Source organism: Streptococcus sp. CF8_St5-17 (assembly GCF_024295665.1).
Classification (GTDB): domain Bacteria; phylum Bacillota; class Bacilli; order Lactobacillales; family Streptococcaceae; genus Streptococcus.
In genome coordinates this window covers 1-57,671 of sequence record NZ_JANCOU010000003.1, presented here as the reverse complement: position 1 = coordinate 57,671, position 57,671 = coordinate 1, and the positions used below count along the sequence as shown (strand labels likewise).

Genomic DNA, 57,671 nt, shown 5'->3' with positions numbered 1-57,671 from the left:
AGTAACTTTTTGAAGGTTTGGTTTTACGGCACGTTTAGTTTGGTTCATCGCGTGTGAACGGTTGTTTCCTGATACAGTCTTACGACCTGTAAAGTAACATACTTTAGCCATTGTGTTTTCCTCCTATTAGATCTAATATAGCGGATGTGCTAGCACCACATACCGTACTATGTTATCACACTTTCTCCATTTTGGCAAGGGAATTGGAAGACTTTTTTAATGAACATAGACAACTTCTAATTTTCCAAAAGCTACCTCTCCACGGATAATCAAGGTTTTACTTGTAGGAGCTACCGGAGCATCTGCCTTGGCTACTCCACAAGAAGTCTCCACCTTCAGATCCACTCTCCAGTGTTGGGGCACATAGATAACTGCATTCCCTAAATTGACTTCTACCTTCAAGGTTGCACTATCGCCTAACATCTCTGCATTGTCATAATAAATCTTGGCATTCCCACAGCTAACTTCAAACTGGTCTTCTACCAAATCTTGGTCCTGCTTGTAAAAGGTTCCACTACCAAAGGCTACTTCCTTTTCTGTAAGGATAGTCTTTTCACCGTCATACCACCATTTCTTTCCGCTCCATGTTTTGTTAGAATTAGTCAACAAACCAACTCCGAGAACGATTAGCACTCCAGCCCAGAACAGTGACTGATTGGGAATCGGTAAAATGTCATAAAAATGATTGGCAATCAATAGGGCCACTAGGGCTGTAAAAGAGGCTGAAGTGAGGTGGCGACGAAGGATTGCCTCAACTGATTGATAGGCAAAAAATCCAATACCAATCAAGGGCCAAATCTGCCCTCCAAATGAAGGGATTCCAAAATTCCCCTGTAACAATACTAAAGCTGCCAATACTAGCAACACAATACCAAATGCTTTCTTTTTCATCTTCTTACCTCATGTTTCTTAGATTTTCTTTTAGGAGGGATTGGTAATGCCGTGACACGTGCACCTCCTTGTGGGTCTGATAAAAGGAAATAGTGCCTGTCCCTGAGAAGGACTTGTCCACCGAGTAGACCTGCCGAAGATTGGCAATGGTCGACTTGGATACCCGACTGAAATAGCGAGGCAGGATGGACTCTAACTCATAAAGCTTGAGCCGAACCTCGTAGGCTTCTTTCTGGGTGTGGGCGTAAATCTTGCTACCTTCTGTCTCAAAAAAGAGAATTTCTGACAAGTCTAAGTAGTACTCACCCGTCCCCTTATAAAAGATCAACCTAGGAGCCTTGGTTTCTTGCAAGAGTCTTTGCAAATCAGCTATTTCATCTGTCAGGGCTGCAGCCTTGATGACAATCTCTGTCTCAGTTAATTCACTATCAATCTCGATTCGTAACTTCATCCTATCTCCTTTCTGCATCTACTATACCAAAGGCCAGAAGACTTTACAAGGGCAAAAAAGCAAGTGGTCACTTTTGACCCGTAAGTGGTTACGAGCCCAAGCCCACTTGCTTTGCTTTTTACAAAATAAAGAAGAGAATTCCCCAGAGGAGTCCACAGGCGTAGCCAACTAAAACATCCTTGGGATAATGAACACCCCCTAAAACTCGCACCAGACCGAGAAGAGCTGATAATACCAATAAAATCAAGCCCACAGGCAGATTTGTGTGCAGACAAGCCATGGAAATGATGGTGGCTGAAAAGACGTGGCGACTAGGCATTGAATTGCCAGAACTGTCCTTGTCCAGTAGCGGGATAATTTCCCAAGCTTCATAAGGACGGGGTTGATTGATCCACTTACGAACAAGCGTCAATAGGACAAAGCCAGAAGCCGGCACTAAGATATAAGTATAAAGGTCGTTCCCCAATCCCTTACTTATAAAACTTGTTCCCAGTAAGGTCAAGTATGCCAAGGGCATCAGAACTGTCATCATGCGATTAAAGACTCGCATCAATTGTAATCCTTGTGGATGTCGAAGAAGACTTGATTTCCTCTTGTCATACCACTCTTGATAGTTTTTCATATATTTTCTCGTTATTTTTAGATTTTACACAAGAAGCCTGTTAGCTTCTCCTACTCTAGTATAGTGTAGAAAAAGAAGGCCGTCAAGCCTTCTTTTAGTTTATTCTTCTACTTCATCTTCTGTAAATTGACTATTGTAGAGGTCAGCATAGAAACCACCCTGAGCCATAAGCTCCTCATGATTGCCTTGCTCGATGATATTTCCATCTTTCATGACAAGAATCAAATCAGCATTACGGATAGTTGACAAGCGATGGGCAATGACAAAGGACGTACGTCCCTCCATCAAACGGTCCATGGCTTTCTGAATCAACTCCTCTGTACGTGTGTCGACTGAAGATGTCGCTTCATCAAGAATCAAGAGCGGAGCATCTTTGAGAAGGGCACGAGCAATGGTTAAGAGCTGTTTCTGTCCGACTGACAAGGTCACTGTATCATCTAAAACAGTATCGTAGCCATCTGGTAGAGTCATGATAAAGTGGTGGATTCCGACTGCTTTTGCTGCTTCAATCATTCGTTCATCACTAATCCCTGTTTGGTTGTAGATGAGATTATCACGAATGGTTCCTTCAAAGAGCCAAGTATCCTGTAAAACCATTGAAAAGGCATCGTGCACTTCTGAACGTTTCATCTTCTTGGTATTCACACCATCAATGCGAATGCTTCCCTTATCAATCTCATAGAACTTCATCAAGAGATTAACAATGGTCGTCTTCCCAGCTCCGGTTGGTCCAACAATGGCAATCTTTTGCCCTGCATGAGCTGTCGCAGAAAAGTCATGAACGATGGTTCGCTCAGGTGTGTATCCAAAGGAAACTTGATCAAAGACTACTTCACCTTTCGTATCAGTCAATTGTGTTTCCTTATGAGATTCGTCTTCCATCTCAGCTTCACTTAGAAATTCAAAGACACGGGTCATAGCTGCACTGGCTTGTTGTAAGCTGGTAATCCCTTGGGCAATCTGTGATAAGGGTTGAGAGAAGGTACGAACATAAACCATAAAGGCTACGATAATCCCAATACTGATATGGCCTTCAAGAGCCAAGGCAGCACCGACGATAACAACCAATACATAACTAAAGTTTCCGACAAAGAACATAGCAGGCATCATGATGCCAGAAATAAACTGAGATTTCCAGATACTATCATGTAGATTTTGATTCAATCCTGCGAATGTTTCTTTAGTTGGTTCCACAGCATTATAGCTGGTCACAACATTGTGGCCAGAGTACATTTCTTCTACATAACCGTTTACGGCTGCTAGGTTGTTTTGCTGGGCTTTAAAGTAACCCTGTGACTTAGCCATAATCACTGAAACCGCAGCAAAACCTACAAGGGTTGAAACAACTGTTACCAATGCCAAAATCCAGTTCATGCCAAACATGGTAATCAAAACAGCGATTAGCAAGAAGCTAGCTGAGATAACGGTCCCTAGACTTTGGTTGAGTGACTGTGCTGCTGTATCAACGTCATTGGTTACACGTGAAAGAGTGTCCCCTTGAGAATGACGGTCAAAATAAGCAAGAGGCAAACGATTAATCTTTTCAGCGATAGCCGTCCGCAAGCGTTTTGAAAAATGTTGGATACTCGTTGAAAAAATATAGGCTTGTGTATAGTTGAGAATGGCACCAAGCACATACAAAATAGCTAAAAAGCTGGCGATACTTGACACAGCTACCAAATCGATTTCTGTAGCCAAGCCATCTGAAATCAAGTTGGTGATTTCCTTAATCTTAGTTGGTCCATAAACCGTGATGATGCTTGAACATACAGCCGCCACAACCGCAACTAGTAGAGGAAGTTGGAGACCTGCTAGAAAAGGTTTATATTGTTTCCAAAAGGACATCTTCTTATTTTCCATGTTCCAATTCCTCCTTCGATAGTTGTGAATAGGCAATTTCTTGGTAAACTTCGTTGGTCGCAAGAAGTTCCTTGTGGGTGCCTTGTCCCACGACTTTACCTTGATCCAATACTAAGATCAAGTCAGCATCCATAATTGTTGAAATACGTTGGGCAACGATTAACTTAGTCATAGATTGCGTTTTTTCAGCTAATTCTTGGCGCAAGATACGATCTGTCTTGTAGTCCAAGGCCGAGAATGAATCGTCAAAAATGAGAATTTCTGGCTTACGAGCCAAGGCACGCGCAATGGCCAAACGTTGTCTTTGACCTCCTGAGAAGTTAGTCCCACCTTGAGCCACTTCTGAATTTAGACCTGCTTCCTTATCCTCGATGAAGCTTTTAGACTGGGCCAACTCCAGAGCTTGCCACATAGCAGTCTCGCTTAGCGGAGTTTCTGGACTCTTACCAAAGTCGAGATTGCCCTTGACATCTCCAGAGAAAAGGACTGCTTTTTGTGGGATATAGCCGACTTTATTCCGCAAATCTTCCAAATCATAATCCTGCACATTGACACCGTCTACTAGGATTTCCCCATCAGATACATCATAAAAACGAGGCAAGAGGTTCACAAGCGTAGATTTACCAGAACCAGTTGAACCGATAAAGGCGACCGTTTGACCAGCTTCTGCCTTGAAGCTAACATGTTCCACAACTGCTTCTGAATTTTTAGAATAGCGGAAGGTTACATCACGGAATTCTACTTGACCTTGAATAGAGGAATCTGCCGTCTGTGGTTGACTAGGATTTTCAATAGAAGAATGCAAGTCTAGCACTTGATTGATACGTCCTGCAGAAACCAAGGTACGAGGAAGGACGATAAAGAGAGCACCCATAAGCAAGAAGCCCATCACGACCTGCATAGCATAAGACATGAAGACCACCATATCACTAAAGAGTGGTAGACGGTCTGTCAGGCTAGCATCATTGATGATATAGGCACCAATCCAGTAAATGGCTAGACTCAAACCGCTCGAAATCGCCATCATAATAGGATTCATAATAGCCATCAATCGATTGACAAAGAGATTGAGACGAGTGACTTCCTCATTGGCTGCTTCGAATTTTTCATCTTGATAATCTTCAGCATTGTAAGCACGAACCACTCGAATCCCTGTCAAACTTTCACGAGTGATACTATTGAGTTTATCTGTCAATTTCTGGATAACAGATTGTTTTGGAAAGGCTAGCGTCATGAGAACTGTTGTCATCAGAACATTGACGATAACAGCAACCACTACTGCCCAGAGCCAGTATTCAGATTTGCCAAGGATTTTTCCAATGGCCCAGATAGCCATGATTGGTCCACGAGTGACCACCTGGAGTCCCATGGTAAAAAGCATCTGAACCTGTGTGATATCATTAGTCGTCCGAGTCAAGAGACTTGGGATTGAAAAACGTTTGATCTCTGTCTGCGAGAAATCTAGAACACGATTAAAAATATCACTTCGTAAATGAGTTGTGTAAGACGCTGCAACGCGAGCGGCAAAAAATCCAACAGTAACGGATGAGAGAAAAGCAAGTAGAGACAAGCCTATCATCTTAATGGCTGGTGACCAAAGTGCGTCCAACTGCGTACCTGGAGTTCCAAGTAGTTCTGTAATTTCTGAAATGTAAGTCGGTACTTCTAACTCTAGATAGACCGAGAAACAGGTAAAGAGGACAGTCAAGAGAATCATTCCCCACTCTTTTCCTGTGATACGTTTAGCGAGTTTCTTCATTCTTACCTCCCATTTTATCTACATTAGCCTGTAGTAGACCCATGACTTCTTCAAAAACAGCTAGTTTTTCCTCAGAAATTCCATCAAGTAGACTACGGTCAATTCGATCAAAGAAAGACTTGATTGGCTTCATCTGAGAGCGTGATTTATCCGTCAATCGAACGTACTTGGCTCTCTTGTCATTTGGACTCACTTCCAATTCCACCAAACCATTTTGTACCATACGCTTCACTAGATTGCTGGCGACTGACTTGGTGATATTGAGTTCCTGCTCAATATCCTTGATTAACACCGCCTGTTCAGACTCCTCACGATAGTCTAAAAATCGTATAACTTGGCCCTGCGGTCCGCCCATAAATTCAATACCACAACGCTTGGCTTCCTGTTGCACCATAAGGTGAACCTGATGACCAAAACGTTTAAAAGCTAACATTGGCTTATCCATGATTGCTCCTTTTTACATATAAATAGTTCTCTAGAGAACCAATTGGTTTTCATGAGAACTATTTTATCACTTTCAAATAGGATGTCAAGAAAAAAGTTCCTATGAGAACTATTTTATTTAAAATTGACATTAGGGCTCATTTTATCTATAATAAACACTATCTTACACGGATAAGATTCCACCCTGACTAGAAATGAGAAAGCCACAAATGAAACAAAAAGAAGAGAAAATCTTAGGAATCATTGCTATCATCTTGGGAACCCTTGCACTTCTCGGATCCTGGTTGCCAATTATCAGCGTACTATCTTTTTTCTTTGCTATTATTGCAATAGGTCTAGGTGTTTTTGGTATCATCCTCAATCTCCAGAACCGTAAAATATTGGCGATTATTGGAACCGCCCTAGGCATTGGATACATTTTCCTTGTTTTGACAACGCAAGTACTCCCTTCTGGTGTTTTTACCGACCTGGCTAGAAATTTTCGTCACCCATACAGAAGTTTAACCTCTTTAACAGAGGATGACGATTTCGGAACGCTACCAGATAATAGCACAGATGAGGATAATGATGAGGAAAATACGGAAGATACCGATTCCTTCACTTGGACCAAGGAACAATTCGATGCTTTGATAGAAGGTGATACTGCAAACAGAGGAAAAGGTGGTTCCAACTACAAAGATATTATCAGCAAGCATGGCCAGCCGGATTCTGAAATTGAATCCGCTTCAGGCGACTATGAGATTAAAAAAATCTCCTATGTCTCACTCGGTTCTAATACTAAAACCGTTGTACTGACTTTCGTAAAACAGGAAAATGGTCAGTTTCTTCTCATCCGTAAATTTGCCCTAGGATTAGACAGAACAGAGCAAACTGATGATGGAGTAAGAGTCTAAGATAACTAAAAAGCGAACAGACTTAATAGTCTGCTCGCTTTTTTATTAGAATCCATCTACGTTTGTGTAGATTTTTTGTACGTCTTCGTCGTCTTCAAGAACGCTGTATAGTTTTTCAAATGTTTCCAAATCTTCACCTGACAACTCAACTTCTGATTGAGGAATCATTTCCAATTCAGTTACTTGGAATTCTTCAATACCAGATTCACGCAAAGCAACGATAGCCTTGTGTAGGTCAGTTGGAGCTGTGTATACAGTGATTGTTCCTTCTTCTGCTTCTACATCGTCTACATCAACATCTGCTTCAAGCAAAAGCTCAAAGATAGCATCAGCATCATCACCAGCAAAGACGATAACACCTTTGTTGTCAAAGAGGTAAGATACAGAACCTGAAGCTCCCATGTTTCCACCGTTTTTACCAAAAGCAGCACGGACATTAGCAGCTGTACGGTTAACGTTTGAAGTCAAGGTATCAACGATCAACATTGAACCATTTGGCCCAAATCCTTCGTAACGCCCTTCTGTAAAGGTTTCGTCTGTATTTCCTTTCGCTTTATCGATAGCCTTATCAATGACGTGTTTTGGCACTTGCGCTTGTTTAGCACGATCGATAACGAATTTCAAAGCAGTGTTTAATTCTGGATCTGGTTCACCTTTTTTAGCTGCTACATAGATTTCTACACCAAATTTTGCATATACTTTAGAGTTAGCTCCATCTTTAGCCGTTTTCTTGGCTACGATATTGGCCCATTTACGTCCCATTAGGAATCTCCTTTTTTCACATTTTAATCTTTCTTATTATAACACAAGTCTAGCTGATTTTCACTAGAGGAAATGGATTTTCTTTTGTAAACCAGGCTAAGATTTTCCACCGACTGCCACGATTTTCTTACCTTCTTTTATCCAAGGGTGTTGAGAGAGGGAGAAGTAAAGTTGAACGGTCATAACAACCCAGAGTAGCGGTTCACATAGGATAACTCCAGTATAACCTGTCCAAGGGATGATCCAAGCCACGAAAATAATTTTCCCAAACAACTCGATAAAGCTAGATACGAGGGGCAAGAGTTTTTGCCCTAACCCCTGCAAGCTATTTCTATAGATCAATAACAGGCTTAAAAATGGATAGAACACCGAACTAATACGCAGGTATAAAGTCCCGTTTTCAATCAGGTAGCCGTCTGTCGAACTTGCCAGGAAAGAAACTAGGCTAGGACTTGCAAAAAATAGGAAAACACAGGCAAAGGTTGCCCAAGACATACTCAAATAACTCCCTATACGAAGTCCTTGGACGATACGTTCGGGACGTTTTGCCCCAAAGTTTTGAGAGATAAAAGTTGTCATGGAAGCTGAAATAGCCGTCATCGGCAATAAGGCAAAGGCCATGATTCTACGTGCTGCCGTTTGGGCGCTGATAATAACTGCTCCAAAACTATTGACAGAGGATTGCAAAATGACGCTTCCGATAGAGACGATTGAACCCATCAAGCCCATAGCTAACCCTTGCTCCAAAAGGTCAACATAGAGAGCCTTATTCCATTTGAAATGTTTGAGACCTGGAAGAAGCTCTGGAACACTCTTGCGAATATAGAAATAACAGAGAATAGCGGACAAACCTTGCGAGATGATGGTTGCGAGACCTGCAGACTGAACCCCCAACTGCAATTGTGTAATAAAATATAAATCCAGAATGACATTTATAATGGCTGAAAAGATAAGAAAAGCTAGTGCTGCAAGGCTGTCACCAATCGATCGTAGTAATCCTGCAAAGAGATTGTAAGCAAAGCTAACTCCCACACAGCTAACAATCATGGAAATATATTCATAAGATTGGGGGAGAATTTCTGCAGGTGTTTCGAGATATTGTAAGAGCGGATAAAGGCCGAAGAAACCCATCAGCATGACAAGACCACTCAGGATGGCACCCAAAATCCAAGTTGCTGCAACAGCTTCTTTAATCTTAGCAAAATTACGAGCACCGTAAAGACGGGCAATAACAACTCCCATCCCATTTCCAACTCCAAGGGCAAATCCAATAATCAAATCAAAAATGGCTGTCGTAGCTCCGACTGCCGCCAAGGAATTCTGTCCTAAAAAACGCCCAACAATCAAAATATCAGCTGTATTGTAGAGTTGCTGAAAGATGTTGGACAATAGAATCGGTAAAGCAAAACTAATCAGTGAAGGAAGGATAGGACCATGAATTAGGTCCACCGTTGATTTTTTATTCATATGGCTATTATATCAGCTTTCAAGTTGAGGAACAAGGGAGTTTCCTTAAGAAAGCGTTGCCTATATGTAAACAATCTGGTATAATCGTGACAGAAAAGGAGGGTATGTATGAGCTTAACAAGTCAGTTAATTACAGATGTATTCCCAGACCTTGAGAAAGTGGAACAATTAAACAAGGAAGCCTTCCCTGAAGAAGAACGCGTCTCTTTGGAGGAATTTTTAAGTTACCAGGATAGAGATGACGCCCACTTTTTCGCCTTTTATAACGAAGAAGAATTTGTCGGCTTTGCTTTTGCTATCGCTAACCAAAAAGCATTCTACATCAGCTTTTTTGCCATTATGCCCCATCTCCGCAGTCATGGCTACGGGAGAGAAATCATTGAAAAACTCATTGATTTTTACCAGCGTACCATGATTCTTGAAGTGGAGCGATTAGACGAAGACTGTGACAATCTCGAACAAAGAAAATCCCGCATGGACTTTTACTTACAAAATGGCTTTAAAACTGCCAACGCCTTCTTGGAATACGAGGGAATGAGTTTTGAAATTCTCTATCGTGGCGACCACTTTGATGAAGAGGCCTATCGGAACATCTTTCAAAAATTGCAAGAAGAGAATTACTTCGACTTTCGTATCAAACATCGACGTTTTAGCGAACATTAGTCAACACGAAACAAAAAAGTAGCAGTTCTCTGCTACTTTTTCTTTTTATTCTTCAATTTCGATTTCAAGAGCATCGCCTAAATCAAGAGTCACTTCTTGGTTAGAACTTGTTTCTGCTGCTGAACTTGCTTTAGAGCCTTCTTCCTCTTCAATCAAACCATATTGTACACGAACTTGGTGGTCAATCTCATCAAAGATTTCTGGATGATCTGCCAAGTATTTCTTCGCATTCTCAGATCCTTGTCCAATTTTTTCACCCTTGTATGAGTACCAAGCACCTGCTTTTTGAATGATATCCAAATCACTAGCAATCTTCAAGAGTTCACCAGTTCTAGAAATACCTTCTCCGTACATGATTTCAACAAGAGCTTCTTTGAACGGTGGAGCAACCTTGTTTTTCACAACTTTAATCTTAGTTTCTTTACCGACGTTAGTGTCTTTTTGGTCACCAGTTCCCTTGATTTGTGTGCTTCCACGAACATCCAAACGGACAGAAGCATAGAATTTAAGGGCACGTCCACCAGGAGTTGTTTCTGGATTACCAAACATAACCCCTACTTTTTCACGCAATTGGTTGATGAAAATAGCAATTGTCTTTGTTTTATTGATAGAAGCTCCGAGCTTACGCATAGCCTGACTCATCATACGAGCTTGAAGACCAACGTGGCTATCTCCGATATCTCCATCGATTTCTGCACGAGGTACAAGAGCTGCAACAGAGTCGATAACCACAAGGTCAACCGCACCTGAATCAATCAATTTTCCTGCAATTTCAAGACCTTGCTCACCTGAGTCTGGTTGTGACAAGAGCAATTCATCAATGTTAACACCAAGAGCTGCTGCATAGGCTGGATCAAGCGCGTGTTCCGCATCGATAAAGGCTGCAATTCCGCCTTCTTTTTGTGCTTGTGCTACAGCGTGAAGGGCTACTGTTGTCTTACCTGATGATTCTGGACCGTAGATTTCAATGATACGTCCCTTTGGATAACCACCTGAACCAAGTGCAATATCAAGTGCCAATGAACCTGAACTCATCACTTGCACTTTTTGCTCTGCGCGTTCACCCAAGCGCATGATTGAACCCTTACCGAAGTCTTTTTCAATCAATTTAAGCGCATCATTCAAAGCTTTTTCACGATCAGCTCCAAATTTTTTCCCAATTTCATCTAATTTTTTTGTTGGTTTTTTCGCCATTTTGTTCTCCTATATTTTAATGATTCTAAGAACCTTCTTCTATTATATCAAAAGTCAGTCACTTAATAAAGCTTTGCGAACTAAGTTAAAAGCATGCATGACTGCAATTTTACGAACATCTGCTCGACTTCTTCCAGCTATATTGACCTGAACAACTTCAGTGCCTGATGCTTGAGACAAACCGATAAAAACTGTACCTGCAGGATGCCCTTCTAGACTATCCGGACCAGCCACACCTGTCAAGCTAACTCCAAAGTCCGACTGGGTTTTAAGCCGTGATTGCTCTGCCATTTTTTCCGCTGTATACGCTGACACGACTCCATGTTCTTCCAACTCTTCTCGAGGGATGTCTAATATCTTAGCTTTTTCTTCTAGACTATATGTGACAAAACCACCTTTGAAGATAGCTGACACTCCCGAAAAGTCTGCAAGAGTTGCTTGAAAAAGCCCTGCTGTCAAACTTTCCACAGCCGTTATGGTTTTATGCTGCTTTTTCAACTCCTCAACAACTACACTAGCTAGACTCGTTTCCTCACCATAACCATAGCAAATATCCTTTAAAGCAACACCTTCAAAAGTCTGGCGGGCAAGAATTTGAACCTCAAGACGATCCAAAGATTTTCTTGCTTCTTCTTGACTAGTAGCCTTGGTAGACAAACGCAGAGTCACTTCTCCCGTTTTTGCATAAGGGGCCAAGGTTGGATCTGTCTGCTCTTCAATCAAATCCGATAGAATCGTTACTAGCTGGCTCTCCCCAATGCCAAAGAAACGAAGCACACGTGAGTACAACTTAGCTCCAGTTGTCAATCTTGGCAACAGTTCATTTAAAACCATGGGTTTCAGTTCACTTGGCGGCCCTGGTAGGACGACATAGGTCACGCCAGCTACCTCAATCATGCCTCCGACTGCTAGTCCTGTTTCATTAGGTAGCGGGATCGAACCCTCAACGATTTGAGCTTGGCGTTCATTATTTGGAGTTCGGGCATAGTCCGGTCGATGAGCAAAAAACTCATCTAGCTTAGCCTGTGCTTGAGCATCAAAAGTTAAATCACGCCCTAGAAAATGGGCCAAGGTTTGTTTGGTCAAATCATCCTCTGTCGGTCCCAATCCTCCTGTTAGGATAACCAGATTGCTACGATTCTTAGCAATCTCCAACAAGGATAAGAGACGAGCCTCATTATCACCTACAGCCGTTTGGAAGTAGACATCAACACCGATTTCAGCCAACTTTTCAGATAAAAACTGAGCATTGGTATTGACAATTTGACCTGTTAGAATCTCTGTTCCAACAGCTATGATTTCCGCTTTCATTTTTTCCTCCTACCTATCTATTCGGATTTCTTTGAAAAAATCGCAGGAAAATTCCTACGATTTTAGTATTCATTTCTTATTGTTCTGGTTGTATTTGTTGCTCTTGATTTACAACGGAACCAGCCGTTTGTGGCAAATGACCATAAATATTTTCATACAAGACTACATTTGTCTCCAATTCGGTAACTTCTGGTTTGCCCAATGAACGACGTAAGAGATTTTGCATTTCTAACATATGCTCAGATGTCACGATTTGGTAAGATGTCCCATCAATCATTGCATCCTCTCCACGCAATTGCTGAGACTCAATATTCTTAAAGGAATCTTGGTAGCCCATCAACTGAGGAATCGTTGTTGTCGTAATCTCGATATTTGTCTGCATGTTATCGCTAAGAGCCTTCAAAATTTCTTGGTAGTGGCTGACACTATTCAAACTAAGAATTTTTTCAACAATCTTTTGGATGACTTCGCGCTGACGTTTTTGACGACCATAGTCTCCTTCCGGATCCTGATAACGCATACGTGAATAAACAAGGGCTTCTTCACCATTTAGCTTCTGTTCACCAACACCGATAGAAATCGTATTAAAAGCCTCCTGGTCTTGAATAGAGATTGGGAAACCTAGAGTGTTGTTCACTGTAATTCCACCTACTGCATCAACCATTCTTTGAAGTCCATGCATATTGACCATCACATAACGGTCAATATGGATATTCATCATTTTTTGAATCGTTGAAATAGACAACTCTGCTCCACCATTGGCATAGGCAGCATTGAGTTTAGCCTCCGTTACACTACCATCCGGCTGCTTGATTTGTGTGAGAATATCACGCTCCAAACTCATCATGACTGTCTTCTTGGTTTTAGGATTCACTGTCACCAAGATCATTGAATCACTATTACCTTCCCATGGGTCTGTACGCTCAACATTCCCCGTATCCACTCCCATAAGCAAAATCGTCAGAGGTTCGGTCGCTTCAATGACCTTGGTTTCTTCTCCGATTTTTTTATAGGTTTTGGCCAAAGTCTGTGTACTCTGTTGGTAGATCGTATAGGCATAAGCTCCCACACCAAGTACTGTCACAAGAACAAAGCCTAAAAACATTCCGATTATCTTTTTTGCCATACTTTTATTCATCTATCAGTTGACCCATTAGGTAAACATCTAGAAACTCTCCTCCTTCTATACAAGCACCACGTTCCTGTAATCCTTCTATGTTAAAACCCATTTTTTCATACAGATGCACCGCAGCAAGATTTCTTTTTTGAACTGTCAATTGTAAACGTCGAATACTACCGCTTGATTTGGCCCATTCAATAGTTTCTTCCATCAAGATACTACCGAGACCATTTCCCCAGTAAGATTTTTTTATTCCTAAAAAGACATCTCCAATATGACGGACTCGCGGACGTTGATCAGCTGTTGTATTGATGATTCCTACTAACTCATCATTCAAAAAAGCGAGTAGGGTAATTTGATTATCCGACTGGGCCTGCTTATCCAAAAAATGTTGCATTTCAGACTCACTCATTGTAATCCCATTTTCATCCAGACTGGTAAAACTGGACTCTTGACCAATTTGATCTAAGAGAGCAATGACCGCTGAAGCATCCTGGGCTTCCGCTTCACGGATTAAAAGATCATACTCCATCCGTCAATCCTTTCAAAAGTTCTGTCGCTCTTTGGCCATGAGCATGAAAGATGATTTCTCGTCCCTCATCTCTTTTAAGGATTTCTAACTCCAGATAATCTGATGGAAGATTTTCCCCCAATAGATGTCCCCACTCAATAACCGTTACACCTGAACCAAAAAGAAATTCATCCAAGTCGATAGAATCTGCATCTCCTTCGATACGATAAACATCCAAGTGATACAAGGGTAGACGTCCTTCATATTCTCGAACAATAGTATAAGTAGGACTTTTAATCATTTGATGAATGCCTAGGCCTCTAGCCAGGCCTTTGGTTAGCGTTGTTTTACCAGCACCTAATTCACCGGTCAAAATCAATACATCATTTTCCTCTAGTAAAGAGCCTAGCTCTTGTCCAAGAGCAATGAGTTCATCTTCATTTTTTGTGTACATGTAAATATTATACCAAAAAGTTTTCTTTTGCGACATTTCTAGTAATAAAAAAGGAGGAGATTCCTCCTTCTTTTTTTAGTGTTTATCATTAGTTAAGAGCCATGCTGATATAGTTCAAGATAAACAAGGCATCCAAAATCCAAATCATGACATGCACATCTTTAACTTGGCCTTTGACAACCTTTGTCAAAGTATAAGTCAAGAAACCAACTGCAATCCCTTGAGTGATTGAGTAACTGAATCCCATAAAGATAGAGGTGAAGAAGGCAGGAACTGCTTCTGACATATCATCCCAAGGAATATTTTTCAAGTTAGAGAGCATCATAATTCCGACGATAATCAAAATTGGTGCTGTCGCAGCTGAAGGAACAATGGCAAGAAGTGGGCTAAAGAAGCTTGATAGGGCAAAACAGATAGCAACAACTAAGGCTGTCAATCCAGTACGTCCTCCAGCACCGATACCTGCTGCTGACTCAACATAAGTTGTAACGTTTGAAGTACCTGCAATGGCACCTACTGATGTTGCCACCAAGTCAGAGTAAAGAGCTTTATCCAATTTAACTGACTCATGGTTTTCACCACTTGTCGCAACGATACCAACTTTTTCACCAGTACCAATAAGAGTACCGATAGTATCAAAAATATCTGTCAATGAGAAGGCAAGAATAGCCATCAAAGTTTCTGGCAAACGAGAAGTATTTGAAATCAAAGATCCTAAACCTTCTGAACCAAGAGCAGCACCAAACAAAGTACCTAAGTCGTTAACTGCTGATGAAAGATTGTTGCTAGCGAAGTCAATCCCTGACACATTAACAAGACCAACCGCAATGGCAAGAACAGTCGTTGTTAAAATAGAAAGGATAATCCCACCTTTGATACCTTTAACAACAAAGAAGATAGTAATAGCAAGGCCTGCAAGAGCTACCAAAACTGCTGTAGTATTGAAATCTACCAATCCTGGAACAGCTGCTGAATTCGCAGTAATCGCCGCTTGAGCCTTATCTGCTCCTTCACCTGCTACAGTATATGTACCTGGGTCAATTGAGAATTTCAAAAGACCAGCATTCTTAATACCAACGTAAGCGAGGAAAACACCAATACCAGCTGAAATTGCTGAGCGAAGTGTTGTAGGAATAGACTCAATGATCATTTTACGAACATTGGTCAATGTAATAATTAGTGAAATAACTCCACAGATGAAGACCATCCCAAGGGCTTCCTGCCATTTATAACCCATCCCAAATACGACGGTAAATGTAAAGAAGGCGTTTAGTCCCATACCTGGGGCTTGTGCATATGGCAAGTTAGCATAGAAAGCCATCATCAAAGTTCCCACAACAGAACCGATGATTGTTGCCAAGAATACACCTTGAACAGGCATTCCTGTTTGTGAAAGCATTTGAGGGTTTACAAAGAGAATATAACTCATTGCAAAGAAAGTTGTTAAACCAGCAAGAACCTCTGTACGGACGTCTGTCCCGTGCTCTTTTAGTTTAAATAGTTTGTCCATTTTTAATCTCCTTTGTCATTTTACGAACAATATGTCTATTATATCATCAATCATTCACATTTTCAAGCTGTTTTTCCTATTTTTAAAAATTCTTAGAGGATATTATTCTTATTATTTTTGCTTATAGTCAGCTTTTCTTTCAGCTTTTTGATATAATAGGAAACATCTTATCTGAAACTAGATTCGGGAGGATTTTATGACTAAAAAAATGATTGCCGTGGACTTAGACGGCACCTTACTTAATGGAGAAAGCAAACTCTCTGACTTTACAAAAGAAACCATTAAAAAAATTTCTAAGAAAGGCCATCATGTGGTTATCGCAACCGGTCGCCCATATCGTATGGCCAAAGATTTTTATGACCAACTTGAACTTGAGACTCCTATGATTAACTTCAACGGTTCTCTCACTCACCTACCTGGTAAGGCTTGGAAACATGAAAAATGCCTTACAGTGGACAAAAAATACCTCTTGGATATCGTAAAACGAAAAGAGGATATCGAGGCAGACTTTATCGCAGGTGAATACCGTAAAAAGTTTTACATTACAACCCCGGACAAAGAAATTGCCGACCCTAAATTGTTTGGTGTTGAAAACTTTCGCCCTGAAAATCAATTCAAGTCTGACTTAGTGACTAAGGGGCCAAACTGTATTTTATTACAAACCAGGGCAGACGATAAATATGCACTGGCTGAGGAGATGACCAGCTTTTACAAGCATCAGCTTAATATCAATACTTGGGGTGGCCCTTTGAACATCCTCGAGTGTACACCAAAAGGTGTTCACAAGGCATTTGCTCTTGAATACCTTCTAAATGTCATGAATATAGACAGACAGAACCTGATTGCCTTTGGTGACGAACACAATGACCAAGAAATGCTCTCCTTTGCAGGTAGAGGATATGCCATGAAAAATGCTAATCCCGCTCTACTTTCTTTCGCAGACGAGCAATTACCATTGACTAATGAAGAAGATGGAGTTGCTCACTTTTTACAAGAGCGATTCCTCTAACGTATAACTTATAATTCATCAGTTCTATACTTTGGGTAAAATAATGATCCTTAAAGTATGGAACTTTTTTCATACAAAAAATAATTAAAAAAGATTTGTATCTGTTTTATCCAGATCCAAATCCTTAAAAATATCTATTTTTTTAAAACAATACGATCAGAAACCACACGGTCCATGTCATCGATGATTATTTGATTCTCCTCAGCTACATAAATCTTGACGTCATCTCCGATGATGACTTTCTGACTGTCTGGTTCAAAAGTTACCTTCTTAATTTCCTGATCACCATCAGGTTCTACTTCCGTCCATGTTCCAGTATTACCAGTAACAACGAGAGTAATGCTATCTCCATCATCTTGTCCTTTATAGGTGCCATCAATGTTGGTTACTGATCTAACAGTCGAACTAGAAACAGTCGTTTCTGCTGACTGAGCAGTCGTTACTTCCGTACTAGTACTTGCTTGAGTTGAAAGAGTTGCTTGATCTTTTGGTGAACATGCAACTAAGAGACTAAGACTTGCCAAAGAAGCAAGAGAAAGTGTGAATTTTTTTAGTGACATAATGTCTCCTTTCTTTTAGTGGCTTAAAATCAGAATAACCCTGCCGAGCTACCACACCGTTACTATAACAAATAAAGACAGGAGGGTCAATCAAATGAATCTAGGGCCATGAGATAAGCTCGAACCTCAGATATAAAATAGAGAGAACCTGTCACAAATAGCAAGTCTTGCTCCCCTGCAGAACTCTCAAAATTATCTATAAAATCTCGATATGAAGCAATGCTTGTATAATCTCCAAAGTCTTGCTCTTCCAAGGAACCCTGATAGTCAAAACTCGTAACATAGAGAGCTACATCAGGTAAATGCTCTGTTAAATAAGTAAGCATCCCACTATAATCTTTCCGCTTTAGGGCACCAAATAGGATGTGAGGCTGATACCCTTGCTGGATTTTTTCTTGGATAAACTCAACCAAACGCTCTAGAGCTGGTAAATTGTGAGCCCCATCTAGATAAATGTGCTCAGTGATAGCTTCTAGCCTTCCTGCCCATTTAGTAGCTTGCAAGGCAGCATGTACTGCTTCTTGATCTACTTTCTCGTTTCTTTGTACCATAAATAGTAGAAAAGCCTGCAAGGCAAGAGCTGCATTTTCCTCCTGATATGCTCCCTCTAATCCCAATATTAGGTGGTTAAAATCAGCTAGAGAAGAAGAGAAGTTCCCATTTTGGAAAGAAAAATTTTTATTAGCTTGGTAGAGACTTACATCCAAATTAGTAGCAGTTTTTTGACAAACGAGTTGGGCTTCCGGTGCTAAATTTGCAATCACAGCTGATTTCCCAGGCTTAAAAATTCCTGCTTTCTGCTCTGCAATTGCTGTTAAACTATCGCCCAAGGTCTCCTGGTGATCGAGGCCGATTGATGTGATGATTGCAATTTCTCCTGTCACCACATTAGTGGTATCAAGAAGTCCACCTATCCCAACTTCCAGTAGGACCAAATCTACTTCTTGCTCTTTAAAATAAAGCAAAGCAATCAAGGTCAGCAACTCAAAAAAAGATAGCTGATCGTGGGTTTCTAAAAGTCTTTGCTCCATTGCTTTAACTTTATCGGCTAAACGAATGAAATCTGTATCCGATATAGGCTCACCATTAATACAGATACGGTCATGAATGCTGACAATGTGGGGCGAAGTAAAGGTGCCAACCGCTTTCCCATGGGCAACAAAAAGCTCTCTCATAAAAGCAATAGTCGACCCCTTGCCATTTGTCCCTGTCACATGGATAATTGGATAGGTTTGCTCAGGATTCCCCAGCAAATCTACTGCTCTTTGCATCCGTCCCAATCCTGATCTAAAATTCAAGCCAATCCGACTATGAAGCCATTTTTCTACTTCAATCATGCTTATCTCCTTAACAAAAAAGCGAAGATTCTCTTCGCTTTTTACTCATTTTGCTAGATACTAGCTAAATTTTATTTTTAGCGTAAGGCTAAAAACGTCCACTGGACTTACCAGTTCTCTCTTATTTCAAGGAACTGGGCTGATACAGTCTCCCAAACTACCTGCGTTTCTATTTTCTAGCGCAGGGCTAAAAACATCCCCGAACTTACTGACGGTTTTTATTTTTAGCGTCAGGCTAAAAACGTCCACTGGACGTTTTTACTCCTCCATAAAGCTGTTGAAGACTTCTTCAATCATGTTCCATTCATCTTCTGAATCTTCAGGGATTGGTTGCAATTCACCTTCAGTTCCATCTTCATTTTCGATGAATGAGTATGCTTGGATTTCAACTTCACCGTTTTCATCTTCTTCTGCGTTAACTGGTACAAGAAGGACATAGTTTTTACCAAATTCTTCTTTTCCGTCAATAGTCAAAAGGATTTCAAATAAAGTTTCGTTTCCTTGCTCATCTACAAGTGTAATAAGTTCACGTTCTTCGTGATCGTGGTTGTGATCGTGTGACATAGTTTCTCCTCTGTCTTAAAATTTTCTATCTAAATAATTTTGCAAAATCAACTGAGCTGCCAATTTATCAATAACTTTTTTACGCTTATTGCGACTAACATCTGCTTGCTCAATCAACATGCGCTCAGCAGCAACCGTGGTTAGGCGCTCATCCTGGTACTCCACTGGCAAGCCAAAGAGTTCTTCCAATTTTGCTCCATAGGCTTGACTCGCTTCCACCCGAGGTCCACTGGTATTGTTCATATTTTTAGGTAAACCAACAACAAAGCGCTCTACCTTATAGGTGTCAACCAATTCCTTGAGTCGTTCAAAGCCGAACTCTCCTTGATCTTCATTGATTTGGATGATTTCGAGCCCTTGTGCTGTAAACCCTAACGGATCGCTAATCGCTACTCCTACTGTTTTGGAACCAACGTCCAACCCCATAATTCTCATTGGTTATAGATCGACTCCTTGTCCCTTAAGGTAGTAGCGGACCAATTCTTCAACAATCTCATCGCGTTCGTATTTACGGATTTGATTTCTTGCGTTATTGTAACGAGGAACGTAAGCTGGGTCTCCACTGAGAACATAGCCCACAATTTGGTTAATAGGGTTATACCCCTTCTCATTCAATGAAGCATAGACTTCTGTCAATGTTTCACTAATTTCTTTTTTATTGGAATCATCCAATTTAAAACGTACGGTTTCTTCAGTAAATCCCATTCTAACACCCTCTTTCCTTAGAATAGTACTATTATAGCACATTCACAGCCATTCTACAAATGACACAGCCTGATTTTGCTGATTTTCTATGACTTCCTTACTGGACAGTCGCGCCACTTGCAACTCGATTTTCAATATATTCTTCTGGTTCGTTTTTTAGTAGATTTTCTAATCCCACATTTTTTAAATATTCGCTTTCGCTTGCCTTTTTAACGTCTAGAACTTGAAAATCATAACTTGTTTTTGTTTCAATCTCGGTTTCACTTAAAAGATTGGTTTCAAGGTTAAATCCAGGAATTTTACGTACTTCTTGGACCGATTCATCCTTGTCTTCTCCTTCTTTCAAGGCCTTTTTTGCTTCCTCTAATCCATGCTCAGCAATAAAGTTCTTGAGGTCTTCTGAAACTTGTCGTTTTTGCTGAATCGTTAAGGTCAAGAACTGTTTGCCCTTATAGGTAATGGTCTGGGTTTGTTGAACCCCATTTTCGTCAGCAGGTAGGACAAGTGTCTTGGTTACAACTGTATTGTTATTGGCATTTTCTAGAACTGGCAAAGTTGATTGAAGAGCTTCTGTCGTTGTATCTTTAGAAGGTTCCGCAGACTCTTTTTTCTGTCCACAGCCAGCTAGCAAAAATAGGAGCGCAACTGTACCGATAACTATCTTCTTCATATTTATTTTTCCTTATTTATCTATCAAATAAGGCTAGGAGTCACTCCCAGCCTTTATGTTTTATAGTGCTGCACGTAAACGTGCTTCTGCATTTTCTACATTGCGGACAGAGCGTGGCAAGAAGGCACGAATGTCATCTTCTTTATAGCCAACTTGTAAACGTTTCTCGTCAACAAGAATTGGACTTTTTAGGATGCGTGGTGTTTCCATGATTAAATTAAGCACTTCATTGACACTCAAATCTTCAATATCAACTCCAAGAGCTTTAGCGTAGCGATTCTTTGATGATACAATGCTCGCAATTCCATTATCTGTTTTTGTTAGAATATCTAATAATTCTTCTCGCGAAATTCCTTCTTTTCCAAGGTTTTGTTCTTTATAACTTAACTGGTGGGCATTGAGCCAGGTTTTAGCTTTTTTACAGCTAGTACAACTTGAGACTGTATATATTTTGATCATGTACCTACCCCTTTCGCTACATGTTACTATCAGTTTATTCTATTATACCATAAAAAACATCCGACTTGCGACCTATTTTAAAAAAAATTTAACTTTTTCGCCAGTTTTCTAACTTTTTTCTTGACAAAAACCGAACTATAACCATTCTTTGTACTTCCTAATGTAAAATTTCTTAATAACTGTGACACTAAACATGTACAAGAAAATAATACAGGTTAGGAACAAGAAATAAGGAAGTCCTAATGGAGCTAAACGAAGAATATTTACTAGCGGTCCATAAGGCAGACTAGTTACGAAAATTGCGGCAACCAAGGTTGTCAAGATTACAAGCCAAGCTGGTCTGCTTTGTACAAAAGGAACTTTTGCCGTACGAAGCATATGGATAACCATGGTTTGAGACCACATAGATTCGATGAACCATCCTGTTTGGAACAAGATAATAAACTGAAGGGCAGATTCTGACCCATGAACATAATGATAGCCTGTCACCAAAGGAACAATAATAAAGTAGAGGAAAATAAAGGTCAAAATGTCAAAGATAGATGAGATTGGACCCATCCAAACCATAAATCGCGTAATGGATTTTGCTTCCCATGTATGGGGTTGTTTTAGGAAGTCTTGATCCACGTTATCAAACGGCAATGCCACACAAGATAAATCGTAGACTAGGTTTAGGACAATGAGATGAACAGGAGCCATTGGTAAAAATGGCAAGAAAATACTTGCAACCAATAGTGAGAAGATATTCCCAAAGTTTGAACTAACTGTCATCTTAATATATTTGGTCATGTTGGCGTAGACCTTCCGGCCTTCAACGATACCTGTTTCAAGAACCATGAGATCCTTGTCTAGCAAAATAACATCAGCTGTTTCCTTTGCGATATCTACTGCTGTATCAACGGAAATTCCAACATCTGCCACCTTCATAGACGGGGCATCATTAATACCGTCACCCATATAACCAACGGCATGACCATTTTTCTTCAATTGTAGAATAATTCGAGCTTTTTGGTCAGGAGACAATTTGGCAAAGACTGTTACACTTTCAACCGCTTCTGCCAATTTTTGGTCTGTCATTTGGTCGATATCAGCTCCTAAAAGCATCTGCTCAACATCCAAACCAACCTTTTCACAGATGGCTTGGGTTACTTTTTCATTATCTCCAGTTAAAATTTTTGTTCTGACACCATGTTCAAGCAAAGCTTGAATAGCTGGTGCTGCAGATGGTTTTGGTGGATCCAAGAAGGCAAGATAACCCGTAAGGATCATATCACTTTCATCAGTCACAGCATAGGCATAATCTTCACGTAGACCTGATTTGTAGCCAACACCTAAGACACGCAAGCCTTGACGGTTTAATTGACCAACTTCTGCCAGTACTTCTTGGCGAATATCTTCGGTAATAGGGATTATTTCTCCACGATATTCCACATGTGTCGAAATGTTCAACATTTCTTCTAAAGCGCCTTTGGTCACCATACTAACAACATTGCTATCATCTTTGACGATAACACTCATGCGTCTACGTTCAAAATCAAATGGTAGTTCGTCGATTTTTTGGAAGCTAGTGTCTAGATTTTGTAGGATAACATGTTCCTTGGCTTCTTTTTCAGTTCTACTGATGATGGCACGGTCCATCAAGTTTTTCAAACCTGTTTGAAAATGTGAATTTAGATAAGCTCTTCTTAAGACTGCCATATCCAAATCGCCATGGATATCCAATGGGTATTCTAAGACAATCTCATCTTGCGTAAGAGTTCCAGTTTTATCCGTACATAGGATATCGATTGCTCCTAAGTCCTGGATAGCATTGAGTTTTTTGATGACTACCTTTTCCTTGGCCATGATAATGGAACCTTTGGCCAAGCTGGCTGTAATAATCATCGGAAGCATTTCTGGTGTAAGTCCGACACCAACACTCAAGGCAAATACTCCAGCCTCTAGCCAGTCTCCATCGGTCAAACCATTTGCGAGAAACACGATTGGAACCATGACAAGCATCAAACGGATCAAGAGCCATGAAATGCTGTTCATTTCACGTTCAAAAGAAGTTGGTTCATCGTAGGTGTTGAGAGTCTGTTCAATAGCTCCCATCATGGTGTCATCCCCAACTGCTAGAACCATAGCTGTAGCACTTCCTGAGATAACGTTTGTCCCCATGAATGCCAAAGATTCTTCTTCTAAAAGGCTATCTACATTTTGGCTAGTCGCTTTATTTAAAGCAAGTTTTTCGACTGCATCACTTTCTCCAGTCAAACCTGACTGTTGAACGAAAAAGTCGCGGGATTCGAACAAGATAACATCTGCTGGAATCATATCTCCCGCACTCAATTTCACGAGATCTCCTACAACCAACTCATCGATGGGTAACTCTTGTTCAAGACCATCACGAATAACAGTTGCTGTGTTGACAATCATTTTTGAAAGATTGGTTGTTGCCTTGTCGCTCCGCAATTCTTGGACAAAACGGATACCTCCTGAAATCAAAACCAAGACAACGATAATGATAGAAGTCGTTGGATCTTCTTGACCAGGTTTTGCAAGCCAGACGTTTGTAACGAGAGAGATAAAGGCAATTACCAGCAAAATAATTGTGAAAGGATTGATAATGGACTCATAAATCTTTTTAAAGATGGAATCCTCTTGACCCTTAGTGATGGTGTTTTCACCATATAGGTCACGGTTTTCTTCAACTTGTTCTTGGTCTAAGCCTTTTAGACTTGTATGGTAAAAAGCTAGGCTTTCTGTAAATGGAGTTTGAATAGCTGCTGCTAATCTTTCTTTTGTAGTTTTCATTGGTTTCTCCTATCTGTATGAATAGTGATTTCATACTCAATGGAAATCAAAGAGCAAACTAGGAAACTAGCCACAGGCTGTACTTGAGTACGGCAAGGCGACGTTGACGTGGTTTGAATTTGATTTTCGAAGAGTATCATACACAGAGACCAATCACTTTATAGGGACAGAACGACACAAATCAGCGATTGGCTGTGTATGTGCGGTTCTGGATGATCGTCAATTTGCATCGTTTTTCTCCTTTCATTGTTTTAAAACAGCAGATAGTCCTGCCATAAAATGGCAGGACTAAAAAACTGATTATCTGTTTTCGTTCAAGCTTTAACTCCATAGGGCGATGTAATGAGCTTAGTCTTGACCTTCGCGACCAGGACTGTTGACCAACGAGTAGTGTCTCCACTGCTTTGCGGTAGTCATCCGTATCCCTATGGTAGCCTCACCTACCGTTTTCGCCTTTCAGTATAAACCTTTAACTAGTAAAAGTCAACGATTTATCTCATTTTTCTTAGATTACGATTAATTCTTTTGGAGCAAGGGTTAATAACTCACAACCTGTATCTGTAATCAAGATATCATCTTCGATACGAACCCCGTATTTACCTTCAATATAAATACCAGGTTCATCAGTCAAGACCATACCAGTTTTGATAACTTCTTTGGAAGTTTGGCTAAAGTAAGGTTCTTCGTGGATATCAAGTCCAATACCGTGCCCGATACCGTGAGTAAAGTATTCTCCATAGCCTGCTTCAACAATAATATCACGAGGGATTTTATCAAAATCACGGAAACCTAAGCCAGCCTTAGCTTGGTCAATCAGAGCTTGGTTAGCCTTCAAAACAGTATTGTAAATTTCTGCTTGTTCGTCGCTGACATGACCTAGGTAGATGGTACGTGTCATATCACTGACATAGTGGTCATAAAGACACCCAAAGTCCATAGTGATTGCTTCGCCTAGTTCTACTGGCTTGTGCATTGGGTGGGCATGGGGTTTAGAAGAGTTGATCCCACTAGCTAGAATCGTATCAAAAGACAAACCAGCAGCGCCTAATTCACGCATACGGAAGTCGAGGAAGTTGGCAATTTCAATTTCTGTCTTACCTGGCTTGATAAAGTCAAGGGCATCGTGGAAAGCTTGGTCTGAGATGGAACAAGCCTTACGAATAGTCGCAATTTCTGTCTCATCCTTAATCATACGAAGGGCTTCAACAAACTGTGTCTGTGGAACTAGTTCTAAACCTTCAAAAGCGGTTTGCATGCGATGGTAATAAGAAACTGAAATCTCATCTTCAAATCCGATACGAGAAAGGCCCATATCTTTTGTAATCTTTACGATAGTAGCTAACTCATCACGCTCTGCAAAAATCTCAAAACCAGTAACTTCTTGCTTGGCAGCGATAATATAGCGGGCATCTGTCACCAAGACCTGACGATCACGACTGATGAAGACCGTTCCATTTGAACCCCAAAATCCTGTCAAATAGTAGACATTTTTAAGGTTATTGATAATGATCCCATCTAGTTCTTTTTCTTGCATTTTATCTAAAAATGCTTGCACACGTTTATTCATGATGTAACTTTCCTTTCAAATACTGTCCTGTATAGCTAGCTTCATTGGCAGCTACTTCCTCTGGTGTTCCTGTTGCGATAATAGTACCACCGCCAACACCACCTTCTGGTCCTAGGTCGATAATATGGTCTGCTGTTTTGATCACATCTAGATTGTGCTCAATGACAAGAACTGTATTTCCATCATCGACAAAGCGGGACAAAACGGTGAGTAGACGAGCGATATCCTCAGTATGCAAACCAGTTGTCGGTTCATCTAGAATGTAGAAGGATTTACCGGTCGAGCGTTTATGGAGCTCACTAGCCAGCTTCATACGCTGCGCTTCTCCACCAGAAAGAGTTGTGGCAGGTTGTCCCAAGGTCACATAACCTAGACCTACATCCTTGATGGTCTGGAGTTTACGTTGAATTTTTGGAATGTGTTTGAAAAATTCCACCGCATCGTTGACAGTCATATCCAAGACTTGCGAGATATTCTTTTCCTTGTAGTGAACTTCTAGGGTCTCACTATTATAACGGGTTCCGTGGCAGACTTCACAAGCTACGTATACGTCTGGCAAGAAGTGCATCTCAATCTTGATAATCCCGTCACCTGAGCAGGCCTCACAGCGACCGCCCTTGACATTAAAACTAAAACGACCCTTCTTATAGCCACGAATCTTGGCTTCATTTGTCTGAGCGAAGAGGTCTCGAATGTCATCAAAGACACCTGTATAGGTTGCAGGATTGGACCTTGGTGTTCTTCCAATAGGACTCTGGTCAATATCAATCAGACGATCGATATGCTCAATTCCTGTAATCGCCTTAAACTTTCCAGGCTTGTCTGAATTGCGATTGAGATTTTGAGCAATGGCTTTTTTGAGAATGCTGTTAATAAGTGTCGACTTCCCTGAGCCAGAGACACCTGTCACCGCAATGAATTTCCCTAGCGGGAAGCGAGCGGTGATATTTTGTAGGTTGTTTTCACGCGCACCTGTCACTTCGATAAAGCGACCGTTCCCAACGCGGCGTTCTGACGGCACTGGAATCGCACGTTTTCCTGATAGATACTGTCCTGTAATGGATTTACTGTTGCGAGCCACCTGCTTAGGCGTTCCTGCTGCTACAATCTCTCCACCAAAGACCCCTGCACCAGGACCAACGTCAATCAGATAATCAGCCTCTCGCATGGTGTCTTCATCGTGTTCTACCACGATCAAGGTGTTCCCCAAATCACGCATCTTTTTCAGACTGGCAATCAGACGGTCATTGTCCCTTTGGTGAAGACCGATAGACGGCTCATCTAAGATATAGAGGACTCCTGAGAGATTGGAACCAATCTGGGTTGCCAAGCGAATACGTTGACTCTCCCCACCTGATAAGGTTCCTGCCGAACGAGAAAGGGTCAGATAGTTGAGACCGACATTATTGAGGAAGGTCAAGCGGTCCTTTATTTCCTTAAGAATCGGACGAGCAATGATGGCTTCATTTTTTGATAGGCTCAACTGATCAATAGCCTCCAAATGGTCTGCGATGGAGAGGTCTGAAATTTCTCCGATATTAGGTCCTTCCTCTCCTCCTACACGAACGGATAAGGCCTGATCATTGAGGCGATAACCGTGACAAGTGCCACAAGTTAGCTCATTCATATAAAGACGCATCTGTGTGCGGGTGTAGTCGCTATTGGTTTCATGGTAACGTCGCTTAATATTCCCTATAACACCTTCAAAAGGAATGTCGATATCACGAACTCCGCCGAATTCATTTTCATAGTGGAAATGGAACTCTTTACCATCTGAACCATAGAAAATGAGATTCTTATCCTCCTCTGACAAGGCTTCAAAAGGAGTATCCATGTCCACTCCGAAGGCTGTCATAGCTTGTTCTAGCATATTTGGATAATAGTTAGAAGAGATAGGGTTCCAAGGTGCTAAGGCTCCCTCACGAAGGGTCTTGCTAGCATCTGGTACGACTAAGTCCGTATCAACCTCTAGCTTGATCCCCAAACCATCACACTCACTACAAGAACCAAACGGAGCATTGAAGGAGAAGAGACGAGGTTCTAGTTCCGGAACTGTAAAGCCACAAACTGGACAAGCGTAGTGTTCTGAAAAGAGTAACTCCGAATCATCCATAGTATCAATAACTACATAACCTTCAGCGATACGGAGGGCTGCTTCGATCGAATCAAAGAGACGACTACGGATACCTTCTTTAATGATAATACGGTCTACCACCACATCGATGGTATGTTGTTTATTCTTTTCAAGTTCAGGAACTTCGGTCACATCATAGACAAGGCCATCGACACGGACACGGACGTAACCATCCTTTTGAATCTTTTCAATCAGAGTCTTATGTTGCCCTTTTTTCTTACGAATAACAGGAGCCAAAATCTGCAGACGCTGGCGCTCTGGCAATTCCAAGACCTTGTCGACAATCTGCTCTACAGACGAAGCCTTGATACCCCCATGTCCATTGATACAGTAGGGTGTTCCTACACGAGCATAGAGGAGACGTAGATAGTCGTTGATTTCCGTTGTTGTCCCAACCGTTGAGCGAGGGTTTTTACTAGTCGTTTTCTGGTCAATAGAAATGGCAGGGCTGAGACCATCGATAGAATCCACATCTGGTTTTTCCATATTGCCCAAAAACTGACGAGCATAGGCTGACAAACTCTCTACATAGCGGCGTTGCCCCTCTGCATAAAGGGTATCAAAGGCAAGACTGGACTTGCCCGAACCCGACAGCCCCGTCACCACAACTAGCTTGTCACGTGGAATTTCCACGTCAATATTTTTTAAATTATGGGCGCGTGCCCCATGGATGACAATCTTATCTTGCATGTTACTTCTTTCTAGTCCATTGTTGCTTTCCATTATACCAAAAAAAGTGAAATTCTATTACCAAAAAAGCCGATTTTGTAGTATAATAGTACGGTGCTAAAAATCACTTAAACACAGAATAGATTAGGAAAGGATAGGAGATATGAAACAAGTCTTTCTCTCAACAACAACTGAATTTAAAGAGATCGATACGCTCCAGCCGGGCACTTGGATCAATCTCGTCAATCCTACCCAGAGCGAATCGATGGAAATTGCTTCTGCTTTTGATATTGATATCGCTGACCTCCGTGCACCACTCGATGCCGAAGAAATGTCTCGTATCACGATTGAAGATGAATACACTCTGATTATCGTAGATGTTCCCATTACCGAGGAAAGAAATAACCGAACCTACTATGTGACCATTCCCTTGGGGATTATCATCACAGAGGAGGCTATCATTACCACTTGTTTGGAGCCTCTCCCACTTCTAGATGTCTTTATCAATCGGAGACTTCGGAATTTCTATACCTTTATGCGTTCTCGCTTTATCTTCCAGATACTATATCGCAATGCGGAGATTTACCTAACTGCCCTCCGTTCAATCGAACGTAAGAGTGAGCAAATCGAAACTCAACTTCACAAGTCTACTCGAAATGAAGAGTTGATTGAACTCATGGAGTTGGAAAAGACTATCGTCTACTTCAAGGCCTCTCTCAAGACAAACGAGCGCGTGATTAAAAAATTGACCAGCGCAACTAGCAATATCAAGAAATACCTTGAAGATGAAGACTTACTCGAAGATACCTTGATTGAAACGCAACAGGCCATCGAGATGGCGGATATCTATGGAAACGTCCTTCACTCTATGACAGAGACCTTTGCCTCTATCATTTCAAACAACCAGAACAATATCATGAAAACCTTGGCCCTCGTGACCATCGTTATGTCTATCCCGACTATGATTTTCTCAGCTTACGGAATGAACTTTAAGGATAATGAAATTCCTTTAAACGGAGAACCGCACGCTTTCTGGCTCATCGTTTTTATCGCCTTCGCTATGAGTGTTTCTCTCACTCTTTACCTCATCCATAAAAAATGGTTCTAAACAGGAGTTATTATGTCACAGATTGATTTAAAAGAATTAACCAAGAAAAACCAAGAATTTATCCACATTGCAACCCAACAATTTCTCAAGGACGGAAAGACAGATGCTGAAATCAAGGCTATCCTTGAAGAAGTGATTCCTCATATCCTTGAGGAGCAACCAAAGGGAGTGACTGCTCGTTCTATCTACGGAGCACCAACTCACTGGGCTCACAGCTTTAGTGAAAAAGAGCAATACGAAAAAGAACATCCAAAGGAAAATGACGATCCAAAATTGATGATGTTGGATTCAGCCCTTTTCATCACAGGATTATTTGCAGTGGTTAGCGCCTTGATGAGCTTCTTCTCAAACCAACCCGTAGCCTACGGATTGGTAACACTTATCAGTGTAGGGGCCTTTGGTGGAGTTGCCTTTTACCTGCTCTATCACTTCATCTACCGCTACTACGGACCAGATACTGACCGTAGCCAACGCCCACCATTCTGGAAATCACTTTTGGTCATGCTAGCAACCATGTTTGCCTGGGTCTTCATCCTCTTCTTGAGTAACTTCCTTCCACAAGCCATCAATATCAGCTTACCTCCTCTTGTTTTATTGGTTATCGGAGGAGCTCTCCTTGCCCTACGTTTCTACCTCAAAAAACGTTTCAACATCAAGAGCGCAAGTGCTGGACCTGCTAGATATTAAGATAAACAATAAAAGTAGTGTGTTTTACAGACAGACTACTTTTATTATGGCTCCAAAGCTTTTTTTATTCTCCAAAGAAAAGTAGCTACATTTTCTAAAAACGTTCTAATGTAAAGTCTTTCCTTAGAATCCCGAGGTTTTGTCCTTGAATCCAAGTTGTTTTTCTGTTATACTAATAAAGTAATAAGGAGAAATATATATGACTAAACAGAGAATTAATCAAATTGTCGGTTCAATTGGTGCCTTTATCGGGATTATTGTATTTATAGCCTACATCCCCCAAATTTTTGCCAATTTACAAGGAAATAAAGCTCAACCATTCCAACCTTTATCAGCAGCAGTCTCTTGCTTAATCTGGGTCATTTATGGATGGACAAAAGAGCCTAAGAAAGACTGGATTCTAATCATTCCAAACTCGGCTGGGGTTATCCTTGGCGGACTGACCTTCCTTACTGCTCTATAAGAATGCAACTACTATAAAAAGCAACCACATCGAGCGGTTGCTTTTTTACTACTTTCTTGATCTAAAAGCCTTCTTCTGACTCTAATTCTTGTTGTTTTCCCTCATCTTTTGTGATACAATAGCATCAATTTTTTCTAGGAGGATAATATATGACTTCTACTATTGGTATTATAAGTTTATCTAGTGGGATTATCGGAGAAGACTTTGTCAAACACGAAATGGACTTGGGTGTCCAACGTCTCAAGGGCCTCGGACTCAATCCTATCTTTTTACCCCATTCGCTAAAAGGCTTAGACTTTATCAAAGAACATCCTGAAGCTCGTGCGGAGGATTTGATGCAGGCATTTTCTGATGAAAGCATCGACATGATCTTATGCGCCATCGGTGGAGACGATACCTATCGTTTATTGCCTTATCTTTTTGAAAATGACCAACTACAAAAGGTTATCAAACAAAAAATTTTTCTTGGCTTCTCGGATACAACTATGAACCACCTCATGTTGCATAAACTAGGAATCAAGACTTTTTATGGTCAATCCTTTTTAGCAGACATTTGTGAGTTAGACAAAGAAATGTTGCCATACAGCCTCCACTACTTCAAAGAATTGATTGAGACGGGAAGAATCTCGGAAATTCGACCTAGTGACGTTTGGTATGAGGAAAGAACTGACTTCAGTCCCAAAGCTTTGGGAATACCTCGTGTCAGCCATGCAAATACAGGTTTTGACTTGCTACAAGGAACTGCCCAGTTCGAGGGAAAAATCCTCGGTGGTTGCCTCGAATCCCTCTACGATATCTTTGACAACTCTCGATATGTAGACAGTACAGAACTCTGCCAAAAGTACAGACTCTTCCCTGACTTATCCGACTGGAAAGGAAAAATCCTCTTGCTAGAAACAAGTGAAGAAAAGCCTGAACCTGATGATTTCAAAAAAATGTTGCAGGCTTTAAAAGAAACTGGGATATTTGAAGTCATCAGTGGACTCTTGGTCGGAAAACCTATGGATGAAACTTTCTATGACGACTATAAAGAGGCACTATTGGATATCATTGACAGCAATACCCCGATTGTCTATAATCTAAACGTTGGTCATGCCACACCAAGAGCAATTGTTCCCTTTGGAGTCCACGCGTATGTAGACGCAACGGATCAAGTCATTCGCTTTGACTATAACAAAGAAAGCTGAGATGAATTTCTCAGCTTTTTTCAGTATCGTTACTAGCATTTTCATCACATACTACCGATAGCTAAAATGATCAAGGCTAGGCTATTGCCTAACATGTGAACAAGTAGGGGATAGTAGATATTCTCCTTTTCTTTCACATAAATAATAGAAAAAGCAAGACCCCCACCTAGGTATCCGACTGCACCGACCCACTCTGATAAAGACAAACTGTGCATATGAGTAAGCGCAAAGGCAAGGCCGACCAAAAAGACACTCAGCCAAGTTGGCAGACTTTTCCTTAAATATCTCAATAAAATTTGACGGAAAAAGAGCTCTTCCACTAAAGGGCCTATGACACAGGCAAAAACCGCTATCAGTAGTGGTTGTTCTTTAAAGGCAGTTTGTATATTAGCCTCGTTTAGTCCCTGTCCGCTTAATCCCAACATCTGTCTCAACATTTCCGATAGGAGCCCAAAGAGAATGGTTAAAATGAAAAGCAAGGCCCAGCCTTTTAAAACCCCAAAGATAAATTTCCTTTTAGAAGTTCTAACCTCTTCCCACTTTGGGAGCAATAGTGACTTAAATAAGAAGCAACCATACACAAACATGATGGTATAGACTAAATAAGTCCCTGCAGAAGAAGGCAATGGAGAATCAAATACTCGTATACCATCAAACACAAAAAGAATTGTATAGAGGAGCCCAAAAATCAGAACTCCCTTATTTTTATTAGACTTCATTTCACTTTCCCTTCCATTCACAATCATTCTCATGGTCATCAACCAAACCGGCAGCCTGTAGAAATGACAAAGCTGCAACAGGACCCGTAAACTTAAAGCCTCGTTTTTTGAGATCTTTGGATAATTTCTCAGATAGAGCTGTTTTGGCAGGCGCCTGTCTGTAGTCCGGGACATCATTGACGATGGTTTGTCCATTTACAAAAGACCAAAGATAAGTATCAAAGGTACCAAATTCTACCTGAACTTGTAGAAAGGCCTGAGCGTTGGCCCGCGTCGCAAATATCTTGGCACGATTGCGGATGATGGCTGGATTATCCATCAAAGCTTCCAATTCTTCATCCGACATCTCTGCGACCGCTTGAATTTGGTAACCATGAAAAGCTTTTCGGAAGGCTTGGCGTTTATTGAGCACCGTTTCCCAAGAAAGACCAGCCTGATAGGTCTCCATACAGAGCAACTCAAAAAGGGCCTGGTCGTCATGGAGAGGTCGCCCCCATTCCTCATCGTGGTAGGCTACATACAGAGGGTTGTTCATTTTAACCCAGCCACAGCGTTTTGGCATAGAAATCTCCTATTTCACCAACATCTTAAGGGCAGATTTGATGTAGTTTTCAGCTGTATCAGAAGTTCCTTCAAAGAATTTCTTGATTTTCTTGAGCTCAGTCGCCTTGTAGCCCAGTGCCAACATGGCTTCCATAGCTTCTTCCAATTCTTGGTTGTCACTGCTAGATGGAGCTGCAGTCTTAGCAGGGAGATCATCACCTGCCACAACCACCTTACCTTCTAGATCCAATACCATCTGTTGGGCTGTTTTCTTTCCGATTTTAGGGAATTTAGTCAAGTAAGTGATATTCTTAGTCTCAATCGCTTGAACAAGTCCTGCATTGTCATCCGCTGCGATAATAGCCAGAGCTGATACAGGACCAATGCCTGATACAGAAATCAAACTGAGAAAGAGTTTTTTCTCGTCTTCCGAACGGAAACCGTAAAGGAGATGAGCATCTTCGCGAACGACTTGATGCACATAGATTTGCGCTTCTTGATTGACTTGTCCTGAGTAGGCATAGGGGTTGGCCACGTGCAGGATGTAGCCAATGCCGTTTGCTTCTAGGACGATGTATTTAGCAGTAATTTTGGTAATGATACCTTTTAGATATTCGTACATAATTTTCCCTTCAATTTATACTCAATGAAAATCAAATCTAAACTAGGAAGCTAACCCTAGGCATAACTTGAGTTAGGCAAGGTAAGGCTGACGCAGTTTAAAGAGATTTTCGAAGAGTATTAGTATTTGCCTAGTTCTCGTAGGCTGGTATGATTTTCCTGAATGCGACGGAACATCTTTTCCATGTCTGACTTGGTAAAATGGACCAAAACAGGACGTCCGTGCGGACAGTTGTATGGGTTGTCACATTGAGAGAGCTGATAGAGAAGCTGTCTGGCTGAGTGGTCATCGATACGATGATTGGCTTTGATTGAGCGTTTGCAGGACATCATAATGGCCAACTCTGCTCGGTATTTCTTGATCGAAACTTCCTTGGTCAAAAGGAGCATATCACACATCTCATAGATTCCAGACTCGATTTCCTCCTCTGCCATCCAAATAGGATGTTCGCGTAGGATGAATTGATTTTCCCCGTACTCTGCTAGAAAGACGCCGACTTCCTCTAAGAGAGGCATTCTTTCCTTGAGACGAAGGACATCATCCGCCGGAAATTCAAAGATATAGGGCACAAGGAGTTGCTGTTGGCTCTGGTCAACATTGCCGATACTCTCGCGGTACTCCTCGTACTTAACCCGCTCCTGAGCTGCATGCTGGTCTATGATGTAGAGTCCATCTCGACCTTGGGCAAAGAGGTAGGTCCCGTGCATTTGCCCGAAAAATTCCAACTCTGGGAAGCTCGAAGACTCTTCGCGCTCCAACTTATCATAAGCCTTATCCAAACTAGCTAGATCTAACTCTGGATGGTCCAGTTGGTCATAGCTAGCAGGTTTTCTCTCTGCAAAATGCAGTTTGGCTGGTTTAGTCAGCTGATCCAAGGCTTCCTTAGCAAAGAGGTTCAAATCCTGCTTCTCTTCAGTCAGGCTTACCTGATGGTCTGCCACCTCAGCTTGTGTCGGTCTAGTGAGTTCCGTTTTTTCATAGTAGAGCGTATTTTCTCTCAGTGGCAAAGTCGTTTGCTCAACTTTTTCACGATTGCGAACGGTAGATTTTGCAAGATTTTCCAAAGCATCTGGAATCAAGGTCTGTTCCTTGAGACTCTTTGCGATAGCTTCGGAAACCAGCGCCATCAGCTCTCTTTCCTTGGAAATCCGCACCTCTTGCTTTGTTGGATGCACATTGACATCTGCCAGATAAGGATCGATTTGAATGTGAATAACGGCTAGCGGAAAACGCCCCACCATGAGCTTGCTACCATAACCATCTAAAATAGCACGATTGAGCAAGAAGTTTTTGATATAACGGCCATTGATAAAAAGACTAATATAGTTACGATTAGCACGTGTCAATTCAGGCAATGAGACAAAACCTGAAATTTCAAAGTCTAGGTCAGAATTCTCAATTTCAACCATCTTTTTGGCACTAGCCAGACCATAGATTCCAGCAATGGCTTGGCGCAGTTGACCCGTCCCAGCTGTCCGTGTCATCTCCTTGCCATCGCTAATCAGGTTAAAGGAAATCTCAGGGTGGGCCAAGCCTAGACGGTTAACGATATCGATGATATGAGATAACTCTGCCTGCTGGCTCTTCATATACTTGAGACGAGCTGGTGTGTTGAAAAAGAGATCCTCCACACAAACCTTGGTCCCAACAGGACTGGTCGCAGGGATGATTTCTTCAACTTCTCCCCCACGAGCAACTAACTTGGTCCCATGACTTGCGCCATCCACCGCTGTCAAAAGAGTCAGCACACTAACAGATGCGATAGAAGGCAAAGCTTCACCACGAAAACCAAGAGTCCGAATCCGAAAGAGATCCGCTTGATTCTTAATCTTACTGGTCGCATGACGACGCAGAGCCAACTCGACTTCATCGTGGGCAATCCCGTGACCATTATCGGTAATTTGGATTTTCTTAAGACCAGCTTCCTCAATCTCAACGATAATCTGGCTTGAGCCAGCGTCGATAGCATTTTCAACCAATTCTTTAACCACGCTGGCAGGACGTTCGATCACTTCTCCTGCTGCAATCTGGTTGGCCAAGACTTCTGGCAATTCAATAATATGAGACATCTTTCAGCCCCTTTCTTAACTATTTTTATCTATTTCTCTGAAAATATGCTAGTGCTATTATACCATATTTCACTCGTTTCCAAAAAAGTCCAAGCAGCAACTTTCTTCCCGATTTTACTAGGTTATTTGCCAAGTTTGTGGTAAAATAGGTAGAAACAATATTTTAAAAAGGAGAAAAGACACATGCACATTTTTGATGAGCTAAAAGAGCGTGGTTTGATTTTTCAAACGACTGATGAAGAAGCTTTGCGCAAAGCCCTAGAAGAAGGTCAAGTTTCTTATTATACTGGCTACGATCCAACTGCTGACAGCCTTCACCTAGGTCACCTTGTCGCAATCTTGACAAGTCGTCGTTTGCAGTTAGCAGGTCACAAACCTTATGCGCTCGTTGGCGGTGCTACAGGTCTCATTGGAGATCCGTCCTTCAAAGATGCTGAGCGTAGTCTCCAAACAAAAGACACAGTGGATGGCTGGGTCAAGTCTATCCAAGGACAACTTTCTCGCTTTCTTGACTTTGAAAATGGTGAAAATAAAGCTGTCATGGTCAACAACTACGACTGGTTTGGCAGCATCAGCTTCATTGACTTCCTCCGAGATATCGGAAAATACTTCACTGTCAACTACATGATGAGCAAGGAGTCTGTGAAGAAACGTATTGAAACAGGGATTTCTTACACTGAGTTTGCCTACCAAATCATGCAAGGTTATGACTTCTTCGTTCTTAATCAAGAGCACAATGTAACCCTTCAAATCGGTGGTTCTGACCAGTGGGGAAATATGACAGCTGGTACCGAATTGCTTCGTCGGAAGGCTGACAAGACTGGTCATGTCATCACTGTCCCACTCATCACAGACGCAACTGGTAAGAAATTTGGTAAATCTGAAGGGAATGCTGTTTGGCTCAACCCTGAAAAGACTTCTCCATACGAAATGTACCAATTCTGGATGAATGTCATGGACGCTGACGCTGTTCGCTTCTTGAAAATCTTTACTTTCTTGTCACTTGACGAGATCGAAGACATCCGCAAACAATTTGAAGCGGCGCCACACGAACGTTTGGCTCAAAAAGTCCTAGCTCGTGAAGTCGTAACACTTGTCCACGGAGAAGAAGCTTATAAAGAAGCTCTTAACATCACTGAACAACTCTTTGCTGGAAATATCAAAAACCTTTCTGTCAAAGAACTCAAACAAGGACTACGTGGTGTTCCAAACTACCAAGTACAAGCAGACGAAAACCACAATATCGTAGAACTTCTCGTATCTTCCGGTGTGGTTAACTCAAAACGTCAAGCCCGTGAAGATGTTCAAAATGGAGCTATCTATATCAACGGCGACCGCATCCAAGACCTTGACTATGTCTTGAGTGACGCAGATAAGTTAGAGGACGAACTCACCGTTATCCGCCGTGGTAAGAAGAAATACTTTGTTCTAACATACTAAAAAACAAACTGGATGCATTTGCCATCCAGTTCTTTTTTTGCTAGACTAAAACTATGAATACAAACCTCAAACCCAAACTCCAGCGCTTTGCTTCTGCTAGTGACTTTGCCTGCCCTATCTGCCAAGAAAATCTAACCTTGGTAGAAAACAGTCTCAAGTGTGATAATCGTCATTCTTTTGACTTGGCAAAATTTGGCTATGTCAATCTGGCTCCTCAAATCAAGCAATCCGCCAACTACGACAAGGAAAACTTTCAAAATCGCCAGCAAATCCTAGAAGCTGGCTTTTATCAGGCTATCTTAGAAGGTATCTCGGGCATACTAACCACTAACCCATCCGCAAAAACCATCTTGGACATTGGCTGTGGCGAAGGCTTCTACTCTCGTAAACTCCAAGAAGCCCATCCTGACAAGACCTTCTATTCTTTTGATATCTCGAAAGACTCAGTCCAAATCGCTGCCAAGAGTGAACCCAACTGGGTAGTCAACTGGTTTGTCGGTGACCTAGCTCGCCTTCCTATAAAAGATTCCAGCATGGATATCTCGCTTGATATCTTTTCACCTGCCAACTATGGAGAATTTCATCGTGTCTTATCCAAGGACGGCATCTTAATCAAGGTTATTCCTACTGAAAACCATCTCAAGGAAATCCGCCAAATGGTACAGGAACAACTGACAAAGAAAGATTATTCTAACCAAGATATCAAAGAACATTTCCAGGAACATTTTAGCATCCAGTCTAGTCAAATCGCTTCCCTGACCAAGCCCATTACAGCAGAACAACGCCAAGCCTTACTCAGCATGACTCCCCTGCTCTTCCACGTTGACCAAAGCAAGATTGACTGGAATCAACTGACAGAGATTACTATCGAAGCAGAGATTCTGGTTGGGAAAGCACTATAAACTAGTCTAAATACAAAAAAACGCATCTATTTAAGATGCGTTTTTGTTTTATAATCTGTTACAAAGAATCTTAGTTCAAGTGCCAGATATCTTCATTATACTGAGCGATTGTACGGTCAGATGAGAAGAATCCTGCTTTAGCAATGTTGACGATGACTTTATCCAACCATGCGTCACGGTCTTCGTAGTCAGCAAGCATTTGCTCTTTAACCTTGATGTAGTCTTCCAAGTCAAGAAGAGTCATGAACCAGTCTTTGTTAATCAATTCGTTGTAAAGACGTTCCAAGCGTTCTTTCTTACCAACTGCAAGAACAGCGTCACTCACGATGAAGTCAACCAATGGTTTGATAGCTTCACGTGCGTAGAATTCACTTGATTTGTAACCTGATTTCGCGTAAAGGTCGATAACAGTTTCTGAATCTTCACCGAAGATGTAGATGTTTTCGTCGCCAACCAACTCAGCGATTTCCACGTTAGCCCCGTCCATAGTACCAAGAGTCAAAGCCCCGTTCAACATGAATTTCATGTTACCAGTACCTGAAGCTTCTTTAGAAGCCAATGATATTTGTTCTGAGATGTCACATGCTGGGATCAAGAAGCTTGCTGCAGTAACGTTGTAGTTTTCAACCATAACCACTTGCAAGTGTGGAGCTACTGCTGGGTCGTTTGCAATCACTTCTGACAAGCAAAGGATCAAGTGGATGATGTCTTGAGCGATAGTGTAGGCAGGAGCTGCTTTACCACCAAAGAATACTGTGATTGGACGAGCAGGGATGTTACCAGCCTTGATGTCCAAGTATTTGTGGATCACATACAAAGCGTTCATTTGTTGACGTTTGTATTCGTGAAGACGTTTGATTTGGATATCAAAGATAGAGTTTGTATTGATTTCCACACCTTGGTGCTCTCTCAAGTGACGAGCCAATTTACGTTTGTTGTGAGCTTTGATGCTTTCCAATTTTTCTTTGACAGCAGCCTTGTCTTCGTATGAAAGAAGGTCTTCCAATTTAGAAGCTTCATGGTGCCATTCGCGTCCAAGAATCTCATCCAAGTAGTGAGACAAGCTTGGGTTAGCATGCATGAGCCAACGACGGAATGTGATACCGTTTGTTTTGTTGTTGAATTTTTCTGGGTAGATGTCGTAGAAAGCTTTCAACTCTGAGTTCTTCAAGATTTCAGTGTGAAGAGCTGCAACCCCGTTTACGCTGTATCCGTAGTGAATATCCATGTGCGCCATGTGTACACGATCATTCTCATCGATGATTTGAACAGCTGGGTCTTTGTATTCTGCTTTAACACGGCGGTCCAATTCTTTGATGATTGGTACCAAGTGAGGAACCACTTCTTCCAAGAATTCAAGAGGCCATTTTTCAAGGGCTTCAGCAAGGATTGTGTGGTTTGTGTAAGCAGTCATGCTACGAACGATAGAGATTGCTTCATCAAGTTCGATACCACGTTCAGTCAAAAGACGAATCAATTCAGGGATTACCATTGATGGGTGAGTATCGTTGATTTGTACAACTGCGTAGTCAGCAAGGTCGTGCAAGTTGCTTCCTTTTTCGATTGCTTCATCAATGATCAATTGTGCACCGTTTGAAACCATGAAGTATTGTTGGAAGATACGGAGCAATTCACCTTGTTTATCGCTATCGTCTGGGTAAAGGAAAAGAGTCAAGTTGCGAGCGATGTCTGTCTTGTCAAAGTTGATACCATCTTTGATGATTGAAGAATCAACTGAATCCAAGTCAAACAAACGCAAACGGTTTTTAGTAGCTGTTTTGTAACCAGGTACATCGATATCGTAAAGAGTAGATGTCAATGTAAAGTGTGCAAATGGCACTTGGTAGCTACGGCTTGAGCGAACCAACCAGTTTTGGTCAGTCAACCAAGCGTTAGGAATTGTTTCTTGTTGGTTGTTTTTAAGAACTTGTTGGAAAAGACCGAAGTGGTAGTTCAAACCAACACCGTCACCGTTCAAACCAAGTGTAGCGATTGAGTCGATAAAGCAGGCTGCCAAACGTCCCAAACCACCATTACCAAGTGATGGTTCCAATTCTACTTCTTCGATTTCGATCAACTCTTTACCTGCATCAGCAAGTTCTTTTTTAACTTCGTCATAAAGACCAAGGTTAATCAAGTTGTTTGACAAGAGTTTACCAATCAAGAACTCAGCTGAGATATAGTAAACTTTTTTCTTACCAGTGTTGACTGGTTTTTGGCTACTAGCAAGTTTGCTGTAGTTAAGAAGAGCAAGGTAAAGCTCTTCGTTACTACATTCTGCGATAGATTTATTGTAACGATTTTGTACAAATTCTTTTAATGGTAACATTTTTTGTGTCTCCTGATAATGTCTTATTTCTTTAATTCTACCAAATTTTCATTAATTCGGCGATAAATTGTAGTCAAGTCAAGCAAAGTTTCTTCGACAGCAGGAGTCAATTGATCCTCTGTCATACGCCATGACCAGTTTCCACCAAGAGTAGATGGGAAGTTCATACGAGCTGAACCATCCAACTCTAGCAAATCTTGCATAGTAGCGATAGTCATAAAGCTTACTGATGAAAAGGCTGTACGAAGCATAGCATGTACTACTGTTTCGTATTCCTTGCGGTTTGTATAGCGTGCCATGTACTCACGTGTTGGATCGTCAATCTCATCACGGTACCAACCAAGAACAGTGTTGTTATCGTGTGTTCCTGTATACATAACTGAGTTTGCTGGTGCCAAGTGTGGGCTGTCGATACTTTCATGTTCTGGGTTGAAGGCAAATTGAAGGACTTTCATTCCTGGGAATCCAGTACGCTCACGAAGCTCGATAACTTCATCAGTCATGAATCCAAGGTCTTCTGCGATGATGTTCAAGTCACCAAGTTCTTCTTTAACCGCTGCAAAGAGTTTGTAGTCAGGTCCTTTCACCCATTTACCAGGTGCCGCTGTTTTAGAACCAGCAGGGATTTCCCAGTAAGACTCAAATCCACGGAAGTGGTCGATACGAACGATATCGTAGATTTTAAAGCTTTCACGCAAGCGTTCAATCCACCATTTGTAGCCATCTTTGTCCATTGCTTCCCAGTCATAGATTGGGTTCCCCCAAAGTTGACCGTCTGCAGAAAACTCATCTGGTGGGCATCCTGCAATGTGAGTCGCTTTTCCGTTTTCATCTGTTTTAAAGAGATGCGGATTAGCCCACATATCGCTTGAGTCCTCAGCCACATAGATAGGCATGTCTCCAACGATTTCAATGTGGTTATCGTTGGCGTATGCTTTCAATTTCAACCATTGTTGGAAGAAAAGGTATTGGGTTACGCGATGGTAAACAAGCTTGTCAGCTAATTTCTCACGGTAACTTTCAAGAGTTGAAGCTTTGCGAGCACGAGCATCTGCATCTGGCCATTCTGTCCAAGCAAGGTTGTCAAAATACTCTTTGATTGCCATATACTCTGCAAATAGTTCAAGCCATGATTGATTTTCTTGCGCAAATTTTTCGAAGTCTTTGACATCTCCGACTTCAAGGAAACGTTTGACAGCTTTCTCTAGAAGTGGACGACGTGCGTAGTAGATTTTAGCGTAGTCAACTTCTGTTGGATTGCTGCCAAAATCAACACCTTCAAGATCTCTTGTTTCCAACAATCCTTGCTCTACCAAAATATCAAGATCGATAAAATGAGTGTTTCCAGCAAAAGCTGAGAATGATTGGTATGGAGAATCTCCATAGCTAGTTGTTCCCAAAGGAAGGATTTGCCAGTAGCGTTGCTTAGTGCGAACCAAGAAGTCAACGAAATCATAGGCGCTTTGACCAAATGATCCGATTCCGTATGCTCCTGGAAGTGATGAGATGTGCATCAACACACCGCTTTGACGTTTTTTCATATTAGCACCTCAAGTGTTTATATTGTTAATTACTTCAATTTTTGCGCAAACGTTTGCGCTAACTAAAGTATAACCCATTTCAAAAAGAAATGCAAGCGTTTTTAGAAAACTTTTTTTGATTTATTTATATAATTAAAAATGAAATTTACTATATCCTCTTCTCTTAACTTGATATTTTTTTCAAAAAAATTGCGCAATCGTTTCCATTCATCCATTTCCGAACATTTTTTCCTTAATTATTTATCTTTTCTTCCTATTATAGGGACAGTTTCCAGTTTTTCTTAACTTTAAGCTTTTTAAAAATTTTTATAAAAAACGCTTGCAACCGTTTTCTGTTTGTGCTATACTAGGGTCATAAGGGAAAACGTTTGCGTTTCCTCGAAATTAAAATTTGTTATTCTTTAGGAGGAATACACTATGTCAACTAAATTCATGAAGAGCGCAGCTGTACTTGGTACTGCTACTCTTGCTAGCTTGCTTTTGGTAGCTTGCGGAAGCAAAACTGCTGATAAAGCAGCTGATTCTTCTGCATCAGGAAGCCAAGAAATCACTTTCTACGTTGAAGATCAATACAAAGCCTTTGCTGAATCAGCTGCAAAAGCTTACGAAAAAGAAGCTGGTGTAAAAGTTAACATCAAAACAGGAGACCAAATGGGTGGGCTTGATAACCTTTCACTAGATAACCAATCTGGTAAAGCCCCTGATGTTATGATGGCTCCATACGACCGTGTAGGTAGCCTTGGTACTGACGGACAACTTTCAGAAGTAACTTTGAGCGACGGTGCTAAAACAGACGATACTACTAAATCTCTTGTAACTGTTGGTGGAAAAGTTTACGGTGCTCCAGCCGTTATCGAATCACTTGTTATGTACTACAACAAAGATTTGATTAAAGAAGCTCCAAAAACATTTGCTGACTTAGAAAACCTTGCTAAAGATAGCAAATACGCTTTCGCTGGTGAAGACGGAAAAACAACTGCTTTCCTAGCTGACTGGACTAACTTCTACTACGCATACGGACTTCTTGCAGGTAACGGTGCTTACGTATTTGGTGACAACGGTAAAAATCCTAAAGATATCGGTCTTGCTAACGATGGTGCTATCGCAGGTATCGAATACGCTAAGACTTGGTACGACAAATGGCCTAAAGGTATGCAAGATACTGAAGGTGCTGGAAACTTGATCCAAACTCAATTCCAAGAAGGTAAAACAGCTGCTATCATCGATGGTCCTTGGAAAGCTCAAGCATTCAAAGATGCTAAAGTAAACTACGGTGTTGCAACTATCCCAACTCTTCCAAACGGCAAAAACTACGCAGCCTTTGGTGGTGGTAAAGCTTGGATCATCCCATCAAGCACTAAGAACCTTGAAGGGGCTCAAAAATTTGTAGACTTCCTTGTTTCAACTGACCAACAAAAAGCATTCTACGATGCAACTAACGAAATCCCAGCTAATACTGAAGCTCGCGCTTACGCTGAAGGTAAAAACGATGAGTTGACTACAGCTGTTATCAAACAGTTCCAAAACGCTCAACCAATGCCAAACATCTCTCAAATGTCAACAGTTTGGGACCCAGCTAAAACAATGCTCTTTGACGCTGTAAGCGGTAAGAAAGATGCTAAAACAGCTGCTAATGATGCTGTAACATTGATCAAAGAAACAATCCAACAAAAATTTGGTAACTAATTGATTGATTCAAGGGAGATAATTTAAACATCTCCCTTGATTTTTAGATACACTGACAATGTTTTCAACAAACTTGCTGATTAGCATCGAGCCCAGAGCTCGTATCTTATGAAAGGAGCACTCATGGAACAACAACCAAAAAAAGCAGCCTTGCTTTCATTGATTCCTGGGTTGGGACAAATCTACAACAAACAAAAAGCTAAAGGTTTTATCTTCCTTGCTGTAACAGTGGCTTTTGTCCTCTATTTTATAGTACTTGCAGCACCAGAATTGAGCAACTTGATCACGCTCGGTGAAAAACCTGGCCGTGACAACTCTCTTTTCATGTTGATTCGTGGTGCATTCCACTCTATTTTTGTAATTGTTTACCTAGCCTTTTATATTCTCAATATTAAAGACGCTCACACTATTGCAAAACGTATTAATAATGGCATTCCTGTCCCATTGACATTGAAGGATATGATTAAAGGAATCTATGAAAATGGGTTCCCATACTTACTCATCATCCCATCTTATGTTGCCATGACATTTGCTATCATCTTCCCAGTTATTGTAACCTTGATGATTGCCTTTACCAACTATGATTTCCAACATTTACCACCAAATAAATTGTTGGATTGGGTTGGATTGACTAATTTCACAAACATCTGGAGCTTGAGTACCTTCCGTTCAGCCTTCGGTTCTGTTCTTTCTTGGACTATTATTTGGGCTTTATCTGCATCTACTTTGCAAATCGTACTCGGTATCTTTACAGCTATTATTGCTAACCAACCATTCATCAAAGGAAAACGTATCTTTGGTGTTATCTTCCTTCTCCCTTGGGCTGTTCCAGCCTTCATCACTATCTTGACATTCTCAAACATGTTCAACGATAGTGTCGGAGCTATCAATACTCAAGTTATCCCTCTCTTTGCTAAGGTTCTTCCTTTCCTAGATGGAGCACTTATCCCTTGGAAGACAAACCCAACTTGGACTAAGGTTGCCTTGATTATGATGCAAGGTTGGCTTGGATTCCCTTATATCTATGTCTTGACTCTCGGTATCCTACAGTCTATTCCAAACGACTTGTACGAAGCAGCTTATATCGATGGTGCAAACGCTTGGCAAAAATTCCGCAACATTACTTTCCCAATGATTTTGGCTGTTGCGGCACCTACTTTGATCAGCCAATACACCTTCAACTTTAACAACTTCTCTATCATGTACCTCTTCAATGGTGGTGGTCCTGGTAGTGTCGGTGGTGGAGCTGGTTCAACAGATATCTTGATCTCATGGATCTACCGTTTGACAACTGGTACAGCTCCTCAATACTCTATGGCAGCTGCCGTTACCTTGATTATTTCAATCATTGTCATCTCTATTTCTATGATTGCATTCAAGAAACTACACGCATTTGATATGGAGGACGTCTAAGATGAATAACTCAATCAAACTCAAACGTAGACTGACTCAAACCCTCACTTACCTCTACTTGATTGGACTTTCAATCGTCATTATCTATCCACTTTTAATCACGATTATGTCAGCCTTCAAGGCTGGTAACGTTGTGGCCTTTAAACTCGACGGCAATGTCAACTTTAGTCTTGATAACTTCAAAGGGCTCTTTACAGAAACCTTGTACGGCACATGGTACCTTAATACCTTGATCATCGCTTTGGTCACTATGGTCGTTCAGACAAGTATTATCGTACTTGCTGGTTATGCCTACAGCCGTTACAACTTCTTGGCTCGTAAGCAAAGTTTGGTCTTCTTCTTGATTATCCAAATGGTGCCAACAATGGCCGCTTTGACTGCCTTCTTCGTTATGGCCCTCATGTTGAATGCCCTTAACCATAGCTGGTTCCTCATCTTCCTCTACGTCGGTGGTGGTATCCCTATGAATGCTTGGTTGATGAAAGGTTACTTTGACACCGTGCCAATGTCTCTTGATGAGTCTGCAAAACTAGATGGTGCAGGACACTTCCGCCGCTTCTGGCAAATCGTTCTCCCTCTTGTTCGCCCAATGGTGGCTGTACAAGCACTCTGGGCTTTCATGGGACCTTTTGGAGACTATATCCTCTCTAGTTTCTTGCTTCGTGAAAAAGAATACTTTACAGTTGCCGTTGGTCTACAAACCTTCGTCAATAATGCGAAGAACTTGAAGATTGCCTACTTCTCAGCAGGTGCCATCCTCATCGCTCTTCCAATCTGTACACTTTTCTTCTTCTTGCAAAAGAACTTCGTTTCAGGACTTACAAGCGGTGGCGACAAGGGGTAATATACCCTCGCCACCCTTTTTCATTTTTGAACTTGTACATCGATTGTCTGGTGAGAAACATGAGCTTGCTGAGATTTCCTTGTTAGTTAGTGGATGAATCATAACAAACATTCACTTTTATCAAGGATTCTACTATCCCCGCTTGAAATAAAAAACATTTCTCTATATAATACTCGTATAGAAAATGCCTATAGAAAGAGATTTATGTTACCATATCCGTTTTCTTATTTTAATAGTATTTGGGGATTTCGTAAGCCCCTCTCTCATCGTTTTGGTCTAAACTGGTTTCAACTGATTTTTACCAGTATTTTCTTGATTAGCTTATCCATGGTGCCTATTGCTATCCAGAACAGTTCTCAGGAAACCTATCCTTTAGAGACGTTCATCGATGATGTCTATGCTCCATTGACGGACGGAGTCGTTCAGGATCTAGCTAAGAACGCCAAGATTGTAGATGGTAAACTAAGCTATACGGGTTTAACTCCTCATCAAGCTTCTGTTCAAATTGGAGATACTTCTAGTTCAAACTTCCCTAAGGAATTGCTCCTTCATTTTGAACCTGAGCAACTCGTCATCAGTAAGCAAGGAAAAGAACTAACCAGCATTCGCTATCATGCTATCACAACTGATAGTTTCCAAAGCAAGGAAAGCTTGACTCAGGCTATTTCAAAAGACTGGTATCAACAGAACCGCGTCTATATCAGCCTCTTCCTGGTCTTAGGTGCTAGTTTCCTCTTTGGACTTAATTTTTTCATTGTAGCTTTAGGCGCTAGCCTTCTGCTCTACTTTACGAAAAAATCTCGTCTCTTCTCATTTAAGACCTATAAAGAGTGCTATCATTTTATTTTGAACTGTTTAGGATTGCCAACTTTAATTACCTTGATTCTAGGTCTTTTGGGACAGAATATGGCAACTTTGATTACTGTTCAAAACATTTTATTTGTTCTATACCTGGTCACTATCTTTTATAAGACTCATTATCGTGATCCAGACTACCAAAAGTAGGAGATTATTATGCCTGTTACGATTAAAGACGTGGCCAAGGCTGCAGGAGTTTCACCTTCAACCGTAACCCGTGTTATTCAAAACAAATCAACCATTAGTGACGAAACCAAAAAACGAGTTCGAAAAGCAATGAAAGAACTCAATTATCATCCTAATCTAAATGCTCGAAGTCTCGTTAGCAGTTATACGCAAGTCATTGGTTTGGTTCTTCCAGATGACTCAGACGTTTTCTACCAAAACCCTTTCTTCCCTTCTGTTCTTAGAGGGATTGCACAGGTTGCCTCGGAAAATCACTATGCCATTCAGATTGCGACTGGTAAGGATGAGAAAGAGCGTTTAAACGCCATTTCACAAATGGTCTACGGAAAGCGTGTGGATGGGCTTATCTTCTTGTATGCTCAAGAAAATGATCCCTTGGTGCAACTAGTTGTCGATGAGCAATTCCCCTTCCTCATTCTTGGAAAATCACTTTCTCCTTTTATTCCGCTTGTTGATAATGATAACATCCAAGCCGGATTTGATGCGACCGAATATTTCATCAAAAAAGGATGCAGTCGCATTGCTTTCATTGGTGGTACCAAGAAGCTCTTCGTTACCCAGGATCGTCTGACAGGTTACGAGCAAGCACTTCAAGAACACGATCTACCTCTTGATAGTCAACGTACCTTCTTTGCAGACGAGTTTCTAGAAGAAAAGGGCTATAACTTTAGTAAACAACTCTTTAAACACGACCCTCAGACCGATGCTATTATTACAACAGATAGCCTCTTAGCTGAAGGTGTCTGTAACTACCTCAACGAACACCAGCTTGATGTTCCTGTTCTAAGCTTTGATTCGGTGAATCCAAGATTGAATCTAGCTGCCTATGTTGATATCAATAGCCTTGCTCTTGGCCGAACTTCATTTGAAACCATTCTGCAAATCATTAATGATGTCAAAGAGAATCGTCAAATCTGCTATCGTCAGGTGATTGCACACGAAATCGTTGAAAAATAAAAAACCAACTCTCTATTTTGAGTTGGTTTTTTTGTATTCTATTTACCTGAACAACTAGTTTTCAACTTCGACAAATCGTCCAAGAATATGAACATTCTCTGAGACCGATACAAAGGCTGTCGGATCAACTTGTTTCATAATCTGTTTAAAATCATTGAACTCTGCACGAGTGATAACCGTAATTAAAACTGCCTTACGCTCATGGTTATAAGTTCCTTCAGCATCATGGATCATCGTTGCCCCACGGTGCAATTTGTTGTGGATTTTCTCAATCACTGCATCTGGATTGCTAGTGACGATCATGGCCTGCATGCGTTTCTGTTTGGTGAAAACTGCATCTGTTACACGGCTTGAGACAAAGATCGTAATCATGGAATAAAGGGCATATTTCCAACCAAAGGTCAAGCCTGCAATCAGCATGATTGTCCCGTTCACTAGGAAGGAGATGCTTCCGACGTTTCGTCCTGTCTTCTTACGAATGGTAAGACTGACAATATCCGTTCCACCACTGGAAATGTTATGGCGTAAAGCAAAACCGATACCAAGTCCCATGACTACCCCACCAAAGAGAGCATTGATGATGGGATCCTCTGTCAAGACCACCACTGGCACAAATTGGATAAAGAGCGAGCTCATGGATACCGTGATAAAGGTAAATATCGTGAACTTATGCCCAATCTGGCGCCAAGCTAAAATCATGAGTGGTATATTGATACAATAGAAAGCTACAGAAATTGGAATATGGAAATTAAACCAGTAGTTACTAAGGCTTGAGATAATCTGAGCTAAACCTGTTGCTCCACTTGAATAAACGTGTCCTGGTTGGAAGAAGAAATTGACGGCTACTGCTGATAGAAAACCATATACCAGAGAAGCTGAAATTTTTTCATCGTATTTTTCTCGGGAGATACTTTGCAAAACACGTAAAATCTTCACCCGATAAGCAAAACGGCGCAGATAATGGTACCACTTTTTAGTTAGTTTCGTTTGTTTCATCTTGTTCTACTTGTAGATTGAGTTCCTCTAATTGTTTAAGAGCCACTGTTGATGGTGCTTGGGTCATTGGGTCAGTTGCTTTGTTGTTCTTAGGAAAGGCAATGACTTCACGGATATTTTCTTCGCCTGCTAAGAGCATTACAAAGCGGTCAAGTCCGATAGCCAAGCCACCGTGTGGTGGGAATCCATAATCCATGGCTTCCAAAAGGAATCCAAACTGGTCATTGGCTTCTTCAGCTGAGAATCCAAGGGCCTTGAACATGCGTTCTTGGAGTTCTTTTTGGTTAATACGAAGGCTACCACCACCAAGTTCATAACCGTTCAAGACGATGTCGTAGGCAATGGCACGAACCTTAGCCAAATCACCTTCTAGTTCATGAGCAGTATCTGCTTGAGGAAGAGTAAATGGATGGTGCGCACTCATGTAACGACCTTCTTCTTCAGACCATTCAAACATTGGCCAGTCAACAACCCAGAGGAAGTTGAACTTGTCAGTATCAATCAAGCCAAGCTCTTTGGCAATACGTCCACGAAGGGCACCGAGTGTTGCATTGGCCACTTCAAGTGTATCAGCTACAAAGAGAACTAAGTCCTTATCTTCAAGACCAAGCGCACTTGTTAAATCGCCTTGAATACCAGTCAAGAATTTCGCAACTGGACCGTTTAAGTCACCGTCAACAACCTTGACCCAAGCAAGACCTTTGGCACCGTACTGTTTGGCTACTTCAGTCATCTTGTCAATGTCTTTACGTGAGTAGTTGTCTGCTGCTCCTTTGACGACAATGGCTTTAACCGCAGGAGCTTCTGAGAAGACTTTGAAATCAACACCTTTGACAAGATCTGTCAAGTCTTGAAGCAACATCTCAAAACGAGTATCAGGCTTGTCAGAACCATAAAGAGCCATAGCATCATCATACTTCATTCGAGGGAATGGCAGTGTTACTTCTATGCCTTTTGTTTCCTTCATCACGCGCGCAATCAAGCCTTCTGTGATATCTTGAATTTCTTGCTCAGTCAAGAATGACGTTTCCAAGTCGACCTGAGTAAATTCTGGTTGGCGGTCACCACGCAAGTCTTCGTCACGGAAACATTTAACAATTTGGTAGTAACGATCAAACCCAGCATTCATCAACAACTGTTTTGTAATCTGCGGACTTTGAGGAAGGGCATAGAAATGGCCCTTATTAACACGAGATGGTACCAAATAGTCACGCGCCCCTTCTGGCGTTGATTTAGAAAGGAATGGTGTTTCTACGTCGATAAATTCCAACTCATCCAAGTAGTTACGGATAGAATGAGTTACCTTGGCACGAAGTTTAAGGTTTTCCAACATTTCTGGACGACGAAGGTCAAGGTAACGGTAACGTAGACGCGTATCATCGTTTGCTTCAATGCCATCCTTGATTTCGAATGGTGTTGTTTTGGCTGTGTTAAGCACAGTAAGAGCTGTTACATTCAGCTCAACTGCTCCAGTCGCCAACTTATCATTGGCTTGCTCACGTGCAGCAACTTGACCAGTCACCTCGATGACAAATTCACTACGAAGGCTTTCAGCTGTTGCCATCACCTCTGCAGATACTTTTTCTGGGTTGATAACCAACTGCATGATTCCTTCACGGTCGCGAAGGTCGATAAATATCAAACCACCAAGGTCACGACGACGGGCAACCCATCCTTTCAAGGTAATTTCTTGTCCGATGTGCTCCTCACGAACACGACCAGCATACATACTACGTTTCATGTTTTCTCTCCTCTTTTATTCTGTTACTATTTTACCATAAAAGCGCAGGCTCTTCATGAAAATCATCAGAAAAGTTGAGAAGAATCCTGCTATAAATGAAAAAATCCAGCAAAGTTATTCGCTGGATTTAGGTTTTCTTTATTTTTTACGCTTTTCCGCAATCTCTGCCGCCTTTTTAGGGAGAACAATCTCCGTTGCATAAGCCGTCGCAAATCGCATAATACCTGCGATTGGTGCGAAGATTACTGCTAAATAGTTATAAAAGAAATCCCCTTTTAAAGCATAGGCAAGCACTCCAATGATAAAGAAAAGAACAACTGCCTGAATCACTGCTAATAATATCACTCGTTTCATGACTTCCTCCTGAGTCTATTATAGCATGATTATCATTAAAAATCCGATTAAATTATTTAAAGCATGTAAAGCAATGCTGTAAGCCAGTCCACCCTTGCTGATATAAGCCAACCCCAAGCTCAAACCGAGGGAACCATACACTAGGAATTGTTGTGGAGTTCCAGGGAAATGAACGAGGGCAAAGATGATGCTTGTTACTAGTAGAAAGAGAGCTGTCTGCTTGATGTTATCCTGTTGAGGGAAGACATAACGAGCTAGCATACCTCTAAAGGTTAACTCTTCTGTCAGGGGCGCAAAGACAACTATCATGAAGAAAGCGAAGAGAGGTTGATTATGAGTCAATTGTTCTGCCGTCTGTTGATTGACTGATGGATCATTTGGCAAAAAGAATTGGGCAACAATGACAAGGGCCCATACCAAGGCAGGCAACCAGATGTATTTGTTGAGGGCTGTTTTTTCAATCGTAACGGTTCCTGTCTTATACCACTTGTAGGTAACAAAGGTGAAAATTCCTGCCAATAAGACATATACCGGGACAAAAACGTAGTCAGGTGCTCCCAACTTCATCGCCGCCACACCTACACCCTGAATAAAACTATAAATCATAATAAATGATAAGAAAGTAAGACTATACCAGCCGATATTTTTAAGTGTTTTCATAATATTCTCCTATTTGAAATAACGTTTTGTTTTGCGCAACTGTGCAACATTCGTGTACAAATGGATGACAACTGCTACGAGTAGAGCAACCAACTGTACTTGTCCTAATACTACAGATAGTACTACTAAGACAACATAGATGCCAGGAATGAGGATTTGATTGACCTTGAACAAGATCAAGTAAGCTTCTTCCATCTCAGCCTGTTTTTCTCCCTCATCATAAGTGTCCAGGTATTCCAAAACTTCCTTGGGTGTGGCCATAACAGAAAGTTTATAGTTACGAATCTTGCTAGTGATTTTTAGGCAGTAAACACCCGACCAAATACTTACAACTATCAAAAGTAAGGATGTTGCTGATATGCCGAATCTTCCTAAGTCTAAAAGCATACAGAATAGCATACTAATTTGGGAAACATTCCAAGCTACTGTAGCATAATCTAAGAAGCGATACGTAGCAAGGTAGTCTTGCTCATTTCCTTCATCCTCTTCTTCTCGTTGATAATTCTGATAAGCCTGATGACTTTTTCTAGTGAAATAAAATGTTAGGATTGCCGTAATCAGCCCTAGACCAAAAAAGATTGAGAACAAGACAGGGATTACTTGCTCTTGACTAATACCTAAAGGTTTAACTCCAAGAGCTCCGGCAAGTATTCCTAATAAAGCTCCTATAATAAAAAGTTTCAGTGCAAAAATTATGTGATTCTTTTCCATATTTTAACCTCTTTCTAAAACAAGCCAGACAACCATTGACCAAAGGATTTCCCCGATTCAAAAATAGCTGTCAAACCTTCTGCTCCAAGCGACACCAAAAGCAAACAAACAACAAGTAAGAGAATAGCTTGGTTTCTTGCTTTCTTCGCTCCATCTCCCAAGGGCTCATTCCCAAGCCAACCTGCTAGATAAGCATAGAGAGTCACGGTTATAATCCCAATCTCCGTCGAAGAGAGAAACAAGAAGACTGTCACCAAACGAACAATGTTGGCTTGAATGTTAAAATAGTTTCCTAAACCTGCACAAACACCGGCAAGTTCTTTGTTCTCAGTATCGACTTGAAAACCTGCTAAAAACTCTTTCATAACTTTTCTCCTTTTACGAGTTCTTTAAACTTTATTTTTTTCTCTACCCATCTAAAGACTAATAGTAGCACTATATTATTCCAGAAGAGGTACTTGCCTTCTACGATGGTAAACCAACCAAATAGGCTTCCAATCATAGCCAAAAGATTTACGATAAACACAACTATAGATAGATAATAAATCACTTTATACTTGTTCATCACTCATCCTCCTCTAAGCGAAAGACTGACTCGACTGGCTCATGGAATATCTGAGCAATCTTCAGGGCAATGACGATGGATGGCGTGTACTCATCCCGTTCTAGCAAACTGATGGTTTGCCTGGACACGCCAGCTAGTTTGGCCAGCTCGGTTTGATTCAGGCCATCGCGAGCCCGAAGCTCTTTTAGACGATTTTTTAGCATGTCTTTTTTCTCCTTTGTTCTTTATCTTGATTTCATTGTAACACATCTTTTTATTTTTGACAAGTATATTTGTCAAAAAGTTTAATATTTTTGTCATTTTGCAAAAGAAAACGGTCAGGATACCATTCCTGACCGTATTTTTTTATAGTTGATAAAAGATTGCTTAGTCAGCTGATGGAGCGTATTGACTTTCTTTCAGCTGGTTTTTATCATCCTTTTTGTAATCTCTTCTGACAATATAAAGCGTTGTTAGACTGATGAGAGTCAATACAGCACCTGTAACCCTTCCTTTTTGTGAGAAGACAAATTCTACTTTGTGTTGTCCAGAAGTAATCGGGAAGGAAATAAAGCTGTTCCATGCTTTTGTCACAGGTACATCCTTACCATCTACTTTCACCTTCCAACCCTCGCTATAAGGGATAGAAGTCATCATATATTTACTGTCGTCAGTAATATTCACTGAACCGACGATATGAGTATTCGAGAATTTCTCAACTTGTAGACCTTGTGCCTTCCTTTTTTCTAAAGCACTTTGAATTTGACTGATTTCTGCGCGGTAAACTCCTGCGTTTGAAAGGTCAACCTTGTCTGTTTTAAAGCGGAACTCCAGTACAGACTCTTGATTCTCTGCATTGTCAGCGATTTGCCATAGTTGACGTTGCGTATTTCTCTTGGAATGAGTGAACCACTTGCCGTTCAGAAGGACAGAGTAATCTTTCTCTGTATTTAGACCTGCAGGTACGAAGAAGTAATAAGTTAAATCTGTTCGAGGAGTAATTCGGTAGCGAACAATTGCATCCTTAGAAGAATCTACACGCTTGTAAACTGCGGTTCCTTTTTCTTTGTCGACATTTTCCTCAGTAAGATTTTCTGTTTCGACATCTCCATAGGCTAGGGGCTTGAAATAATCGAGGTAATTTTCTTCGTCTTTTTTCGCACCTTCCATAGAGTTGAGAATGATATTTTGGTTTTGAATAGCGTTGTTTTTACCGAAGCTGATATTTCTTACTAAATCATTTGTTCCATAGGCTAATGGGAACGAATTGGGATTTTCATACACAATATAGCGCTCATCTTCATAGACCTTACGCGTGAAATAACGGTGCATATCAAAACGGCTAGCAAAACGAGTGAAATACATTCTCTCAGGATGAGCTTCTTTCTCTGTAGGATCCAGATCCTTGACATCCATATAGTAGCGAACACCGTATAGGGCATCTGTTAAGAGGGTCCCATTTTCATACTCTGTCGCCGCATTAATCCCTTGATCACCCATGTAGGCGAATTGATCCATGGTCGTACGCTCTAAGCTAGAACTAAAGGTACTTAAACCTGGGTAGGAAACAAGCGATGGCACTGTTTTTGAATAGGCAAAGGTGGAGGCGATTCGATAGAATGGTTGGTCTGCTTGTTTCTGAACATCATCTGTCACTTGTTTTACAGATACCGTTGCATCTACAAACTTATCTACATCCGCATACCCAAAGGTTGCTTGAGATAGATAAGCGTTGTAACCCAACTCAAAGATTGTTAGGGTAGATAAGGCAAGAATGGCTAATCTTGTCATTCTTGAGCGCAGTAAGAAGATAACCGCCAAGTAAACCAACAAGGTTAATACAACCTGAGATAAGAGATAACCTGTTTGGAGAAGAATGCCTAAAAGAAGGACGACAGCCCCAGCTATCAATAGCACCATTTTTTTCACTTTAGGATCTTTACGAGAACGACTCCAATAGAGATAAGAGCAAGCTGCAGTGATAGCTAATAGTAAAATCCAAAATCCAATAACATTCTTTGTTAGAAATTGAGTCAATGCTTCTGGCTGTGTTTTTGGAAGATAGGTGAATTTCTTTGTATAGAGATAAATTGCTGATAAAACTAGTAACACAGCTGAAAGCAGCTTCCCTCTGCGAGAAATTTCTACTTGTCCCTTAACTACCTGATAGGCTAAAACGAGCATAAAGAACGAGAATAACCATGAGAAACGGAAGAAGAATCCAGCTGGATTTTGTCCCATATGCCAGATTTTACTTACAAACTCATTGACAAAGGAAAGGAAGAAGACGAAGGTGACTGCTCCTGCAGCCCAACGTTTTTCCTTAGCTATATCCTTCGATGTAAAGTAGAGGATAAAACCTAGAAATCCTAAAGCACCTATGTAGATATTTGGAAGATTAGGTCCAGCTGACCAGCCTGAGGCAGTATCAAAACCACCGATAGCCAGTTTAGACAGGATATCCACAGGATTGATCTGAAAGGCGAAGGAGAACTTCATGGCATCTCCAACTTGCCCCTTACTCTCAAGGAGATTATAGAAAACTGGCACAATCAACACCGATGCCGTAGCAACCCCAATGACAGAGAAGGCAAATGTTTTTACCAAAGGACTCAAGAAGTGTTTCATCTTTTGCTTCAGAGTTCCCTGGATAGAGAGGCGTGGTGAAACATAATAACAAGAGTATAGGACGATAAAAATCGAAATCATATACCCCATATAGAACTGCAGAAAGACTGTTAGTCCTAAAATAAAGGCATAACGATAGGGTCTTCCTCCATCCAAGATCTCTTCCAGATAAACGATAACGAGCGGTAGCATAATCATGGCATCATAGAAAATGACGTTCATCTGATAAGAAACGAGCATGCCTGAAAGAGCATAGGCTGTTGCAAATAAAGGCACCAACCACACACGTGATTCTGCACCTTTATAGCGCTTAATCAGGAAATGAGAGAAAGAAAGTCCGATTGCGCCGTATCTGAGCCAAATGGTCAGAAAGACTGCCAAACCATAATGTTTGAAGGGAACAATAATATAAAAAATATTAAAGGGACTCATCAAGTAATAGCCTAAAACCCCTATCATATCTCCACCGAGAGATTTGGTAAAGGAATAAGTCAGACTACTCAAATCGCCTGTAAGTACAGCATTTTTAAGCAAGCCAAAAAAGCTGATATACTGCTGACCAAAGTCAACTGCCATCAGACTTTTATTCCCAAAGGGATAGCTACCCATGAAGAACCAAACAACCAGCATGATGGTCATCGGTAGTAAGGAACTTATCGTATAAAGCAAGGCTTTAGGGTGTTTCCCTTTTAACTCTTGCCAACGCGTTAACCACTTATCCATGTTTGTTTTCTCCTATATCTTCTTAACCAATCTTATCTTTTTCAGCATGGTCAATATTGCTTTTCGCGACGATAAAGTGAGGACGTTGCTTCACCTCGTAATAAATCTTTCCGATATACTCTCCAAGCACACCGATGAAGATCAGCTGAACACTGCTAAACAAGATGATAGCTGCTATTGTAGTGAAATAGCCACTCGTATAGTCGGAAGAGAAGATAAACTTACAAAATTCATAAACAATGTAGAGAAGAGACAGAGCCATGCTGACAAATCCAAATTGGATACAAATCCTAAGAGGACGATCATTAAATGAGATAATCCCCTGGAAAGCATAGTTCATAGACTTCTTAAAGCCGAATTTACTTTTCCCTGCTATACGCACTTCGTTTTTATAAGGGATAACCTTCTCTTTAAAACCGATCCACTCATAAAGCCCTTTGTTAAATCGGTTGTACTCAGGCAGCGAAACAAACACATCCACAGCTCTCTTGCTGAGGAGTCGTAATTCAGATTTCCCGTCTGTTAACTTGACATCCATGGAATGGTTCGAGAATTTATAAAAACTACGAGCAAAGAAGCTTCCTACAAATGACTCCCCTTCTCGAGTTCTCTGACCGCTGACGATGTCATATCCTTCTTTATAAGCTTCTACAAAGAGAGGGATAAGGTAGGGCGGATGTTGCAAATCACCATCCATCACCATAACTGCATCACCAGTCGCATACTTAAAACCAGCAAGAATTCCACTCTCGCGTCCAAAGTTTCTACTAAAGCTGATATACTTGACCCGTGGGTTTTCATTGGCAATAGCATCGATTAATTCTAGTGTGCTATCGCTACTGCCGTCATCCACATAGAGAATTTCGTAGTCAGATAGTTCTTCCGATAAAATCATACTCTCTAACTTCTCAGAGATGGCTTTATGTGTTTGAGCGAGAACTAATTCTTCATTTAAAAGAGTGATAAGAATTGATAGTTTCATCTAAATACTCCATAATATCTACTTTTTTAAAAAAGGGAGAGAGCCATGCTCTCCCCTATCTAAAGAAACTCAACTATTACTTATTAGAATATTTACGTTTCAATACAACTGTGCCTGATAAGATGACGATTCCGGCAAATACCAAGCCAGTTCCTACAGATTCGCCAGTTTGAGGAAGTTTTGGTTTCTCCTCCGTAGTAGTTGTCCCAGGAACGTCTGGTTTTGAGGTTGTCGTAGTCGTTGTCGTTGGTTCTTCTGTCGTTGTGGTTGTGGAAGTTGTCGTTGGTTCTTCTGTCGTTGTCGTTGTAGAAGTTGTCGCTGGTTCTTCTGTCGTTGTCGTTGTAGAAGTTGTCGTTGGTTCTTCTGTCGTTGTAGTTGTAGAAGTTGTCGCTGGAC

At 41.1% G+C, this 57,671-nt stretch carries 56 protein-coding genes and 1 riboswitch (1 of these 57 running past the window's edge); of the genes, 14 read left to right on the top strand and 42 right to left on the bottom strand.

Translation table 11 applies throughout. From position 1 onward, the window contains the following. The 7 genes from rpmB to NMM19_RS03680 form a co-directional block, all read right to left on the bottom strand. Positions 1 to 111, bottom strand: the 5' portion of a protein-coding gene (gene rpmB / locus NMM19_RS03710; RefSeq protein WP_001140948.1) for a 50S ribosomal protein L28. It extends 78 nt beyond the left edge of the window; only the first 111 of its 189 coding nucleotides appear in the window; it begins with the start codon at positions 109 to 111; its stop codon lies beyond the left edge, outside the window. A 105-nt stretch (positions 112 to 216) separates the two neighbouring features. Beyond that, positions 217 to 891 carry a hypothetical protein gene (locus NMM19_RS03705; RefSeq protein WP_178894470.1) on the bottom strand — a complete coding sequence of 225 codons (675 nt, stop codon included), beginning with the start codon at positions 889 to 891 and terminating at the stop codon, positions 217 to 219. 4 nt (positions 892 to 895) lie between these two features. After that, entirely contained in the window at positions 896 to 1,342 is a 447-nt protein-coding gene (locus NMM19_RS03700; RefSeq protein ID WP_016466337.1) for a LytTR family DNA-binding domain-containing protein, read from the bottom strand. Positions 1,343 to 1,460: 118 nt separating this feature from the next. Next, entirely contained in the window at positions 1,461 to 1,964 is a 504-nt protein-coding gene (locus NMM19_RS03695; protein WP_016466338.1) for a phosphatase PAP2 family protein, read from the bottom strand. A 99-nt stretch (positions 1,965 to 2,063) separates the two neighbouring features. Beyond that, positions 2,064 to 3,824 (bottom strand): ABC transporter ATP-binding protein, encoded by a 1,761-nt coding sequence (locus NMM19_RS03690; RefSeq protein WP_254730021.1) that lies wholly within the window; start codon positions 3,822 to 3,824, stop codon positions 2,064 to 2,066. Then, positions 3,814 to 5,583, bottom strand: coding sequence for an ABC transporter ATP-binding protein (locus NMM19_RS03685; RefSeq protein ID WP_178894468.1), 1,770 nt, complete (start codon positions 5,581 to 5,583; stop codon positions 3,814 to 3,816). Before NMM19_RS03685 ends, NMM19_RS03690 begins: the two co-directional genes overlap by 11 nt. Next, positions 5,567 to 6,028: a MarR family winged helix-turn-helix transcriptional regulator gene (locus NMM19_RS03680; protein ID WP_004250536.1), complete on the bottom strand. Its 462-nt coding sequence runs from the start codon at positions 6,026 to 6,028 to the stop codon at positions 5,567 to 5,569. Before NMM19_RS03680 ends, NMM19_RS03685 begins: the two co-directional genes overlap by 17 nt. Positions 6,029 to 6,236: 208 nt before the next feature. On the opposite strand from NMM19_RS03680, the gene NMM19_RS03675 reads away from it, so the two are divergent. Then, positions 6,237 to 6,920 (top strand): hypothetical protein, encoded by a 684-nt coding sequence (locus tag NMM19_RS03675; protein ID WP_178894467.1) that lies wholly within the window; start codon positions 6,237 to 6,239, stop codon positions 6,918 to 6,920. Between the two features lie 45 nt (positions 6,921 to 6,965). On the opposite strand, the gene NMM19_RS03670 is transcribed toward NMM19_RS03675, so the two are convergent. Together NMM19_RS03670 and NMM19_RS03665 are read right to left on the bottom strand one after the other, a co-directional pair. After that, positions 6,966 to 7,682: a YebC/PmpR family DNA-binding transcriptional regulator gene (locus NMM19_RS03670; RefSeq protein ID WP_006146163.1), complete on the bottom strand. Its 717-nt coding sequence runs from the start codon at positions 7,680 to 7,682 to the stop codon at positions 6,966 to 6,968. A 96-nt stretch (positions 7,683 to 7,778) separates the two neighbouring features. Continuing rightward, positions 7,779 to 9,149, bottom strand: a complete 1,371-nt coding sequence (locus NMM19_RS03665) for an MATE family efflux transporter (protein WP_178894466.1) — start codon at positions 9,147 to 9,149, stop codon at positions 7,779 to 7,781. A gap of 108 nt (positions 9,150 to 9,257) precedes the next feature. Between NMM19_RS03665 and NMM19_RS03660 the strand changes: the two genes are divergently transcribed. Then, on the top strand, positions 9,258 to 9,812 hold the full coding sequence (locus NMM19_RS03660) for a GNAT family N-acetyltransferase (RefSeq protein ID WP_178894465.1): 555 nt from the start codon (positions 9,258 to 9,260) through the stop codon (positions 9,810 to 9,812). Positions 9,813 to 9,857: 45 nt separating this feature from the next. On the opposite strand, the gene recA is transcribed toward NMM19_RS03660, so the two are convergent. The 6 genes from recA to NMM19_RS03630 form a co-directional block, all read right to left on the bottom strand. Then, the gene (gene recA / locus NMM19_RS03655; protein ID WP_178894464.1) at positions 9,858 to 11,006 is read right to left on the bottom strand and encodes a recombinase RecA; all 1,149 of its coding nucleotides are present in this window, start codon (positions 11,004 to 11,006) and stop codon (positions 9,858 to 9,860) included. Positions 11,007 to 11,060: 54 nt separating this feature from the next. Further along, complete coding sequence (locus NMM19_RS03650) at positions 11,061 to 12,317, bottom strand: competence/damage-inducible protein A (protein ID WP_178894463.1); 1,257 nt, start codon at positions 12,315 to 12,317, stop codon at positions 11,061 to 11,063. 76 nt (positions 12,318 to 12,393) lie between these two features. Then, positions 12,394 to 13,443 carry an LCP family protein gene (locus NMM19_RS03645; RefSeq protein ID WP_254730020.1) on the bottom strand — a complete coding sequence of 350 codons (1,050 nt, stop codon included), beginning with the start codon at positions 13,441 to 13,443 and terminating at the stop codon, positions 12,394 to 12,396. A 4-nt stretch (positions 13,444 to 13,447) separates the two neighbouring features. Beyond that, the gene (locus NMM19_RS03640) at positions 13,448 to 13,969 is read right to left on the bottom strand and encodes a GNAT family N-acetyltransferase (RefSeq protein WP_178894461.1); all 522 of its coding nucleotides are present in this window, start codon (positions 13,967 to 13,969) and stop codon (positions 13,448 to 13,450) included. Continuing rightward, a complete protein-coding gene (gene tsaE, locus NMM19_RS03635; protein ID WP_178894460.1) occupies positions 13,959 to 14,402 on the bottom strand; it encodes a tRNA (adenosine(37)-N6)-threonylcarbamoyltransferase complex ATPase subunit type 1 TsaE in 444 nt (147 codons plus the stop codon). The genes NMM19_RS03640 and tsaE overlap by 11 nt, the downstream gene beginning before the upstream one ends. A gap of 88 nt (positions 14,403 to 14,490) precedes the next feature. After that, positions 14,491 to 15,912, bottom strand: a complete 1,422-nt coding sequence (locus NMM19_RS03630) for an NCS2 family permease (protein WP_178894459.1) — start codon at positions 15,910 to 15,912, stop codon at positions 14,491 to 14,493. Between the two features lie 196 nt (positions 15,913 to 16,108). On the opposite strand from NMM19_RS03630, the gene NMM19_RS03625 reads away from it, so the two are divergent. After that, positions 16,109 to 16,921, top strand: coding sequence for a Cof-type HAD-IIB family hydrolase (locus tag NMM19_RS03625; protein ID WP_178894458.1), 813 nt, complete (start codon positions 16,109 to 16,111; stop codon positions 16,919 to 16,921). Between the two features lie 134 nt (positions 16,922 to 17,055). Here the strand turns inward: NMM19_RS03625 and NMM19_RS03620 are convergent, their stop codons facing one another. The 10 genes from NMM19_RS03620 to uvrA all read right to left on the bottom strand — a co-directional run bounded on the left by NMM19_RS03620 (position 17,056) and on the right by uvrA (position 28,403). After that, positions 17,056 to 17,481, bottom strand: a complete 426-nt coding sequence (locus tag NMM19_RS03620; protein WP_178894457.1) for an SP_0198 family lipoprotein — start codon at positions 17,479 to 17,481, stop codon at positions 17,056 to 17,058. An 86-nt stretch (positions 17,482 to 17,567) separates the two neighbouring features. Continuing rightward, positions 17,568 to 18,818: a folylpolyglutamate synthase/dihydrofolate synthase family protein gene (locus NMM19_RS03615; protein WP_178894456.1), complete on the bottom strand. Its 1,251-nt coding sequence runs from the start codon at positions 18,816 to 18,818 to the stop codon at positions 17,568 to 17,570. A gap of 258 nt (positions 18,819 to 19,076) precedes the next feature. Next, complete coding sequence (locus tag NMM19_RS03610) at positions 19,077 to 19,382, bottom strand: DUF1292 domain-containing protein (protein ID WP_000017624.1); 306 nt, start codon at positions 19,380 to 19,382, stop codon at positions 19,077 to 19,079. A gap of 15 nt (positions 19,383 to 19,397) precedes the next feature. Continuing rightward, positions 19,398 to 19,817: a Holliday junction resolvase RuvX gene (gene ruvX, locus NMM19_RS03605; protein WP_070678388.1), complete on the bottom strand. Its 420-nt coding sequence runs from the start codon at positions 19,815 to 19,817 to the stop codon at positions 19,398 to 19,400. Between the two features lie 3 nt (positions 19,818 to 19,820). After that, positions 19,821 to 20,087 (bottom strand): IreB family regulatory phosphoprotein, encoded by a 267-nt coding sequence (locus NMM19_RS03600; RefSeq protein ID WP_004250500.1) that lies wholly within the window; start codon positions 20,085 to 20,087, stop codon positions 19,821 to 19,823. Between the two features lie 97 nt (positions 20,088 to 20,184). After that, the gene (locus NMM19_RS03595; protein ID WP_178894455.1) at positions 20,185 to 20,757 is read right to left on the bottom strand and encodes an SP0191 family lipoprotein; all 573 of its coding nucleotides are present in this window, start codon (positions 20,755 to 20,757) and stop codon (positions 20,185 to 20,187) included. A 60-nt stretch (positions 20,758 to 20,817) separates the two neighbouring features. Next, positions 20,818 to 21,216 (bottom strand): transcriptional regulator Spx, encoded by a 399-nt coding sequence (spx, locus tag NMM19_RS03590; RefSeq protein WP_000591164.1) that lies wholly within the window; start codon positions 21,214 to 21,216, stop codon positions 20,818 to 20,820. A 135-nt stretch (positions 21,217 to 21,351) separates the two neighbouring features. Beyond that, the gene (mgtA, locus tag NMM19_RS03585; RefSeq protein ID WP_178894454.1) at positions 21,352 to 24,012 is read right to left on the bottom strand and encodes a magnesium-translocating P-type ATPase; all 2,661 of its coding nucleotides are present in this window, start codon (positions 24,010 to 24,012) and stop codon (positions 21,352 to 21,354) included. Positions 24,013 to 24,310: 298 nt separating this feature from the next. Next, positions 24,311 to 24,464: riboswitch (M-box (ykoK) riboswitch) on the bottom strand. Positions 24,465 to 24,517: 53 nt separating this feature from the next. Continuing rightward, on the bottom strand, positions 24,518 to 25,579 hold the full coding sequence (locus NMM19_RS03580) for a Xaa-Pro peptidase family protein (RefSeq protein WP_178894453.1): 1,062 nt from the start codon (positions 25,577 to 25,579) through the stop codon (positions 24,518 to 24,520). Then, positions 25,572 to 28,403 (bottom strand): excinuclease ABC subunit UvrA, encoded by a 2,832-nt coding sequence (uvrA, locus tag NMM19_RS03575; protein WP_178894452.1) that lies wholly within the window; start codon positions 28,401 to 28,403, stop codon positions 25,572 to 25,574. Before uvrA ends, NMM19_RS03580 begins: the two co-directional genes overlap by 8 nt. Positions 28,404 to 28,545: 142 nt before the next feature. Here uvrA and NMM19_RS03570 point away from each other — a divergent pair, with 142 nt between their 5' ends. The 4 genes from NMM19_RS03570 to NMM19_RS03555 all read left to right on the top strand — a co-directional run bounded on the left by NMM19_RS03570 (position 28,546) and on the right by NMM19_RS03555 (position 31,827). Then, complete coding sequence (locus NMM19_RS03570; RefSeq protein ID WP_004250490.1) at positions 28,546 to 29,490, top strand: magnesium transporter CorA family protein; 945 nt, start codon at positions 28,546 to 28,548, stop codon at positions 29,488 to 29,490. Between the two features lie 12 nt (positions 29,491 to 29,502). After that, positions 29,503 to 30,177 (top strand): DUF1129 domain-containing protein, encoded by a 675-nt coding sequence (locus tag NMM19_RS03565; RefSeq protein WP_006146142.1) that lies wholly within the window; start codon positions 29,503 to 29,505, stop codon positions 30,175 to 30,177. Between the two features lie 199 nt (positions 30,178 to 30,376). Next, the gene (locus NMM19_RS03560; RefSeq protein ID WP_004250486.1) at positions 30,377 to 30,640 is read left to right on the top strand and encodes a SemiSWEET family transporter; all 264 of its coding nucleotides are present in this window, start codon (positions 30,377 to 30,379) and stop codon (positions 30,638 to 30,640) included. Between the two features lie 149 nt (positions 30,641 to 30,789). Next, positions 30,790 to 31,827, top strand: a complete 1,038-nt coding sequence (locus tag NMM19_RS03555; RefSeq protein WP_178894451.1) for a S66 peptidase family protein — start codon at positions 30,790 to 30,792, stop codon at positions 31,825 to 31,827. A 44-nt stretch (positions 31,828 to 31,871) separates the two neighbouring features. Here the strand turns inward: NMM19_RS03555 and NMM19_RS03550 are convergent, their stop codons facing one another. The 4 genes from NMM19_RS03550 to mutL all read right to left on the bottom strand — a co-directional run bounded on the left by NMM19_RS03550 (position 31,872) and on the right by mutL (position 35,780). Then, the gene (locus tag NMM19_RS03550) at positions 31,872 to 32,546 is read right to left on the bottom strand and encodes a CPBP family intramembrane glutamic endopeptidase (RefSeq protein ID WP_049508952.1); all 675 of its coding nucleotides are present in this window, start codon (positions 32,544 to 32,546) and stop codon (positions 31,872 to 31,874) included. Position 32,547: 1 nt separating this feature from the next. Then, positions 32,548 to 33,108, bottom strand: a complete 561-nt coding sequence (locus NMM19_RS03545) for a DNA-3-methyladenine glycosylase I (RefSeq protein ID WP_178894450.1) — start codon at positions 33,106 to 33,108, stop codon at positions 32,548 to 32,550. 9 nt (positions 33,109 to 33,117) lie between these two features. Next, a complete protein-coding gene (gene ruvA, locus NMM19_RS03540) occupies positions 33,118 to 33,711 on the bottom strand; it encodes a Holliday junction branch migration protein RuvA (protein ID WP_006149208.1) in 594 nt (197 codons plus the stop codon). 119 nt (positions 33,712 to 33,830) lie between these two features. Next, complete coding sequence (mutL, locus tag NMM19_RS03535) at positions 33,831 to 35,780, bottom strand: DNA mismatch repair endonuclease MutL (RefSeq protein WP_178894449.1); 1,950 nt, start codon at positions 35,778 to 35,780, stop codon at positions 33,831 to 33,833. 183 nt (positions 35,781 to 35,963) lie between these two features. Between mutL and tyrS the strand changes: the two genes are divergently transcribed. Then, a complete protein-coding gene (tyrS, locus tag NMM19_RS03530) occupies positions 35,964 to 37,220 on the top strand; it encodes a tyrosine--tRNA ligase (RefSeq protein WP_178894448.1) in 1,257 nt (418 codons plus the stop codon). Positions 37,221 to 37,273: 53 nt separating this feature from the next. Continuing rightward, on the top strand, positions 37,274 to 38,122 hold the full coding sequence (locus NMM19_RS03525; RefSeq protein ID WP_178894447.1) for a putative RNA methyltransferase: 849 nt from the start codon (positions 37,274 to 37,276) through the stop codon (positions 38,120 to 38,122). Between the two features lie 70 nt (positions 38,123 to 38,192). Here the strand turns inward: NMM19_RS03525 and glgP are convergent, their stop codons facing one another. Further along, a complete protein-coding gene (gene glgP / locus NMM19_RS03520) occupies positions 38,193 to 40,451 on the bottom strand; it encodes a glycogen/starch/alpha-glucan family phosphorylase (RefSeq protein WP_178894446.1) in 2,259 nt (752 codons plus the stop codon). A gap of 23 nt (positions 40,452 to 40,474) precedes the next feature. Then, positions 40,475 to 41,992 (bottom strand): 4-alpha-glucanotransferase, encoded by a 1,518-nt coding sequence (gene malQ / locus NMM19_RS03515; protein ID WP_178894445.1) that lies wholly within the window; start codon positions 41,990 to 41,992, stop codon positions 40,475 to 40,477. A gap of 417 nt (positions 41,993 to 42,409) precedes the next feature. Here malQ and NMM19_RS03510 point away from each other — a divergent pair, with 417 nt between their 5' ends. The 5 genes from NMM19_RS03510 to NMM19_RS03490 all read left to right on the top strand — a co-directional run bounded on the left by NMM19_RS03510 (position 42,410) and on the right by NMM19_RS03490 (position 47,936). Further along, positions 42,410 to 43,678: an extracellular solute-binding protein gene (locus NMM19_RS03510; protein WP_178894444.1), complete on the top strand. Its 1,269-nt coding sequence runs from the start codon at positions 42,410 to 42,412 to the stop codon at positions 43,676 to 43,678. Positions 43,679 to 43,801: 123 nt separating this feature from the next. Further along, positions 43,802 to 45,091 carry a carbohydrate ABC transporter permease gene (locus NMM19_RS03505; protein WP_302851376.1) on the top strand — a complete coding sequence of 430 codons (1,290 nt, stop codon included), beginning with the start codon at positions 43,802 to 43,804 and terminating at the stop codon, positions 45,089 to 45,091. A 1-nt stretch (position 45,092) separates the two neighbouring features. Further along, complete coding sequence (locus NMM19_RS03500; RefSeq protein ID WP_178894442.1) at positions 45,093 to 45,935, top strand: sugar ABC transporter permease; 843 nt, start codon at positions 45,093 to 45,095, stop codon at positions 45,933 to 45,935. A gap of 204 nt (positions 45,936 to 46,139) precedes the next feature. Beyond that, on the top strand, positions 46,140 to 46,940 hold the full coding sequence (locus tag NMM19_RS03495; protein ID WP_178894441.1) for a DUF1189 family protein: 801 nt from the start codon (positions 46,140 to 46,142) through the stop codon (positions 46,938 to 46,940). A 9-nt stretch (positions 46,941 to 46,949) separates the two neighbouring features. Next, positions 46,950 to 47,936: a LacI family DNA-binding transcriptional regulator gene (locus NMM19_RS03490; protein WP_178894440.1), complete on the top strand. Its 987-nt coding sequence runs from the start codon at positions 46,950 to 46,952 to the stop codon at positions 47,934 to 47,936. A 54-nt stretch (positions 47,937 to 47,990) separates the two neighbouring features. Here NMM19_RS03490 and NMM19_RS03485 read toward each other — a convergent pair whose 3' ends face one another. The 11 genes from NMM19_RS03485 to NMM19_RS03435 all read right to left on the bottom strand — a co-directional run. After that, positions 47,991 to 48,932: a YitT family protein gene (locus tag NMM19_RS03485; protein ID WP_178894439.1), complete on the bottom strand. Its 942-nt coding sequence runs from the start codon at positions 48,930 to 48,932 to the stop codon at positions 47,991 to 47,993. Continuing rightward, complete coding sequence (aspS, locus tag NMM19_RS03480) at positions 48,910 to 50,673, bottom strand: aspartate--tRNA ligase (protein WP_178894438.1); 1,764 nt, start codon at positions 50,671 to 50,673, stop codon at positions 48,910 to 48,912. Before aspS ends, NMM19_RS03485 begins: the two co-directional genes overlap by 23 nt. A gap of 138 nt (positions 50,674 to 50,811) precedes the next feature. After that, entirely contained in the window at positions 50,812 to 51,027 is a 216-nt protein-coding gene (locus tag NMM19_RS03475; RefSeq protein ID WP_016466386.1) for a hypothetical protein, read from the bottom strand. 18 nt (positions 51,028 to 51,045) lie between these two features. Further along, on the bottom strand, positions 51,046 to 51,687 hold the full coding sequence (locus tag NMM19_RS03470; protein ID WP_178894437.1) for a CPBP family intramembrane glutamic endopeptidase: 642 nt from the start codon (positions 51,685 to 51,687) through the stop codon (positions 51,046 to 51,048). A gap of 9 nt (positions 51,688 to 51,696) precedes the next feature. Then, positions 51,697 to 52,398 (bottom strand): DUF3169 family protein, encoded by a 702-nt coding sequence (locus NMM19_RS03465; protein WP_178894436.1) that lies wholly within the window; start codon positions 52,396 to 52,398, stop codon positions 51,697 to 51,699. A gap of 14 nt (positions 52,399 to 52,412) precedes the next feature. Further along, positions 52,413 to 52,763, bottom strand: a complete 351-nt coding sequence (locus NMM19_RS03460) for a PspC domain-containing protein (RefSeq protein WP_045613903.1) — start codon at positions 52,761 to 52,763, stop codon at positions 52,413 to 52,415. Beyond that, positions 52,760 to 52,963: a hypothetical protein gene (locus NMM19_RS03455; protein ID WP_006149605.1), complete on the bottom strand. Its 204-nt coding sequence runs from the start codon at positions 52,961 to 52,963 to the stop codon at positions 52,760 to 52,762. Before NMM19_RS03455 ends, NMM19_RS03460 begins: the two co-directional genes overlap by 4 nt. After that, positions 52,963 to 53,166: a helix-turn-helix transcriptional regulator gene (locus NMM19_RS03450; RefSeq protein ID WP_000916944.1), complete on the bottom strand. Its 204-nt coding sequence runs from the start codon at positions 53,164 to 53,166 to the stop codon at positions 52,963 to 52,965. Before NMM19_RS03450 ends, NMM19_RS03455 begins: the two co-directional genes overlap by 1 nt. A 163-nt stretch (positions 53,167 to 53,329) precedes the next feature. Further along, positions 53,330 to 56,293 (bottom strand): YfhO family protein, encoded by a 2,964-nt coding sequence (locus NMM19_RS03445; RefSeq protein WP_178894435.1) that lies wholly within the window; start codon positions 56,291 to 56,293, stop codon positions 53,330 to 53,332. A 22-nt stretch (positions 56,294 to 56,315) separates the two neighbouring features. After that, positions 56,316 to 57,275, bottom strand: a complete 960-nt coding sequence (locus tag NMM19_RS03440) for a glycosyltransferase family 2 protein (RefSeq protein WP_178894434.1) — start codon at positions 57,273 to 57,275, stop codon at positions 56,316 to 56,318. Positions 57,276 to 57,351: 76 nt separating this feature from the next. Beyond that, the coding region (locus NMM19_RS03435) for an LPXTG cell wall anchor domain-containing protein (protein ID WP_254730018.1) at positions 57,352 to 57,671 on the bottom strand (320 nt) is incomplete at its 5' end.

Excerpts from the sequence above, each read along its gene's own strand:
- NMM19_RS03620 (WP_178894457.1), bottom strand. The coding sequence starts at position 17,481 with ATGTCACTAAAAAAATTCACACTTTCTCTTGCTTCTTTGGCAAGTCTT.
- NMM19_RS03445 (WP_178894435.1), bottom strand. The coding sequence starts at position 56,293 with ATGGATAAGTGGTTAACGCGTTGGCAAGAGTTAAAAGGGAAACACCCT.
- NMM19_RS03675 (WP_178894467.1), top strand. The coding sequence starts at position 6,237 with ATGAAACAAAAAGAAGAGAAAATCTTAGGAATCATTGCTATCATCTTG.
- NMM19_RS03555 (WP_178894451.1), top strand. The coding sequence starts at position 30,790 with ATGACTTCTACTATTGGTATTATAAGTTTATCTAGTGGGATTATCGGA.
- NMM19_RS03565 (WP_006146142.1), top strand. The coding sequence starts at position 29,503 with ATGTCACAGATTGATTTAAAAGAATTAACCAAGAAAAACCAAGAATTT.
- NMM19_RS03545 (WP_178894450.1), bottom strand. The coding sequence starts at position 33,108 with ATGCCAAAACGCTGTGGCTGGGTTAAAATGAACAACCCTCTGTATGTA.
- NMM19_RS03645 (WP_254730020.1), bottom strand. The coding sequence starts at position 13,443 with ATGGCAAAAAAGATAATCGGAATGTTTTTAGGCTTTGTTCTTGTGACA.
- recA (WP_178894464.1), bottom strand. The coding sequence starts at position 11,006 with ATGGCGAAAAAACCAACAAAAAAATTAGATGAAATTGGGAAAAAATTT.
- NMM19_RS03580 (WP_178894453.1), bottom strand. The coding sequence starts at position 25,579 with ATGAATAAACGTGTGCAAGCATTTTTAGATAAAATGCAAGAAAAAGAA.
- uvrA (WP_178894452.1), bottom strand. The coding sequence starts at position 28,403 with ATGCAAGATAAGATTGTCATCCATGGGGCACGCGCCCATAATTTAAAA.
- NMM19_RS03570 (WP_004250490.1), top strand. The coding sequence starts at position 28,546 with ATGAAACAAGTCTTTCTCTCAACAACAACTGAATTTAAAGAGATCGAT.
- aspS (WP_178894438.1), bottom strand. The coding sequence starts at position 50,673 with ATGAAACGTAGTATGTATGCTGGTCGTGTTCGTGAGGAGCACATCGGA.
- ruvX (WP_070678388.1), bottom strand. The coding sequence starts at position 19,817 with ATGAGAATTATGGGGTTGGACGTTGGTTCCAAAACAGTAGGAGTAGCG.
- tyrS (WP_178894448.1), top strand. The coding sequence starts at position 35,964 with ATGCACATTTTTGATGAGCTAAAAGAGCGTGGTTTGATTTTTCAAACG.
- NMM19_RS03700 (WP_016466337.1), bottom strand. The coding sequence starts at position 1,342 with ATGAAGTTACGAATCGAGATTGATAGTGAATTAACTGAGACAGAGATT.
- NMM19_RS03460 (WP_045613903.1), bottom strand. The coding sequence starts at position 52,763 with ATGAAAGAGTTTTTAGCAGGTTTTCAAGTCGATACTGAGAACAAAGAA.
- malQ (WP_178894445.1), bottom strand. The coding sequence starts at position 41,992 with ATGAAAAAACGTCAAAGCGGTGTGTTGATGCACATCTCATCACTTCCA.
- NMM19_RS03455 (WP_006149605.1), bottom strand. The coding sequence starts at position 52,963 with ATGAACAAGTATAAAGTGATTTATTATCTATCTATAGTTGTGTTTATC.
- NMM19_RS03595 (WP_178894455.1), bottom strand. The coding sequence starts at position 20,757 with ATGAAGAAGATAGTTATCGGTACAGTTGCGCTCCTATTTTTGCTAGCT.
- NMM19_RS03695 (WP_016466338.1), bottom strand. The coding sequence starts at position 1,964 with ATGAAAAACTATCAAGAGTGGTATGACAAGAGGAAATCAAGTCTTCTT.
- ruvA (WP_006149208.1), bottom strand. The coding sequence starts at position 33,711 with ATGTACGAATATCTAAAAGGTATCATTACCAAAATTACTGCTAAATAC.
- NMM19_RS03450 (WP_000916944.1), bottom strand. The coding sequence starts at position 53,166 with ATGCTAAAAAATCGTCTAAAAGAGCTTCGGGCTCGCGATGGCCTGAAT.
- NMM19_RS03625 (WP_178894458.1), top strand. The coding sequence starts at position 16,109 with ATGACTAAAAAAATGATTGCCGTGGACTTAGACGGCACCTTACTTAAT.
- NMM19_RS03615 (WP_178894456.1), bottom strand. The coding sequence starts at position 18,818 with ATGATTGAAGTAGAAAAATGGCTTCATAGTCGGATTGGCTTGAATTTT.
- mutL (WP_178894449.1), bottom strand. The coding sequence starts at position 35,780 with ATGTCTCATATTATTGAATTGCCAGAAGTCTTGGCCAACCAGATTGCA.
- NMM19_RS03475 (WP_016466386.1), bottom strand. The coding sequence starts at position 51,027 with ATGAAACGAGTGATATTATTAGCAGTGATTCAGGCAGTTGTTCTTTTC.
- NMM19_RS03560 (WP_004250486.1), top strand. The coding sequence starts at position 30,377 with ATGACTAAACAGAGAATTAATCAAATTGTCGGTTCAATTGGTGCCTTT.
- NMM19_RS03665 (WP_178894466.1), bottom strand. The coding sequence starts at position 9,149 with ATGAATAAAAAATCAACGGTGGACCTAATTCATGGTCCTATCCTTCCT.
- NMM19_RS03465 (WP_178894436.1), bottom strand. The coding sequence starts at position 52,398 with ATGGAAAAGAATCACATAATTTTTGCACTGAAACTTTTTATTATAGGA.
- spx (WP_000591164.1), bottom strand. The coding sequence starts at position 21,216 with ATGATCAAAATATATACAGTCTCAAGTTGTACTAGCTGTAAAAAAGCT.
- NMM19_RS03500 (WP_178894442.1), top strand. The coding sequence starts at position 45,093 with ATGAATAACTCAATCAAACTCAAACGTAGACTGACTCAAACCCTCACT.
- NMM19_RS03660 (WP_178894465.1), top strand. The coding sequence starts at position 9,258 with ATGAGCTTAACAAGTCAGTTAATTACAGATGTATTCCCAGACCTTGAG.
- mgtA (WP_178894454.1), bottom strand. The coding sequence starts at position 24,012 with ATGAAAACTACAAAAGAAAGATTAGCAGCAGCTATTCAAACTCCATTT.
- NMM19_RS03650 (WP_178894463.1), bottom strand. The coding sequence starts at position 12,317 with ATGAAAGCGGAAATCATAGCTGTTGGAACAGAGATTCTAACAGGTCAA.
- NMM19_RS03525 (WP_178894447.1), top strand. The coding sequence starts at position 37,274 with ATGAATACAAACCTCAAACCCAAACTCCAGCGCTTTGCTTCTGCTAGT.
- NMM19_RS03640 (WP_178894461.1), bottom strand. The coding sequence starts at position 13,969 with ATGGAGTATGATCTTTTAATCCGTGAAGCGGAAGCCCAGGATGCTTCA.
- NMM19_RS03680 (WP_004250536.1), bottom strand. The coding sequence starts at position 6,028 with ATGGATAAGCCAATGTTAGCTTTTAAACGTTTTGGTCATCAGGTTCAC.
- NMM19_RS03490 (WP_178894440.1), top strand. The coding sequence starts at position 46,950 with ATGCCTGTTACGATTAAAGACGTGGCCAAGGCTGCAGGAGTTTCACCT.
- NMM19_RS03495 (WP_178894441.1), top strand. The coding sequence starts at position 46,140 with ATGTTACCATATCCGTTTTCTTATTTTAATAGTATTTGGGGATTTCGT.
- NMM19_RS03550 (WP_049508952.1), bottom strand. The coding sequence starts at position 32,546 with ATGAAGTCTAATAAAAATAAGGGAGTTCTGATTTTTGGGCTCCTCTAT.
- NMM19_RS03510 (WP_178894444.1), top strand. The coding sequence starts at position 42,410 with ATGTCAACTAAATTCATGAAGAGCGCAGCTGTACTTGGTACTGCTACT.
- NMM19_RS03630 (WP_178894459.1), bottom strand. The coding sequence starts at position 15,912 with ATGGACAAACTATTTAAACTAAAAGAGCACGGGACAGACGTCCGTACA.
- NMM19_RS03610 (WP_000017624.1), bottom strand. The coding sequence starts at position 19,382 with ATGTCACACGATCACAACCACGATCACGAAGAACGTGAACTTATTACA.
- NMM19_RS03470 (WP_178894437.1), bottom strand. The coding sequence starts at position 51,687 with ATGAAAACACTTAAAAATATCGGCTGGTATAGTCTTACTTTCTTATCA.
- NMM19_RS03705 (WP_178894470.1), bottom strand. The coding sequence starts at position 891 with ATGAAAAAGAAAGCATTTGGTATTGTGTTGCTAGTATTGGCAGCTTTA.
- tsaE (WP_178894460.1), bottom strand. The coding sequence starts at position 14,402 with ATGTACACAAAAAATGAAGATGAACTCATTGCTCTTGGACAAGAGCTA.
- NMM19_RS03485 (WP_178894439.1), bottom strand. The coding sequence starts at position 48,932 with ATGAAACAAACGAAACTAACTAAAAAGTGGTACCATTATCTGCGCCGT.
- NMM19_RS03690 (WP_254730021.1), bottom strand. The coding sequence starts at position 3,824 with ATGGAAAATAAGAAGATGTCCTTTTGGAAACAATATAAACCTTTTCTA.
- NMM19_RS03440 (WP_178894434.1), bottom strand. The coding sequence starts at position 57,275 with ATGAAACTATCAATTCTTATCACTCTTTTAAATGAAGAATTAGTTCTC.
- NMM19_RS03505 (WP_302851376.1), top strand. The coding sequence starts at position 43,802 with ATGGAACAACAACCAAAAAAAGCAGCCTTGCTTTCATTGATTCCTGGG.
- NMM19_RS03600 (WP_004250500.1), bottom strand. The coding sequence starts at position 20,087 with ATGGGATTTACTGAAGAAACCGTACGTTTTAAATTGGATGATTCCAAT.
- glgP (WP_178894446.1), bottom strand. The coding sequence starts at position 40,451 with ATGTTACCATTAAAAGAATTTGTACAAAATCGTTACAATAAATCTATC.
- NMM19_RS03670 (WP_006146163.1), bottom strand. The coding sequence starts at position 7,682 with ATGGGACGTAAATGGGCCAATATCGTAGCCAAGAAAACGGCTAAAGAT.
- NMM19_RS03685 (WP_178894468.1), bottom strand. The coding sequence starts at position 5,583 with ATGAAGAAACTCGCTAAACGTATCACAGGAAAAGAGTGGGGAATGATT.